This window comes from Streptomyces sp. NPDC037421 (assembly GCF_055602105.1).
Genome location: NZ_JBVJWV010000001.1, coordinates 641,880 through 682,270, shown reverse-complemented (window position 1 = coordinate 682,270; position 40,391 = coordinate 641,880). Strand labels below are relative to the sequence as shown.

Here is a 40,391-nt window from a genome sequence, read left to right as displayed (position 1 = left end):
GGACGGCCCTGGGGGCGCCCACGGGGGCCCCCGGGGCGGCCGCGCGCCCCGGCCCGGGCGGGGGCGGCCCCACCCCCGCCCGACCGCCCTCCACGGACCCGCCCGCGACCTTCCCGCACCGCCTCCGACCTGCGGTTTCACACCCTTGCGGGATATGATCTCCCCCTGGCGAAAGGGGAGTTGATGGACCGCACCATACGCTCGGCCGAGGACGTACTGGACCTCCTGGACGGGCTGTTCGCGCAGGACGCCGACCGCTGGACGGACGGCGGCGCCTCCTGGTGGGACGGCTTCTACGCCGACCGCTCCAAGCCCGTGCCGTTCTTCGTGGCGAAGCCGGACGAGAACCTCGTCTCGTACGCCGAGAGGGGGCTGATCCGCCCCGGGCGCGCCCTCGACCTGGGCTGCGGGCCCGGACGCAACGCCCTCCACCTCGCCTCCCTCGGCTTCGAGGTGGACGCCGTCGACCTGTCGCCGGCCGCCGTCGCCTGGGCCGAGGAGCGCGCCCGCGAGACCGGAGCCACGGGCGTCCGCTTCCACCGGGGCGACGCCTTCCGGCTCACCGCCGCCGAACTGGGCGGCCCCTACGACCTGGTCTACGACTCCGGCTGCTTCCACCACCTGCCGCCTCACCGCCGCGTCAGCTACCTGGCGCTCCTGGACCGAGTCCTCGCCCCCGGCGGCCACTTCGCCCTCACCTGCTTCGCCTCCGGCGCCATGGGCTGCGAACTGCCCGACGCCGAGCTCTACCGGCAGGGCGGCCTCGGCGGCGGCCTCGCCTACACCCCCGAGTCGCTGCGCCTGATCTTCTCCGGCCTGGAGGAGGCCGAACTGCGCCGGATGCGCGACGAGGACGCCGGTTCCCCGCTCTTCGGCGAACCCTTCCTCTGGACGGCCCTGTTCCGGCGTCCGGAGCGGGCTCAGCGGTAACCGGTGGCGTCCGCCGGCCGCCCCGGGTCCTGGACCTCCACCATGTACCGCCAGGCGTCGGGCCGGCTCCCGTCGAGGTCCGTGAACCCGTAGACCCCCGCGAGCTGCCCGCTGGAGAGGGACTGCCCGTTCCAGCGGGACACCTCCGGGTCCGCGGCCAGCGCCGCGACGGCGCGCCCCACGTAGGAGGGGGTCTCGGAGATCGCGAAGTGCGGGACCTCCTCCAGCGCGTCCCGCCAGTTCTCCTCCGTCACCCCGAACGCCTCCAGCATGATCTCCGAACGCATCCAGCCCGGGGTCAGCGCCACCGCCGTCGCCCCGCGCGGACCCAGCTCGTGCCCGAGGGAGAACGCCATCCGCAGCACCGCCGACTTGGCCAGGTCGTAGAAGAACGAGTTCCGGTAGCGGGTCGCGTTGTAGTCGGCCGTTCCGTCGGTCATCTCCACCACCAGGCCGCCCGGCCGGCGCAGCATCAGGGGCAGCGCGAAATGGCTCGTCACCGCGTGCGTGTCGATCGCGAGCCGGAGCAGCCGAAGCCCCTGGTCCAGGTCGTGTTCCCAGACCGGGCTCTCCCACTCGAAGAGGTGCTCCCCGCCCCAGATGTCGTTCACCAGCACGTCGAGCCGGCCCTGTTCGGCGTCGATCCGCCCCACCAGCGCCTCCACCTGCCCGGGCTCCAGATGGTCCGCGACCACCGCGACGCCCCGGCCGCCGGCGGCCGTGACCAGCTCGGCCGTCTCCTCGATGGTCTCCGGCCGGTCGTACTCCGAACGCCGCCCGGCGGTACTGCGCCCCGACACGTAGACCGTCGCGCCCCGCGCCCCCAGCTGCACCGCGATGCCCCGCCCCGCGCCCCGGGTCGCCCCGGCCACCAGGGCCACCCCGCCTTCGAGGTCCCGCTCTTCACTCGGCATGCCCCGACCCTACGCCCGGCGCGGTCCGCCCCCGGGACACGGCCCGGCCGGGCTTGTACAACACCCCGTTCAGGCCGCACTGTTGGCCGGGATTCGTCCAACCGGCCAACCTCAGGAGAGCCCGCTTGTCACCCGACCGCGCGCACGCGCACCCCCAGGCCCACGTCATCGACCCCGCCGGCGGCTGCCCCCACGCCCTCAACGCCCGGCTGCGCGCCCGGGGCGCGGTGGCCGAGGTGGTCCTCCCGGGAGGCATACCCGGTGCGGTCGTACTCGGCCACGAGGAGCTGAAGGAGTTCCTGTCCCACCCCGACGTGGCCAAGGACGCCCGCCACTTCCCCGGCCTGCACGACGGCACCGTCCCCGCCGACTGGCCGCTGCGGGTCTTCGCCAACGCCCAGGGCATGCACACCGCCGACGACGCCGACCACCGGCGCCTGCGCTCCCTCGTGGGCAACGCCTTCACCGCCCGCCAGGTGGAGCGGCTGCGCCCGCGCGTGCAGGAGCTGGCCGACGAACTCCTCGACGGCCTCGCCCGCGCCGCCGAGGACTCCGCCGACGGGGTCGCCGACCTGCGCACCCACTTCGCGCTGCCGCTGCCGATGGGCGTCATCTGCGAACTGCTCGGCGTGGACCCCGAACACAGGGGCCGGCTGCACCACCTCTCCAACACCGTGATCATCTCCACCGACATCCCGCCCGCCGAGGTCATGGCCGCCGTACGGGAACTCGTCGAGCTGATCGCCGCCATCGCCGCCGCCCGCCGCGCGGAACCCGGCGAGGACCTCACCAGCGCCCTGATCGCGGCCCGCGACCACGACGGCGACCGGCTCAGCGAGGCCGAACTCATCGGCACCATGCGGCTGATGCTCGTCGCCGGCCACGAGACCACCCTCAACCTGATCAGCAACGCCGTCCGCGCCCTGTGCACCCACCGCGACCAGCTCGCCCTGGTCCTCGACGGCAAGGCGAGCTGGTCGGACGTGGTCGACGAAACCCTGCGCTGGGACGGGCCGGTCAGCTGGTTCCCCTTCCGCTACCCCACCCGCGACCTGACCCTCGACGGCACCGTGATCCCGCGGGGGACGCCCGTCCTGGCCGGCTACACGGCGGCCGGCCGCGACGAGGCCGTCCACGGCCCCGACGCGGACCGGTTCGACGTCACCCGCCCGGGCGCCGCCCGCAACCTCTCCTTCGGGCACGGCGCGCACTACTGCGTCGGCGCCCCCCTCGCCCGGCTGGAGGCCACCGTCGCCCTGGAGCGGCTCTTCACCCGCTTCCCCGGCCTCGGCCTCGCCGTCCCCGAGGCGGAACTCCCGCACCAGCGCAGCTTCATCGGAAACAGCGTCGAGTCCCTGCCCGTCCGCCTGACCGCAGGCTGAGCACCGCCTACGAAGGGGCGGCCGGCGCGGACAGCTCCGTACTCAGCCAGCCCAGCGCGTCCGGGTACATCGCGCTCCAGGTCTGGAAGTTGTGGCCCCGGACGGCCGTACGAGCGTCTTCACCCGGATCCCGGTGCCCTGCGCCGCCCGGGTGAAGTCCGCCAGCTGCCGCGGCGGGCTGTCCTCGTCCTGTGCGGAGGTGGCCAGGAACAGCCCGACGTCCGCCCCCTTCGCGTGCCCGACCAGCCACATCGGGCTGTTGCGCTCCCGCAGCACCGGATCGGCGAGCACCTCCGGGTCCCCGGTCAGCGGGTCCGGGTCCAGGGCCGCGCCCGCCCGGAACACCCCCGGGTACTGGAGCGGCAGCTTCACCGCGCAGAACGCGCCCGTCGACACGCCCATCAGCCCCCACCCCTTCGGCCCGGGCAGCGTACGGAAGTTCCGCGCGACCAGGTCGGGCACCTCCCGCGCGAGCCAGGTGGCGACCTTGCGCGACGGGGTGTCGCTGCAGTCGGTGTTCACCCCGCCGGGATGGATCTCCGGCACCACCAGCACGAACGGCCGCACCGCGCCGAGCTCCACCAGCTGCTCCAGGGCGTCCGGCATCGAACCGAGGCCGAACCATGAACCCGGCGAGCCCGGATACCCGTGGAGCAGCACCAGCACCGGGAACCGGGTCTTGTCCGCGCCCGGGGCGTCGTACTCCGGCGGGGTCCACACGATCACCTGGCCCGCGAGCTTCGAGTGGCTGCCCCGGAAATAGGTGCTGCGGGTGCCGTCGGCGCCCGGCGTGAACCTGGCCCGGCCCACGGGCGGCCCGGTCATCGCGGAGGCGCCGCGCCCGCCGGTGCCCAGCAGGTCGTCCCAGGACGCGTACAGCCCGTATCCGGCGTTGATCCAGGCGGCCACCACGCAGATCGCCGTCAGCTGGCACAGCCCGAGCATGATCACCCGGGCGGCCCAGCGGCCCGCGACGGGGCCGGGCACCCGGTTCCACAGCAGGAGCGCGAGGAGCATGGCGAGCACGGTGGCCGCGATCAGCGTGACGAGGAACGACGTGCCGGTCAGCTCCACGGCGTCGGCTCCTGGGATGCGGGACGTAGGGCGGCGTACCCCCTCACCATGCCCGGTCCCGCCGCGCTACGCGCGGACGTCCACCGTGACGGAGTGCCAGCCCGTCGCCCCGTCGGGCAGGGTGCCCGTACGCCGCTCCGGCTGTACCTCGCCCCGGCCGTCGGTCGCCCGGACCTCCAGGGTGTGCCGCCCGGGCGGCGCCTCCCACGGCCACACCCACTGCCGCCAGGTGTCCACCCCGTCCGCCGCCCCGAGCCGGGCCTCCCGCCAGGGTCCGCCGTCGGCCCGCACCTCCACCCGGGCGATCCCCCGGTGCTGTGCCCACGCGACCCCGGCCACCGCGAGCGGGCCGGCCGGGCGCCGGGAGAAGGGGCGCGGGGTGTCGATCCGCGACTGGGTCTTCACCGGCGCCTCCCGCGCCCACGAGCGGCGCACCCAGTACGCGTCGTACGCGTCGAAGGTGGTCAGCCGCAGCTCGCGCAGCCACTTGCAGGCGGAGACGTACCCGTAGAGGCCCGGGACGACCATCCGTACGGGGAAACCGTGCGTGAACGGGAGCGGCGCCCCGTTCATCCCGACGGCCAGCAGCGCCTCCCGGCCGTCCATCACGGCTTCGACGGGGGTGCCGATCGTCATCCCGTCCACCGAGCGGGCCACCAGCTGGTCGGCGGGCCCGCCCCGCGACGGCGGCCGTACCCCGGCCTCGCGCAGCAGGTCGGCGAGGCGTACGCCGAGCCAGCGGGCGTTGCCGACGTAGGGGCCGCCGACCTCGTTGGAGACGCAGCACAGGGTGATGTCGTGTTCGACGAGCGGCCGGGCGAGCAGCTCCGGCAGGGTCAGGGTCAGCGGCCTGGCGACGCCCTCCCCGCGGATGTCCAGCCGCCAGGAGTCCGCGTCGACCCGGGGCACCACCAGGGCGGTGTCCACGCGGTAGAAGTCCCGGGCGGGGGTGAGGAACGGCCCCAGGCCCGGCACGCGCAGGTCCGCCCCGGCGGGTACCGGCGGCGCGGGGACGGCGGGGGGCGGCAGGACCAGGTCCGCCCGGGAGGCGGTGGCCCCGGCCGCGCCGTGGGCGCCGAGGCGCCGGCCCGCGTATCCGGCCGCCGCCGAGGCGGCCACGGTGGCCGCCAGCAGCCGGCCGAAGGCGCGCCGGTCCAGCGGCCAGGTCCCGCCGGGGCGGCCGGCCGCCGGGCGGGGCCGGCGCAGGACGGCGGTCAGCGCGTACAGCACGCCGGCCGCCACCGCACCGCCCGCGAGCGAGGGCAGCGCGTCCAGCCGGTCCGCCCCCGGCCGGCCGAGGGCGGCCGCCATCCCGAGGACCCCCACCGAGGCGGCGAGCGCGCAGCCCGCGCGGGGACGGCGCAGCGCGAGGATCCCGGCCGTCGCGGCGAGCACGGCCAGCAGGACCACCGTCCCCAGGGTCAGCACCAGCTTGTCGGAGGTGCCGAAGGCCCGTACGGCCCACTCCTTCACGGCCGCCGGAGTACGGTCCACCACGACCCCGCCGACCGCCGTGAGCGGGGCCGCCTCGGGGCGTACGAACGCCGCCGCCAGGTCCGCGACGGCCAGCCCGGCGAACGCCGCGGCCAGGCCGGAGACGACGCCCGCCCGGCGCCGGCCTCGGTCCCCCCGTACACGGGTCATCCGGAGCACCTCCGTCCTGTCACGGTAGCCCCGGAACCCTCACGGACGCGCCGCTCCCGGCGGCTGCGCCCGCACCGCCTCGCAACCGCAGCCCCCGCCCGCGGCACGCCCCTCGGGGGCGGGACCGGCCGGGCGGCGCTTGCGCAGCTCCACGACGCCGTCGGTGATGCCGGCGGCGGGCGCGGGCGTCTGGGTGCGCTCGTGCGCGGTCTCGGACATGTCGGTGCACTCCTGTCGCCTCGTGGCCCGCATCGGGAAGGGGCGGCCGCCGAATCGTTCCGGCGGCCGCCCCTCCGGTCCGGGCCAGTGAACCCGGCACCCCCGCCGCGCGCGGTCCGCCCGGCGCCGATTCCCCCGGAAGTGTGATGGCGCCGGGCGGCTCCCCGCCGGAGTACTCCTGGACCGGAGTGCTCCTAGACCGGCAGGGACCAGGCCTGGTCCACCTGGTGGTCGCCGCAGGCCGCCAGCCGCAGCCGCTCGGCAGGGGCGTCGGGGGTCGCGGGCGCCGCCGGGGCGGTCAGGCACTGCCCGCTCGACTCCTCGACCAGGGCCCCGTCGCGCCGGTGGCTCCAGCTCTGGCCCGCCTGCCGGCCCGGGGCGCAGTCCGCCAGCTCCACCAGGCCGCCCGCGCGGGCCGTGAGGCACTCGCCGGCCAGCTTCAGCCGCCCGCCGCCGCCCAGGGTCCAGCGCTGGTCGGCCCCGGCGGTGCAGGTGCCGAGGACCACCGAGCCGACCCCGCTGGTGCTGGCCCCGTCGGCGCACTTGGCGCCGAGCCCGTTGATCTGCCCGGTGGGCACCGCCTCGGCGCAGCCCCGCGGGGTGAGCCGCCACACGGCCGTGTCGTGCGCGCCGAGCCGCCCGGTCAGCGCGTTCACCACCTCGGTGCGGCGCCCGGTCCACAGGTCCTCGGCGTCCACCACGCACGCGGCGGGCAGTCCGACGTCGGCCAGCGGCACGGAGACGTCCCGGGCGCTGCCGGAGCGGTTGAGGACGGCCACGGCGCGGTCCCCGTCCGCCAGCGGCCGGGCCAGCACCTCGAAGGTCGCGTTGGAGGAGACCACGGCGCCCTGCCGGCCCATCGGGTCCTGGTCCAGCTCGATCAGCCGGGTGTTGCCGAGCGCCGCGCGCCCGCCCGGGGTGAGCGCGGACACGTCGGAGGACAGGATGAAGGGGGCCGCCATCATCGCCCACAGCCCGACCTGGCTGCGGCTCTCCGCGTCCGTGAGGCCGGGGGCGCCCGCGATCAGGAAGTCGGGGTCGTTCCAGTTGCCGGGGCCCGCGTACCGGCCGAGCCAGCGGTTGTAGCCGTAGTTGCCGAGCACCGAGCTCCACCGGGAGGTGGCGGGGGCGTTCGGGGCGTACACCTTGATGTCCCGGCCCTCGCGCCACAACTGGCCCGTCTCGCCGACCCAGTCGAGGACCTTGTGCCAGTCGGAGCCGCCCCATTCGCCCTGCTGGAAGTAGGCGGGCGCGGAGGCGGACAGCACCATCGGGCGGCCGCTGTCGCGCAGCGCCCGGGCGACGGAGTTGTAGGCGTCCCGGTAGGCCTGCTCCTTCGTCTTCCCGGGCGGCACCCACAGGTTGCAGCCGTCCATCTTGACGTAGTCCACCTTCCACGACGCGAACTGCCGCGCGTCGCGGGCGTAGTGGTCCGGGCCGCCGCCGTCGGGGGAGCCGCTGCCCGGGTAGCGCTCGCAGGTGAGGGAGCCGGCGTCCTCGTAGATGCCGAACTTCAGCCCCTTGGCGTGCAGGTACTCGCCGAGCCAGGCCATGCCGTGCGGGAACCTCCGGGTGTCGGTGACCAGGTTCCCCTGTGCGTCGCGCTCCTTGAGCATCCAGCAGTCGTCCACGGTCACCGTGTCGTAGCCCTTGGCGGCGAGACCGCTGGAGACCAGGGCGTCGGCGTTGGCGACCACCTTGGCCTCGTCGATGTCGCACATGTAGTGCGCCCAGTTGTTCCACCCCATGGGCGGGGTGAGGGCGAGCGGGGTGTCCCAGGTCGCGGTCGGCTCGGCCGCCGCCGGGGCGGGGACGAGCACGAGGGCGAGCAGGGCGGCCGCGGTGAGACAGGGGAGCGAGGCGCGCGGGCGAGGCGGCACGGGGTCTCCTTGGCGTGGGGGAGTACCGGCGGACATTCGTGCCTCAGTGCAGCGGTGCGACTACCCGCTGTCAACATAAGTCGATGGTTATGGCTCAATGACCAGCAATATGGCCGCAGTCGATGTCACACGTCCGTGGCGGGCGAGATTGGGTGCCGTCGTACGTGACGGCGGCTGATACGCTGTATCTCATGCCGAGGAGATCACCCGCCCTGGACCGCGCCACCCCGGAGGCCATCGCCCTCACCGCCCTGCGCGTCCTCGACGAGGAAGGGCCCGGGGCCCTCAGCTTCCGCGCCCTCGCCGAACGGCTCGACGTCTCCCACGCCACCGTCCAGCGCCGCTGCACCGACCTCGCCGGCCTGCTGGACCTGTGCACCGACCACCTCGCCGGACAGCTCCCCGAGGTCCCCGCCGGCACCGGCTGGGCCGAGGCCACCGAACAGCGGTTCGGCGCCCTCTACCGGCTGCTCACCGCCCACCCCGGACTCCTCGCCCTGCGCGGCGGCCGCCCCTGGCTCGGCCGGCAGCTGCTGGCCCGCCTCGTCGAACCCGCCCTCGCCGACGGCGTCGCCGCCGGAATGACCCCGGCCGAGGCCATGACCGCCTACCGGCGGATGTACCTGCTCACCCTGGGCAGCGCCGCCTTCGTCGACCACCGCGACCCGGCCGGGGTCACCGCCGCCTCCCGGGCCGCCATCGCCGCCCTGGACCCCGCCGAATTCCCGGTCCTCACCGGCGCACTGGCCGAGGTACTGCCCCCGCTGACCGACCACGAGGTGTACTACGGCGCCCTGCGCCGGCTCATCGAGGCAGCCCGGCCCGCCCCCGGGCCGGCCACACCCTGAGACCGCGAAAGGCAGAACCGCCATGGAACAGCAGCTCGACTACGCCGCCGTCCGCGCCGCCGCCGCCCGAACCGCCGGCGCCGTCCGGCCCGCCGCGGTGGTACCCGCCCGCGAAGGCGTCTGGTACGCCCTCGAATACCTCCAGCACACCGGCTCCTTCAAGGCGCGCGGCGCGCACAACTTCCTCGCCGCGCACCGCGACGCAGGCCGCCTCCCGGCCGCCGGCGTCACCATCGCCTCCGGCGGCAACGCCGGCCTGGCCTGCGCCTGGGCCGCCCGCGCCCAGGGCGTCCCCGCCACCGTGTTCCTCCCCGGCAACGCCCCGCGCGTCAAGGTCGACCGGCTGCGCGGCTACGGGGCCGACGTACGGCTCGTCGGCGACCGCTACGCCGAAGCCCTCGCCGCCTGCCGGGAGTTCGCCGCCGGCAGCGGCGCCCTGAGTAGCCACGCCTACGACCACCCGCTCGTCGCCGCCGGCGCCGGGACCCTGCTCGACGAGGTACGGGCCGCCCTGCCGGGCCTCGACACCGTCGTCGTCGCGGTCGGCGGCGGCGGGCTGTTCGCCGGCGTCGCCACCGCCGCCCGCGAGCACGGCGTACGGGTGGTCGCCGCCGAGCCCGAGCACTGCCGGGCCCTGAACGCCGCCCTGGAGGCGGGCGAACCCGTCGACGTCCCGGTGTCCTCCGTCGCCGCCGACTCCCTCGGCGCCCCCCGGGTCTCGGCCGACGCCCTCGCCGCGGCCCGGCAGGGGAACGCCGTGTCGGTGCTCGTCCCGGACGAGGCGATCAGCGCCGCCCGCAGGGCGCTCTGGGCCGAGCACCGGATCGTCGTCGAGGCCGGCGCCGCCACCGCGCTGGCGGCCCTGCGCACCGCGCCGGAGCCGCTGGGCGAGCGGGTCGCCGTCGTCCTGTGCGGGGCCAACACCGACCCCGGGGACCTCTGAACGACGATCGTCGCCCCGGACCGAGACTTTCGAGTACGGCACCGGGCCACGCGTGCCTGCGAGGCTCCGACACGACGGTGCGTACCGCACCGGAACGTCGAGGGCACGGAGGAACGGGGCCATGGCTCAGCGCAAGGGTTGTCTCATCGGGTGCGGTATCGCGCTGGTGCTGGGGGTGGGGCTCCTCGTGGCGCTGTTCTTCGGGGCGGCCAAGGTCCTCGACATAGCCGACAAGACCCTGCTCGACCCGAAGGTCTACGAGGCGGTGAAGACCGGCGACGCCGAGAGCGAGGTCCGCGCGAAGCTGCCCTCGGGCGACAACTTCGTCAAGGACGCCCTCAAGGACGGCGGCCCCGCCGAGCCCGCCGGCAGCGTCTGCGCCTACTACCTCTCCGCCGCCGACGGCCAGACCGAGGACGTGCTCCGCTTCTGCTTCAAGGACGGCAAACTCGCGGAGAAGGCCCAGTACCGCATGAAGTAGCAACGGGACCGGGCCCTACCGCTCCGCGGCCCTACCCCCGGCCGTCCAGCCGGGCGGCCGAGCGCGACAGCCCGTCCGCGGCCGTGGCGCACCGCCGGGCCAGCTCGTCGACACGGGCCCGGAAGGCATCGGCCTGCGGGCCCCTCCAGTCCAGACCGTCACAGGCGCCGCGCAGCCGGTCCGCCCGCTCGCGCAGGGCGGCGGCGTGGCTGCGCAGCCCGTCGGCGGGGTGTCCGCTCACGACCGCTCCTTCCAGGGGGCGAAGGCGTTGGTCACTCCGGCCAGCGCCGGGGCCAGCTCGGGGTGGTGCCGCAGCAGCACCGTCACCATCGAGTTCCGGTCGATCCAGCGCAGCCCCTCGGCGGTGTACACCTCCGGCCGGTAGTCCGTGGTGAAGAACCGGTCGCTCTTGATGCGGCGGGTGGCCATCAGCGCGAACACCCGGAAGAGGGTGTCGCTGAACCCGAAGCCCGCCGGCCGCGGTTCGGCCAGGTTCCCGACCAGGGTGTCGACCCGGTCGAGCCGGCCGTCGTAGAGCTCCCGCAGCAGCGGGGTGTCGCCCGGGTGCCCGCCGGTGAGCTCCTCGAAGGAGGTGACCGGCCGCTTGCGCAGCATCCGCCGCTGGGCGTTGTAGCGGGGGATGCCCCGCTCGCGGTCGCGCAGGATGTCCACGGTCCCGAGGTCGATGTGCTCGCCGGACAGCCGCTTCAGGTTGCGCAGCGCGTCCGGGTGGTTGTGCAGGACCAGCGCCCCCGGGTTCGAGACGCCGAAGGTGTAGAACAGGTCGCTCATCCCGTACGCGTCGACCGCGGTGCGCGTGGTCGCGCCCTGCATGTCGTCGAAGCCGACGACCTCGCGCCGCCCCCCGCGCCGGTGGTCGCGGACGGTGATCTCGTCGGGGATCAGCGGGTGCAGCCGGTACGCCGAGACGAACTCCTCCGTCATGGAGAAGGGAGCGGCGTGGTGATCGGTGCCCGATCCCCGGGAACCGCTGAGGACCTCGCCGCCGACCCGGCCGAAGGTCTTGGTGACCCAGCGGGGCAGCAGCCCGTACCAGTTGGCGCGCATCGCCTGGTGCACCACGGGGTGGTCGAGGATGCCCGGGGTCCACTCCACGGTGTGGATCTTCGCCATGAGGGCGGTGTTGACCAGCCGCGCCGTGTGGAAGATCCGCTCGTCGTCCCAGGTGGGGTGCTGCGAACGGACCAGGTCGCAGATGGAGTTGTGCTCCTTGGCGAAGAGCGTGTGCAGCAGCGACAGGCCGGTCCAGTAGTCGCTGTTCATGCCCGTGGCGTCGAGGCAGTCCATCCCGGGCCGCGGATCGGCGGGCAGCCGGCCGCCGTCGACGATCAGCCGGCCGTGCTCCCCGGTGCGCAGCGAGCGGCAGCGGGCCTCGTCCGACCCGTAGATCTGCGAGCCGTCCCACCAGTGGCTGACGGTGTTCTCGTACGTCGGCGGCACGTCCGGCGTGGTGTGCGCGACCGGGTCGGGGCGGGTGCGGTTCACCCGCATCGGGCAGCTGCCGCCGTGCTCGGCCCAGTCGTCGTCGGCGGCGAGCGGGACCGTGAACGGCTCGGCCTCCTCGTTGTCCCCGTGATTGGCCCAGCCGTGGTTCTGGAACTGGATCCACGCGGCGGCCAGCAGGTTCAGGGTGGGCGCCGGGGTGAAGCCGCGCCGGGCCAGCAGCTGCCGGCTGACCTCGCGGGGACTGGGCGTCATCAGCGCCTCGTCCTCGTCCGGATACGCCATGTGCAGCGGGGTGTTGCGGTCCAGGCGGGTGCCCACCCGGCCCATGTCCTCGTCGTACGGGTCGTAGCCCGAGCCGTCGTACGAGCGGTACGGCGCGAGGTGCTTCGTGGGCCGGCGGTCGCGCTCGCCGCCCGCGCCGAAGGTGTCGTGCAGGTTGTGGCGGCGCAGGTCCTCGCGGATCACGGCCAGGTTCAGCAGGCCGAGCGGGGCGGGCAGTTCGTACCACTCGCGGGTGCGGTTGACCCGGGCGAAGGCCGCCGACTCCAGCCGCTCCAGCAGTCCGGGCGGGCCGTACGGCTGCGGCGCCGCCGGCGGCGGCTGGTGCCGGCGGGAGGTCTGGGCCGGCAGCTCCGGCGCCGCCGGCGCCGTATCCGTCGGGGGAGTGTGCGAGTCGGTGTCGGTCATGCGGGGTCCTCAGCGGTCGTGGAGGGTGAAGAGGTGCGTGCCGGTGACCCGGCCGCGGAAGGCGGCGAGCTCGGAGTCGACGTGCGTGCGCGCGTGGGGGACGTCGTGTTCGAGGTTGTGCGCGTACCGCTCGGCGGCATGGCACAGCGGGAAGGCGTGGGTGTCGTCGGTCCAGGTGAACTCGGTGAACTCCTTCGGGAGTTCGTACGGCGACACCGACGAGCGGCCCTCCAGGCTCGGCACGATGTCGTGCTCGTTGACGAGCGAGACCACCCGGGTGCGCGGATCGGCGGCCCGCTTCTGGTCGATCGGGGAACCGATCGCCACCACGTGCGTCACCGTGTACAGCGCGTTGAAGTCCCGGCTCGCCGCCAGGTTCATCGCGGTGATCCCGCCCTGGCTGTGGCCGACCAGCGCGACCTGCGCCCCGGAGGGGACGAGCCGGCGCAGGGCCCTGACCACCGCACGGGTATAGGTGGTGTCGATGGAGCCCACCGCGTCGATGCCGCCCAGCAGGTCCTGCGGGCTCTCCTGGTTGAAGCTCGGCCCCATTCCGGCCAGCTGGACCACGAAGCGCCGCTCGCCGTCCGGACCGTCGACCTCCTGGACGAGCAGCAGGCCGCGCGTGCCGATCCGGCCGATGTTGCGGACGTAGCCGACGATCGTGCCCGAGGTGTCGATGCTGCCCAGCAGCGCGGCCGAGGGCGTGTGCGGCTCGGCCCGGCCGCGGCCCCGGTTCAGGAACGCCCACACCGAGCTGCTGACACCGACGAAGTAGTCGGAGGTCAGCGGCCGGCCGGTGGCGATCTGCCAGCCGGCGGTGTCGTTGAGGGGGTTCTCGTCGGTCAGCGCGTTCCAGGCCATGATGTCCGTGAAGGACGGCGCCAGCAGGGCGAGGGCGTACTCCGCGCCCTTCTCCGTCAGCAGGCCCCGGAACAGCCGTACCGCCTCGGCCTGGCGGTCCTCGTCGATGGCGCGCAGCACCCGCGAGGTGGCCGGGTTGTCGAGCAGCTCCGGGTGGCGCACGGCCGCCGCCCGGATCCGGGCCTTGAGGCCGGTGACGGCGAGGCTGACCGCCAGGCTCTCCCGGCTGGTCAGCACCCCGGCCAGCCAGAGCGCCCCGGCGAGCGGGGCGCCGCCCTGCGGGGCCCAGCCCAGGCCCCGGGGGTCCATCAGGGTGCGCAGCAGCTCGCGCTGCGCGGCGCGGGCCCGGCGCGGGCCGGCCGCCGCCAGCGGCAGCCGGGAGCCGAGGGCGACCCGGGAGGCGTAGCGCGCGGCGTCGCGCACCGCGTCGGCCGCTTCGGCCAGTTCGCGGCACACGTGGTGCAGGGAGGCGATGTCCGGCTGGGTGACGGACGCTTCGGCTTCGGTCATGGCGGGACTCCTCCTACAGCCGGCCGAGGCGCAGCCGGATGCCGGCCGTGTCGAGGATCCCCGGCAGCGGACGCCCCGGGTCGAGCACCGGACGGGCCCCGGTGAGCCGGTGGCCGCGCAGCACCTCGGCGCAGACCAGCGAGGTCAGCAGCAGGGCGACGTACTCGCCCGGGCAGCGGGCGCCGCCGTGGCTGAACGGCGCCACCCGGGTGTCCCGGTGCACGTCCGGGGCCAGCCAGCGGCCCGGCGCGAACAGGTTCCCGCCGTCGACCCGCTCGGGGTCGCGCTGGTGGAACCCCATCGGCACCAGCACGTTGGTGCCGGCCGGGTAGCGCACCCCGCCCCACTCGGTCTCGGTGCGGGTGACCCGTACGAGGTCGGGCACGATCGGGTACAGCCGCACCGACTCCTCCAGGCAGGCCCGCAGCCTCGGCAGCCCGGGGACGCGTTCGGCCGCCTCGGCGTGGGCGGCCTCCTGCTCGGCCGGGTGGTGCGCGAGCAGCAGCAGGGTGCGGGCGACCACGGGCGCGGCCAGGTCGATGCCCAGCAGCCAGTGGTGGGTCTGGCCCAGCGGATCGGTGCCCTCCGGGGAGGGCTCGGCCAGGGCGCGGGCGGCCAGGGTGTGCGCGGGCGCGTCGGCCGCGTACCGGGTGATCCGGGCCTCGATCTTGGAGTAGAGCGCCCTGGCGGCGTCAGGCTTGCTGCGGCCCATCCAGTTGGCCTGACCGCGCAGGGTGGCGAGCCAGTCGGACAGCTCCTGGTCGTCGGAGGCCTGGTCGCCGAGGACCACCCGCCGGGAGATGCGGGTCAGGGTCTTCCACAGCAGAGGGAAGTCGACGACCGTGCGGCTGGTGAGCCGCCGGCACTCCTCCTCGACGACGGCCTGGAACTCCGCGCAGGAGGGGTGCACCGGCTGGTCGGCCGCGAGGGCGTGGTCGTTGACCCGGCGCCGGTCCTCGCGCACCTGGCCGTGGGAGCAGATCACCCCGGTGGGTTCGAAGACGGACAGGCTGGCGACCTTGTCGTCGGCGTCCATGGCGAGGTCCGAGACCGGCTCCTCGAAGAACCGCCGGATGTCGGCCTGGTCGAACAGGACCAGCATCTCGCCGGAGAGCGCGCGCACCATCACGGGGGCGCCGCGGTGCCGGGCCCGCATCGCGCGGAGCGTGGCGTTCGACCAGGCGGGCTGGTTGACGCGGGAGTACAGCGCGATGACCGGGAAGCGGGGGTTGGCGACGCCCCGCACGAAGACGGGCAGGGTGTGGGTGGCGACGAAGCGGACGGTCTCCGCCAGGCCGGCCCGGACGGGGGGCAGCGAGGGGGCCCCGCCCCGCGTGGTGTCCGGGGCTTCGGTGGACTGCGTCATGCCGTGACCACCTTGCCGGGGTTGAGCAGGTTCTTCGGGTCGAACAGCCGCTTGAGGCCGCGCTGGAGCTCCAGGGAGACCGGTCCCAGCTCGCGCTCCAGCCACTCCCTCTTCAGCGTGCCGATGCCGTGCTCGCCGGTGGTGGTGCCGCCCAGTTCGAGTCCGGCGGCCATGATGGCGTCGTACGCCTCCTGGGCGCGGCGGAACTCGTCCGCGTCGGACTCGTCGAAGACCACCGTGGGGTGCAGGTTGCCGTCCCCGGCGTGGCCGAGGGTGAAGATCTTCAGGTCGTACCGCCGGGCGATCTCCTCGATCTGCCCGATCAGCGTGGGGAGCGCGGTCCTCGGCACCGCGACGTCCTCGATGAAGGCGGTGAGCCCGCCGCCCCGGGAGGCCATGTACGCGGCGAGGGCCGGGCTGACCAGCCTGCGCGCCTCGATGATCTCGTACGCCTCCTCGCTGGTGGCGGACGTGGCGATGTGCTCGGCGCCGGCCTCCTTGCAGAGGATCTCCATGGCGGACAGCTCCGAGGAGGGGTCGGCGGAGTCGCTCTCGACGATCAGGGTGGCGGCGCTGCCGGGGCGCAGCAGCGGGTGGGTGCCGAGGTCCACGATGGCCTGGGTCGTGGCCCGGTCGAGGAGTTCGAGCGCGGACGGGGTGTGCCCGGCGGCGGTGATCGCGGCGACGGCGTTCCCGGCGGCGGTGAGGGTCGGGAACTGGGCCAGCAGCGACAGGGCCGGGGGCCGGGCGGGCCGCAGCGCGAGGGTGGCGCCGACGACCACCGCCAGGGTGCCCTCGGAGCCGACGATCAGGCGCGTCAGGTCGTACCCGGCGACGCCCTTGGCGGTGTCCCGGCCGGTGCGCATCCGCCGCCCGTCGGGCAGTACGAGGTCCAGCCCGAGCACGTAGTCGGCGGTGACCCCGTACTTCACGCAGCAGATGCCGCCCGCGCCGGTGGCGATGTTCCCGCCGATGGTGCAGCGGTCCCGGGAGGCCGGGTCCGGCGGGTACGTCAGCCCGTGCCCGGCCACGGCTTCCGCGAGGCGCCGGGTGGTGACCCCGGGCTCGCAGCGCACCAGGCGGTTGGCGGGGTCGACGGACAGGATCCGGTCCATCGCGGCGGTGGACAGCACCACGCAGCCGTCGACGGCGTTGGCGGCGCCGGCCAGGCCGGTGCGGGCGCCCTGCGGGACGACGGGGACGTCCAGTTCGTACGCGGTGCGCATGACGTGCTCGACCTGCTCGGCCGTGCGGGGGACGGCGACCACGGCGGGGGTGCCGCACTCGGAGAACGGGGCGGAGTCCCGGGAGTGGGCGGCGAGTTCCGCCGGGTCGGTGAGCAGGACCTCCGCGGGGAGCGCGGAGCGGAGCCGTTCGAGCAGCAGGGAGGTGGTGTCGCTGGTGAGGGGCATGCCGGCCTTCCGGGGGCGGTGCGGTGCGGTGGAACGACTGGAGTGGGGCTACAGGGTCGGGAGCTCGGTGGTGACCGGTACGTCGATCAGCACCGGGCCGTCCTGCTGGAGGGCCGACTCCCGGACCAGCTTGGTCAGTTCGCCGAAGCCGGTGGCCTGGTGGGCGCGGACCCCGTAGCCGGTGGCGATGGCCGCGATGTCCAGGCCGGGGATGTCGAGTCCGGGGGCGCCCTGGGCGCGCTCCACCTGGGCGAACCACTGGAGGATGGCGTAGCGCTGGTTGCTCAGGACGACGAAGGTGACCGGGATCTTGTACGCGGCCGCGGTCCACAGTGCCTGCACGGCGTAGTGGGTGGAGCCGTCGCCGATGACGCAGACCACGGGCCGGTCGGGGGCGCCGAGCTGGGCGCCCACGGCCGCGGCGAGGCCGAAGCCGAGACCGCCGCCCGCCGTGAAGAGGAACGAGCCGGGGGTGTCGATCCGGGTGGCGTCGTGGAACTGGCCCAGGTTGGACGGGGATTCGTTGACCCAGAGGGTGTTCGCGGGGGCTCCCTGGGCAATGGCCGTCATCGCGGCGAGCGGGGTGAGCACCCCGTCGGCCTCGGCCGTGGACTCGGCCCGCGCGATCCGCGCGGCCGGGGCGGCGGCCTCGCGTACGGGCAGCTCCGCGAGCAGGGCCCGTACCGTCAGGGCGAGGTCGGCGACGAGCGCGTCCCCGACGGGGGCGCGGGCCGCTTCGTCCGCGTCCCGGGTCAGGTGCACCAGCTCGGCGCCCTCGGGCAGGTAGGCCCCGGGGACGTAGGGGTAGTAGCAGAACACCGGCGCGCCGATCACGAGGACCAGGTCGTGCCCCTCCAGGCAGCGGGACAGCGGCGCGATGGCCGGGGGCAGCGTCCCCCGGTACTGCGGATGGGACTTGGGGAAGGCGACCCGGCCCTCGGTGGGCGCCGACCAGACGGGCAGCCCGGTGCGCTCGGCCAGTTCCACGACGGCGTCCCAGGCCCCGGAGGCGTCGACGTCGTTGCCGGAGACGAGGACGGCGTTGCGGGCGCCGGCCAGGCGGGCGGCGAGCTGCCGGACCACCTCGGCGGAGGGCGCGGCGGCGTGCGTCACGGTGCGGTCCGCGGTCCGCTGGGCGGCCCGGTCCTCGTCCTCGTCGAGGACCACGTCGAAGTCGTCCATCGGCAGCGAGACGAACACCGGTCCCTGCGGCGGGGTTTCGGCGACCTGCACGGCCCGGGCCAGGGCGGGGGCGACGTCCGCCGCGCGCGGGGGCTCGTACGCCCACTTCACGGCGGGCTGCGGCAGCAGGGTGGACTGCGGGTTGGCGAGCAGGGCCTCCATGGTGAGCATGGCGCGGACCTGCTGGCCGGCGGTGACCACCATGGGGGTGCGGTTGGCGCGGGCGTTGAGGATGGCGCCCATCGCGTTGCCCGTGCCCGGGCCGGTGTGCAGGTTGACCAGGCCGGTGGTGCCGGAGGCGAGGGCGAAGCCGTCGGCCATGCCGACGACCACGGCCTCCTGGAGCCCCAGTACGTAGCGGAAGTCGTCGGGGAACTGCTTGAGCATGGGCAGTTCGGTGGAGCCGGGATTGCCGAAGACCGTGGTCATCCCGCGGGCTCGCAGGACGTCGAGGGCCGACTCTCGGACCGTGCGCATGAGGGTTCCTTCGCGGAGCGGGCGGAAGCGGTGGGTGATCAATCCATCACATTGCGTTGACCAAGGCAAAATTCATGATCCGTTCGGGTCGGACGCCGAAGAAGCCTTGGCAGCCGCCCGCCCCGCGTGTTATCGGCTCAGGCCCGGCCCGCGTCCGCGAGGATGTCCTGGCTGGCCTTCTCCGCCAGCACCAGGGTGGGCGCCATGATGAACAGGCCCGGGATGCGCGGGAAGGCGGACGCGTCGACCACCCGGACGTTGGCGGTGCCGTGCACCCGCAGCCGGCCGTCCAGGACGGAGCCGCTCCGGCCGGCCGGGCCGATCGCGGCGGTGCAGGACGCGTGGTGCCCCCAGGCCTCCTTCCGGATCCAGGCGGCCAGCTGCGCGTCCGTGCTCACCCGGGGGCCGGGCGTCTCCTCCCGCACCGAGTCGAGGAACCCGGCCTTGGCGTTGATGCTGCGGATCGAGCGGACCGCCTCGATCATGGCGGCCACGTCCGCGTCCCCGCCCCTGCCGTCGTCCATCGAGCGGAAGTTGATCTGCGGCTGCCGGGTCGGGTCGGCCGAGGCCAGCCGCACGGTCCCGGCGCGGTCGGCCGCGTAGCCCTTGAGGACGAGCCAGGAGAAGTGCCTCTTGTCGCGCACCGCCAGCTCGTCGAACTTCGGCACGTATCCGGTGAAGTTGCCCGGCGCGCAGAAGACGAACAGCTCCGGGTGGTCCGAACCCCTGGACGCCCGGCGCTTGATGCCGGTGACCACGCCGTTGGCCCCGTACGGGGTCGCGGCGGGCGCCGGTGAGGCGCGCCACTCCGTCAGACAGGGGTCGTCCCGGTCCTTGAAGGTACAGCCCGCGATGGCGGTGAAGTCCCGGTTGAGCGCGGAGACCACCGACACCTCGTAGCGGTCCTGGAGGTTGGCGCCGACACCCGGCAGGTCGAGCAGGGTTGTGATGCCGTGCTCCGCGAGGTGCTCACGGGGGCCGATGCCCGACAGCATCAGCAGCTGCGGGGTGTTGAAGGCACCGCCCGCGACGATGACCTCGCGCGTCACCCGTACGGTGCGCCGCAGCCCGTCCCGTTCGGCGGCCGTCCGGGGGACGGCGCCGGGGGAGGCCTGGTAGAGGTGGCGGCCGGACAGGTAGGTGACGGCCGTGGCCCGCAGTTGACCCTGCCGCTCCTCGAACACGATCCGCTCCGCCAGCGCGTCCGTGGCGACGGACAGCTTCGCGGGATACCGGGACAGCACGTCGAGGAGCCGTTCGCGCACCGCGTGCCTGCGGCCCGCGCGGACCGTCATCGGGGTCGAGAAGGCGCCCTGGGCGCTGCGGTCCACATTGGACCTGGAGTTGACGTCCGTGTCGAGCGACGACGCGAGCGGCCCCGGCGGCAGCGGCTCGGACCTGGCCGCGAGGGAGAGCTTGTCGAGGAAGGCGTCGCGCAGGGCCAGCAGGAGGCTGGACTCCTCGGTCGGCTGCCAGGAGAGCACCTTCTGCCAGTGGGTGTCCCACATGACCTTCGGATCCCAGCCGGAATCCCCCGTCAGGTCACGGATGTACGCCCAGTCCTTGTGCTCCGGGTACATCAGGATGGTCGCGTTGTGCGCGGAGCAGCCGCCGAGGGTGGCGGCCCGGGGGTAGAGGATCCCCTTGCCGTCCACCCAGTTGGTGCCGTGCGCCGCGTCGTCGGTGTAGTGGCGCACCCACATGTCCCAGCTGATCTCCGGGTCGCAGGCGGCCTTCAGGTGCAGTGCGGGGACTTCGTAGTACGTCTGGTTGCCGTGCGCGGGACCGGCTTCGAGGACGAGTACGGAGTGCCCGGCCTCGGCCAGGTTGGCGGCGACGCTGGCCCCGCCGGGGCCGGAGCCGACCACCACGTACTCGACCTCGTCCGGGGTGTCGCGCCGCTGCCGGGCGGCGGGGACGGTCGCGAGCGCGGGAGCCGCCGCGCCGGTGAGCGCCGCCGCGGCGACGGCGGCCGTGGAGGCGAGGACCGTACGGCGGCCGGGGGAAAGGGAGTTCGAGGGGTTCGGGGAGGGGGAGTCGTGATCCATACGGCTGTCCTAGGGCTCCCCCTTGCGGGCGTACGCGCGCCACGCCGCGCCCTACCCGTACGGGTAGGGCGGTTCACCCCTGGGGGTGGTGCCCCGCGCAAACCCACCGTCCGGCACCCGGCGGCGCGGCACGCCCGGGCCGTCCGGTCCGCCCGGCCGGACCCGCGCTCTCCCCCCGTCCGGCCAGGGCTACGCCCCCTCGTACCGCCCGGCCAGGGCAGGCCGCATCCAGTGGCCGTCCGTGCTCCAGCCCAGCAGCCGGCGCGCCCGGCCGCCCTCGCCCGTACCGTCCGCGTCGAAGGAGCCGCCCCGGGCCACCAGGCGCAGACCGGCCAGCGCGGGTGCCAGCCGGGCCCGCACATGCGCCGGGCGCAGCGCCGACTCCGCCTCGATCCAGGCCAGTACGCCCGCCCGCTCGGCCGGCCCGCACAGCGACAGGTGGAACAGCATCTGCCGCCACGCGTACGCCGCGTCCTTGATCGCGGGCAGCGGGCGCGGGTTCCCCTCCACCCGGGCCACCAGCCGGCACACAGTCTCGAAGCACTCCCGGGCGGGCCGCGCCCAGCCGCCCGGCACGGTGACCCCGGCCCGCCCGACCAGGGTCGCGAGGTTGTGCGTGGTGAGGATCTGGGCCTGCTCGATCACCTTGCCGTTCGCCGCCGTCGACCAGGCGTGCCCGCCGCCCGCCCGCTCGGCGCACAGCGCGGCGAACTCGGGCGCGGTGCGCGCCGGACGGCCGCTCCGCGCCGATTCGGCGGCCTGGGACACCGCCATCCGGCGCAGCCCCGCGTAGTCGATGCCGTAGTAGCGCGCGTACAGGCTCTCCTCCAGGAGCTCCCCGGCGACCCGGGCGGCGACGAGGAACTTCGGGCCGAACGTGCCCATGAAGATGTCGGCGGCGAGCTCCTCCACGAAGGGCGCGCCCAGTTCCGCCTGCCGGGCCAGCTGGCCCAGCTCGCGCACCAGCGGGTTGGGCAGCACCGTGCCGGGGAAGGCGCGCACCGCCAGCCCGCCGAGCCGGCGCAGTGCCTCCGCGGCCGGCCCGGTGTCCGCGCCGTCGGTGCGCCGGTGGCCGGAGACCGCCCGCAGCCAGGGGAGTTCCTCGATCCGTACCTGCGACTCCAGGTTCAGCAGGAGCAGCGAACGGCGGCCCCGGAAGGCGCGGTACGTCGCCGCCATCAGGTTCCGCAGCGGCTCGTCCGCGTACCGCTCGGCGGTGACCGCCGCGACGAGCTGCGGCACCAGCTCGGCCAGCACCTCCGCCGACGGCACCACCCCGCGCTCCACCAGCACCTCCAGCGGGGCGCTCAGCGCCGCCCGGACGGTGGCGCCGACCGCCGCCGGCACCTCCGCACCGGCGGGCAGCCCGGTCTCGCGGGCCTCCTCGGGGCTCACCGGAGCCACCGGGGTGTCCGTGTCCGTGGTCCCGGCGCGCTGGTCGAGCCCGGAGATCCGGCGCAGCACCAGGCCGGCCAGCGCGTGGTGCGAGGGCAGCGCGGCCTGGCGGGCCTGGACCTCCCGGAGCCGGGTGTGCCCGGGCGAGCCGGGCGCGCCGCGCTTGGCCAGCATCGACTCGACGGCGACCCGCAGCAGCCCGGCCAGGCGGGGCGCGGGCGCGCGGCCGGCGACCTCCTCCTCCAGGGCCCGCCGCAGGATCGCGGCGTTCGACTTCGGGTCCAGGTGCTTCGTGCAGAGGGTGTGCTCGGCGGCCAGCGCCCGGTAGCGCGCCAGCAGCGCGGCGCCCTCGGCGTGCCAGTCCGGGCCCGGCACGCGCCCGTGGGCCAGGAGCCGGTGCGCGAGCAGCTCGTCCTCGAAGGGGCGCCAGACGGCGAGCGCCTCGCGCTGGGTCTCCACTGCCGTGTTGGGTCCGCGGCGGGCGAGCGCGGCCGAGGCCTCGCCGACGGTACGGCGGTGCACGGAGTCCACCCCGGGCGCGGGGCGGTCGGCGGGGCGGGGGGAGAAGCGCAGCCGGCCGGCGAAGGGCCGCAGCACCGTGACGAGTTCCGCGGCGGCGTCGAAGTCCCCGGCGCGCACCAGCCACGCCACGGTGGCCAGCGCCGCCTCCTCGGGCACGTGCACCTCGTAGCGGCCGCTGTCGAGCAGGGACCACAGGTACGCCAGGCCGTCCTCGGCGAGGAAGCGCGCGAAGAGCTCCGCACGGTCCGCCGGTACGCCGGCCAGCCGGGCGGCCTCCTCCTCGTACGGCAGCAGCGGTCCGCCGGCCGAGGCGCCGCCGGTGGCGAAGCCGCCGGTGACCACCTCGGGGGTGACCCAGGCGGGCAGCGCGGCGACGGGGGTGCGGGAGCCGATGCTCAGCGAGCCGTCCGCGATGCCGGAAAGGACGCTCTGCCACTTCCGGGCACGGGACAGGGCCCGCTCGCGGGTCGCGGCGTCACCGTGGTCCCGCGAGGTCCGCAGGGCCTGGGCCAGCCGGCCCGCCGCGTACGACGGGGACACGGATACGGCCACGGGCGCCGGTCCGGGGACGGGCGCCGGGGCGGGTCCGGCGGCGGGCGCGGGGCCGGGCCGGGACGGGTTCGGAGGCTGCTTGTCAGCGTGCGCGTTCATGGCCGACGTGGCAGGTTCCGCCCCTGCGCCCTCCGGGATGAAGCCCGGCGCTCTGCTGCTGAGCTACACGTCGTGGTAGGCCGTCAACCTAGGCGCCGGCCCGCCGGCCGCGCAAAGGATTTTGCGGCGGGCGGTGCGCCGGGCGGCCGGCCGCCCGCCCGGCGCGGGAGATAAACCGCTTCAGGCCATCGGGGCGCGGGCCTCGTTGACGGCCCCCCGCCGTCCGGTCAGCGTGGGCACCGCCCTCCGGCAGCGCAGCCGGAACCTCCCCGAAGGCGGCGACGATGACTCGTTCCCCCCTGACCCGCACGGCCGTCGCGACGCTGGTGGCCGCCGGCCTCCTGACCGCGTCCGGATGCGGCCTGAGCGGAGGCGGCGCCGGTGCCGACGAGGCCCGCAGAACCGGCGAGGTGTCCGGCGGGATCACCTTCCGCACCCTCCAGCTCAAACCGAAGTTCACCGCCTACGTCCAGGGCGTCATCGACTCCTTCGAGGCCGAGCACCCGAAGGTGAAGGTGAAGTGGGAGGACGTCCCCGGCGACGGCTACAACGAGAAGCTCGTCGCCGACGCCCAGGCCGGGGCCCTGCCCGACGTGGTCAACCTCTCCACCGACTCCTTCCAGCTCCTCGGGGACCGCGGCATGCTCGCCGACGTGGCCCGGCTCGACCCGGAGGTGGCCCGGGACTACGTTCCGGGCGCCTGGGAGCAGTTCAAGCTGCCCGGCAAGGGCGACGGCGTGTACGCCTACCCCTGGTACGTGACCCCCGAGGTCCTCACCTACAACAAGGACCTCTTCGCCAAGGCCGGCCTGGACGCCGGCAAGCCCCCGGCCACCGTCGAGCAGTTCTTCGACTACGCGGAGCGGATCGCCGCACGCTCCGGCGGCCAGTACGCCGCCTTCATGGCCGATCCCAAGGGCCGGCTGCCCGGCGACTGGCAGAAGATGGGCGTCCCCCTGCTCAACGACGCGCGGGACCGCTTCACCTTCGACACGGACCGTGCCGTCGCCTGGGTCGAACGGATGAAGGACCTCTACGCCAAGGGCGCCATGCCCAAGGAGTCCCTCCTGAAGGCCGACGACATCAACCAGCTCTACGGCGCCGGCAAACTCGTCTTCGGCCCCGGCTCCCCGGGGTTCGTCCGGGACATCAAGCAGAACGCCCCGCAGGTCTACGAACGCACCGGGGTCGCGGGCGCCGTCACCGGCACGCTCGGCCACATAGGGATCTACGCCCAGTCCCTCGGCATCCGCAAGGACACCAAGCACCCGGACGCGGCAGCCGAGTTCGCAAAGTGGGTCACCAACGGCCCCAACCAGGTGGAGTTCTCGAAGAACGCGACCATCTACCCCTCCAACGCCAAGGGCCTGGCCGACCCGCGCTTCACCGACCGGGGCGACGGCAAGGACGCCGAGACACTGGCCCGGGCCATCGGCGCGGAGCAGCTGAAGACGGCGGACCTCGACGCCAACACCCCCGTCCAGTGGACCAACCAGGTCGGCGACGCGGTGGTGCGGGAGGTGCAGAGGGCCATCCAGGGCGAGCAGGACGCCCGGACGGCGGTGCGCAGGGCCCAGGAGGAGGCCAACCGGCTGCTGGCCGCCGGGACGCGCAAGTGACCGCTCCCGCCCCGGCGGCTCCCGCTCCGGTGCGGGACCGGCACGACGTGAAGGGCCGGCGCCGGGCGGCACGGGACATGGGGGCCGACCCGGGCCTCGTCCACCGCAAGTGGTGGACCCCCTACCTCTTCCTCGCACCGGGCCTGGTGATGGTGGCCCTCTTCAGCGTCTGGCCGTTCGTCAACACCGTCGTGCTGTCCTTCACCGACGCCCGGATCCTGCGCGGCGGCTCCTTCGTGGGCTTCGACAACTACACCCGGGCGCTCGCCGATCCCGATTTCTGGACCGCCACCGGCAACAGCGTGCTGTACCTGGCGGTCGTCGTCCCCTGCCTGGTCCTGCTGCCGCTGGCCCTCGCGGTCCTCGTCCAGACGAAGGTCCCGGGCATCGGCCTCTTCCGCTCCGCCTTCTACACCCCGGTGATCGCCTCGGCCGTCGTCGTCGGCCTGATCTGGCAATGGGTGCTGCGCAGCGACGGACTGGTCAACACCGTCTTCGAGGCGCTCGGCGTCATCTCGGAGCCGATCCCCTTCCTCACCGACAGCACCATGCTGCTGTTCTCCGCCATGCTCGTGACCGTGTGGAAGGGCCTCGGCTACTACATGGTCTTCTACCTGGCCGCCCTCGGGAACGTGCCCGCATCCCTCCACGAGGCGGCCGCCCTCGACGGCGCCGGCCCCGTACGCCGCTTCTTCAGCATCACCGTCCCCCAGGTGAAGCCGATGATGCTGCTCGTCGGCACCCTCTCCGCGATTTCCGCGCTGCGCGTCTTCACCGAGATCTACATCCTCGGCGGCGAGAGCGGCGGCCCCGGCGGCGGCGCCCGCACCCTGCCCTTCCTCATCCGGCAGGTCGGCCTCGGCTTCGCCGGGGAGACCGGCTACGCCTGCGCCATCTCCCTGCTGCTGTTCCTGCTGACCCTGGTCTTCAGCCTGCTGGGCCACCGCCTGTCGAAGGGGGACGAGAGTTGAGTGCCGCCGGGACCGGCCGCGGGCGCCGCCGCGGGGGCCTGGCCGTCCGGTACGCCGTGCTCGTGCTCACGCTCGTGCTGATGCTCGGGCCGATCGTCTGGCAGTTCCTGACCTCGGTCCGCGGCCGCACCGAGAACGTGTACGACGGGCTGCTGCCCTCGCGGCCCACCCTGGACAACTACCTGCGCGTCGCCGAGTCCTTCCCGCTCGCCCAGTACGTGGGCAACACCCTGGTGGTGGCGCTGCTCGCGGTCGCCTCCAACACGCTGTTCGCGGCGATGGGCGGCTACGCCCTTTCCCGGGCCGGCTGGAAGGGCCGCAGGGCCGTCTTCACCGTCCTCGTGGCGACCCTGATGTTCCCCTTCGAGTCCGTGATGATCTCGATGTTCCTCACGGTCCGCGAGATGGGCCTGGTCGACACCCTCGTCGGGGTGTGGCTGCCCGGTGCCGTGTCCGTCCTCAACGTCATGATCATGCGGGCGGCGTTCCTCGCCGTGCCCCGGGAGATCGAGGAGGCCGCCGTCCTGGACGGCGCGGGGGAGTGGACCCGCTTCACCCGGGTGTTCCTCCCGGGTGCCCGGGGCGCCCTGGCCGTCGTCTGCGTCACCAGCTTCATGGGTGCCTGGGACGACTTCCTCTGGCCCCTGCTGGTCCTCACCGACAGCGACCACTACACCCTCCAGCTCGGCCTGAAGACCCTGGCCGGGGCCACCACGACCAGCGATCAGCGGATCGTCGCGGCGGGCGCGATGACCGCGCTCGTCCCGATGGTGCTGCTCTTCCTCCTCCTCCAGCGTTTCTTCTTCAAGGGAGTGGGCGAGGGAGCCGTCAAGACCTGACCGCCCCGCCCCCTTCGCGCCCCCGCCGTCCGACCCGCCGTCCGCCGTCCGCCGTCCGACCCGCCGTCCGTCCACGTCCCCGAACGACCTCCTGGAGCCGCCGTCATGCACGACGACCGCAGCATCACCGAACACCGCCTCCGCCGGGTCCTCAAGGAGCGCATCCGGCCCGCCGTCCACTCCCGCCCCGTCCCCCTCACCGTCGAGCGCTGGGAGGCTCCCGGCGAACCGGTCCCGGTCGCCGAAGCACTGGCCGCCCCGTACGGGCCCTGCGCGGCCGGCGACCCCTGGGGGCCCGCCTGGGGCACCACCTGGTTCAAGGTCACCGGCGAAGTGCCCGCCGACTGGGCGGGCCGAACCGTCGAGGCCGTCCTCGACCTCGGCTTCGACCGGATGATGCCCGGCTTCCAGTGCGAGGGACTGGTCCACCGGGCCGACGGCAGCGAGGTCAAGGCCCTCAACCCGTACAACGACTGGGTGCGGGTGGCCGACGCCGCGGCGGGCGGCGAGCGGGTCGAGTGGTACGTCGAGGCCGCCTCCAACCCCGTCCTGGTCGAGCACGCACCCACCTACGAGGGCGACCGGCTCACCAGCGGGGACCGGCCGCTCTACCGGCTGGCCCGGATGGACCTCACCGTCTTCGAGGCCGAGGTCTGGGAACTCGTACAGGACCTCGACGTACTCGCCGAACTGATGGCCCAGCTCGACGTGGACGACGCACGGCGCCACGAGATCCTGCGCGCCGTCGACTCCGCCCTCGACGAGGTCGACCTCGACGACGTCGCCGGGACGGCCGCCGCCGCCCGCGCACGCCTCGCCGGGGTGCTGGCCGCCCCGGCGAACGCCTCCGCGCACCGGATCAGCGCGGTCGGCCACTCCCACATCGACTCGGCCTGGCTCTGGCCGCTGCGCGAGACCGTCCGCAAGGTGTCGCGCACCACCTCCAACATGGTCGCCCTGATGGACGAGCACCCCGAGTTCGTCTTCGCCATGTCACAGGCCCAGCAGCTCGACTGGGTCAAGACCCACCGGCCCGAACTCTTCGAGCGGGTCAAGAAGAAGATCGCCGACGGGCAGTTCGTACCCGTCGGCGGCATGTGGGTGGAGTCCGACACCAACATGGTCGGCGGCGAGGCCATGGCCCGCCAGTTCCTCTACGGCAAGAAGTTCTTCCTGGACGAGTTCGGCATCGAGACCCGCAACGTCTGGCTGCCCGACTCCTTCGGCTACACCGCGGCGATGCCGCAGCTCGTCAGGCTCTCCGGCGCGCAGTGGTTCCTGACCCAGAAGATCTGCTGGTCCCAGGTGAACAAGTTCCCGCACCACACCTTCTGGTGGGAGGGCATCGACGGCACCCGCGTCTTCACGCACTTCCCGCCCGTCGACACCTACAACAGCGACCTCGGCGGCGCCCAGCTGGCCCACGCCGCACGCAACTACCGGGAGAAGGGCCGGGGTTCGCGCTCGCTGGTGCCCTTCGGCTGGGGCGACGGCGGCGGCGGCCCCACCCGCGAGATGCTGGCCCGGGCCAGGCGCCAGCGCGACCTCGAAGGCTCCCCGCGCGTGGAGATCGAGCGGCCCGACGCCTTCTTCGAGAAGGCCCGCGCCGAGTACGAGGACGCGCCCGTCTGGGCCGGCGAGCTCTACCTGGAGCTCCACCGCGGCACCTACACCTCGCAGGCCCGGACCAAGCAGGGCAACCGGCGCAGCGAGTCGCTGCTGCGCGAGGCCGAACTGTGGGCGGCGACGGCCGCCGTCCGCGTACCGGGCTTCGACTATCCGTACGAGGACCTGGAGCGCGTCTGGAAGACCGTCCTGCTGCACCAGTTCCACGACATCCTGCCGGGCTCCTCCATCGCCTGGGTGCACCGCGAGGCCCGCGCCACCTACGAGAAGGTGCGCGAGGAGCTGACCGCGATCACCCTCGCGGCACAGACCGCCCTCGCGGGCGCGGGCGAGGAGGAACTGGTCTTCAACTGCGCCCCGCACGAGCGGCGCGGCGTCCCGGCAGGCGGCGCGGGGCGGGCGCGCGCGGCCGAGCAGCCGGTCACGGTGGAGGAGCGGCACGGCGGCGGGCACGTCCTGGCCAACGGGCGGCTGCTGGTGGAGATCGACGGGCGGGGCCTGATCGTCTCCGCGTACGACCTGGAGGAGGGCCGCGAGGCGCTCGCCCCCGGCGGCGCCGCGAACCTGCTCCAGATCCACCCCGACTTCCCGAACATGTGGGACGCCTGGGACGTCGACGCCTTCTACCGCAACAAGGTCACCGACCTCACCGCCCTCGACTCGCTGGAGGTCACCGGGCGGGAGCCGGACGCCTGCACCGTCACCGTCACCCGTTCCTTCGGCTCCTCCGCCGTCACCCAGGCCGTCACCCTGCGGGCCGGGGCCAAGACCGTGGACATCGCCACGGACGTGGACTGGCACGAGACGGAGAAGTTCCTCAAAGCCGCCTTCCCGCTCGACGTCAAGGCCGAACGGACCGCTTCCGAAACGCAGTTCGGGCACGTGTACCGCGCCACCCACACCAACACCTCGTGGGAGGCGGCCAAGTTCGAGATCTGCGCCCACCGCTGGATCCACGCGGAGGAACCCGGCTGGGGGGTGGCGCTGCTCAACGACTCCACGTACGGGCACGACGTCACCCGCCGGATCCGGGAGGACGGCGGTCAGACCACCACCGTCCGGCTCTCCCTGCTGCGCGCCCCCCGCTACCCGGACCCGGAGACCGACCAGGGGCGCCACACCCTGCGCTTCTCGCTGGCGCCCGGCGCCGGCATCGGGGACGCGGTGCGCGAGGGGCACGCGTTCAACCTGCCCGAGCGCGTGCTGCGGGGCGCGGGGCCGGTGGCCCCGCTGCTGGCCGTCGACCACGACGCGGTGGTGGTGGAGGCGGTCAAGCTCGCGGAGGACCGCTCCGGGGACGTGGTCGTCCGGCTGTACGAGTCCCGGGGCGGCCGGGCGAAGGCCGTCCTGAGGCCCGGGTTCGCGGTCACGGAGGCGGTCGGGAGCGACCTCCTGGAGCGGCCGCTGCCGGGCTCGGAGGTCGGCGCCCCCGCCCCGGACGGCGGGGTCGCCCTCACCCTGCGGCCGTTCCAGATCCTCACGGTCCGCCTCCGGCGCGCGTGAGGCCCCCGGAGCCGGGCCGGCCGCCGGCCCGGCTCCGCCGCGTTCATCCGGTCGGCCGAGCAGCGCAGGCCGCCGGGGCTCCGCCGGGCAAGGCTGTGGGAAGGACCGCCACCACCGCACAGACGAGGACCGCCCCATGTCCCACAGCCGACGGATCAGCACCATCGTGGGGGTCGCGGCACTGCTGCTGACCGCCTCCGCCTGCTCCGGCCTGGGCCGGAGCACCGTGGGCATGCTCACGTTCCGCGGCCACGACTCACCGGTCGAGCTGAGCTACTCCAACACCCCGGTCAAGGGCTGCCACAAGATCCGCATCCCGAAGGGGGCCACCCACGTCGAGAACAACACCCTCGTGGACATCGTCCTGTACCGGACGGAGAACTGCGGCAAGGCCGAGGCCGAAGGGGCCGAGGCTGCCGAGGGCGTCTACGTGGCCACGAAGCTCTCGAACGTGACCGCCCCGCACAGCATGCCCTGGCGCAGCTTCAGGGTCATCCACTGACGAGCCCCGGCCCGGCGGAGGGCGTGAACTCCGCCACAGCGTCCCTGCGGGACGGGCCCCGGCTCCCGGAATCCCGGGCACCGGGCCCGACCCTGGTTATGCACTTAGTTGCAAAACCCGGCCCTCCTCGCTAGAACAGGTTCATCACCCCCGCGCGAGGAGGCGCCCCCTCATGAGTTCCCAGAGCCGGTACCCGCATCTGCTGAGCCCCCTGGACCTCGGCTTCACCACCTTGCCGAACCGCGTGATCATGGGGTCGATGCACACCGGCCTCGAAGAGCACGCACACGGCTTCGAGCGCCTGGCCGCCTTCTACGCCGAGCGCGCCCGCGGCGGCGCCGGCCTGATCGTCACCGGCGGCATATCGCCCAACGACGCCGGACGCCCCTTCGAGGGCGGCTCCCGCCTCACCACCGAGGAGGAGGCCGCCGAGCACCGGGTGATCACCGACGCGGTGCACGCCGAAGGCGGGAAGATCGCGATGCAGATCCTCCACTTCGGCCGCTACGCCTACCACAAGGACCTCGTCGCCCCCAGCGCGATCCAGGCCCCCATCAGCCCCTTCGTCCCGAACGAGCTCACCGGCACCGAGGTCGAGCGCACCATCGAGGACTTCGTCCGCGCCGCCCGCCTCGCCAAGCTCGCCGGCTACGACGGCGTCGAGATCATGGGCTCCGAGGGCTACCTGGTCAACGAGTTCATCGCCGCCGCCACCAACAAGCGCACCGACCGCTGGGGCGGCGCGTACGAGAACCGCGTGCGCTTCCCGCTGGAGATCGTCCGGCGCACCCGCGCGGCCGTCGGCGAGGACTTCATCCTGATCTACCGGCTCTCGATGCTGGACCTGATCCCCGGCGGCTCCACCCTCGACGAGGTCGTGCACCTCGCCAAGGAGATCGAGGCGGCCGGCGCCACCATCATCAACACCGGCATCGGCTGGCACGAGGCCCGCATCCCCACCATCGCCACCTCGGTCCCGCGCGGCGCCTACACCTGGGTCACCAAGCGGCTGATGGGCGCGGTGAGCGTGCCGCTGGTCACCAGCAACCGCATCAACACCCCCGAGAAGGCCGAGGAGATCCTCGCCGACGGCCGCGCCGACCTGGTCTCCCTCGCCCGTCCCTTCCTCGCCGACGCCGACTTCGTCGCCAAGGCCGCCGCCGGGCGCTCCGAGACCATCAACACCTGCATCGGCTGCAACCAGGCCTGCCTCGACCACACCTTCAGCGGCAAGATCACCAGCTGCCTGGTCAACCCGCGCGCCTGCCACGAGACCGAGCTCGTGCTCTCGCCCACCCGGACGAAGAAGCGCGTCGCCGTCGTCGGCGCCGGCCCGGCCGGCCTCGCCTGCGCGGTCACCGCCGCCGAACGCGGCCACGCCGTCACCCTCTTCGAGGCCTCCGGCCACATCGGCGGCCAGCTCGACGTGGCCCGCCGGATCCCGGGCAAGGAGGAGTTCGAGGAGACCATCCGCTACTTCGGCACCCAGCTCGCCGCCCGCGACATCGACGTCCGCCTCGGCACCCGCGCCGACGTGGACACCCTGCGCGGCTACGACGAGGTCGTCGTCGCCACCGGCGTCACCCCCCGCACCCCCGCCATCGAGGGCGTGGACCGGGACAACGTCGTCAGCTACCTCGACGTCCTGCGCGACGGCGCCCCCGTCGGGCAGCGCGTGGCCGTCGTCGGCGCCGGCGGCATCGGCTTCGACGTCGCCGAGTACCTCACCGACAGCGGCGAGGGCGCCTCCCAGGACCCCGAGGTCTACTTCCGGCACTGGGGCGTCGACACCGCGTACGCCGGCCCGGGCGGCCTCACCGCCCCCGAGCGGCCCGCCGCCCCGCGACAGGTCACCCTGCTCCAGCGCAAGACGACCAAGGTCGGCGCCGGCCTCGGCACCACCACCGGCTGGATCCACCGCGCGGAGCTCAAGCACCGCGGGGTCGTCTCGGTCGCCGGGGCCACGTACGAGCGGATCGACGACGAGGGCCTGCACATCACCGTGGGCGGCGAACCGCACCTCGTGCCCGCCGACACGGTCGTCCTGTGCACCGGCCAGGAGCCGCGCCGCGACCTGTACGAGGCGCTGCGCGCCGAGGGCGTCGAGGCGCACCTGATCGGCGGCGCCGACGTCGCCGCCGAGCTCGACGCCAAGCGCGCCATCCGCCAGGGCACGGAAGTGGCCGCCTCCCTCTAGGGAGTTGTGGCGGCCCGCTCCGGGCCGCCACAATCGCCGGGTGACGTTGACACCGGCAGACGCGGACAAGATCCTCACCGACAACTTCGCCCCCTGGGTGCTGGCCCTCGGCCTCACCGTCGAGGAGACCGGCGAGCGGCACGCCGTCCTGCGGCTGCCCTGGTCGGGCTCCCTGGCCCGCGACGGCGGCGGCCTGTCCGGCCAGGCCCTGATGGCCGCCGCCGACACCGCCACCGTCATCGCGATCTCCGCGGCGCGCGGGGCGTACGGCCCGATGACCACCGTCCAGCAGTCGACGAGCTTCCAGCGTCCGGTGACCGGCACCGACGTGCTGGTCGACGTACGCGTCACCAAGCTGGGCAGGCGCATGGCCTTCGCCGACGTCACCATGACCCCCGAAGGGGCCGGGGAACCGGCGGCGAAGGCCTCCACGGTCTACGCCCTGCTCGGCTGACCCGGCGGCGTCAGAACCGCAGCGGACCGGCCGGGAACGGCAGCGGCTTCGGCGCCGGCGGGGCGTCCTGCCGCTGGGCCGGCGCCGGAGCCGTCCGGCAGGTCACGTCCCGGGCTGGCAGCCGGCCCGTGGCCAGGTAGGAGTTGACCGGGGCGTTGGCACAGGAGTTGGGGTCGGCCAGGTACACGCCGTGGCCCTCCCCGCCCATCGCGAGCACCATCCGCGAGCCCTTCAGGGACCGGTGCAGCCCCTGCCCGCTCACGAGCGGGGTCTGCGAGTCCCACTCGTTCTGCACGGTCAGCACGTTCGCCCGGGTCTTCATCGGGGTGGCCGCCTCGGCGGGCCGCTGCCAGAAGGCGCAGGGCTTGATGTTGGAGGCGAAGTCCCCGTACAGCGGGTACCGGGCCTTGTCCCGCGCCGCGTCCCGCGCGTACTGGCCGGGATCGCGCGGCCAGGATCCGGTGTCCCCGCACAGGACGGACCAGAAGACGGCGGTGCCGTTGTCGGACGCCGGCTCCGAGGCGCGCAGCGCCTTCTTCAGGTCCGGCACGGCCAGGCCGGCGGGCTGCGGTGCACCCTCGGCGGCCGCCTTCAGTGCGGCGACGAGCGGCGCGGCCTGCTGCGGGTAGAAGAACAGGGCGCGCGCGGTGCGGATGTCATCGCCCGTCAGCTTCACGCCCTGGAACTCGATCGGCTCGCGGTCCGCCCGGGCCACCAGCCCCCAGAACGTCTCCGACACGGCCTGCGGCGTCGCACCGAGCCGGTACTCGCCGTCGCGCTCCGCCGTCCACCGCGTCCACCGGGCGAAGGCCGGCTCGGCCTCCGTGGCCCACGCCTGGAGCATCCCGCGCCAGAGCAGCTGCGGGTCGACCCCGCTGTCCAGCACGAAGCGGTCGGTGCGGGACGGGAACATCTGCGTGTAGACCGCGCCGAGGTACGTCCCGTACGAGTAGCCCACGTAGGAGATCTTCCGCTCGCCCAGGGCCGCGCGGATCGCGTCCATGTCGCGGGCCGTGTTGCGGGTGGTGATGTGCGGGAGCACCGAACCGGCCTTCTCCCGGCACTTGTCCGCGACGGTGCGCGCCCAGGCGACGTCGGAGGGGAAGGTCTCGGGGCGGTACGGGCGGTCGAAGTTCTGCTCCGCCTCGCTGAGCCCGCAGCTGACCGGGCTGCTGGCCCCGACGCCGCGCGGGTCGAAGCCGATCAGGTCGTACCGCTCCTTGACCTCCTTCGGCATGGCCTCGTCCATCATCAGCGGCAGGTCGAGCCCCGAGCCGCCGGGTCCGCCGGGGTTCAGGAGCATGATCCCGTGCCGCTTGGCCGGGTCCTGGCTCTTGATGCGGGATATGGCGAGGTCGATGGCCGCGCCGCGGGGCCGCTGGTAGTCGAGCGGCACCTTGAGGGTCGCGCACTCGTACGAGGCCGGCCGGTCCGGGCTGCAGCGGTGCCAGGAGGGCTGCTGCGGCTGGTAGTCGGAGGGGGCTGGGGCGGCCGCCGCCTGGGTGGCGGAGAGCAGGGGCACGGAGGTCGCGAGGAGGCCGGCGGCGGCGAGCAGGGGCGCGAGGCGTTTCATGCGCACGAAGAGCCGTTCCTTTCGGAGAGGGGCGATTCCGTGCCCACCTTGGAGTACGCGGGAGGTGGGGCGAATCATCCCTCAGGGCGGCTCTCGTGCTCCTTCGTGCAACTCGCGAATGAGGGAAATTCCGGACAACTGGCCGACGCGCCGCGCTTGTTGGCGCACCGGGAGCCCCGGCCCCGGACCCCCGCACCGGGAGTCAGTGCCCGGTGTGCCCGGTGCCGGTCTCCAGCGTGCCGCCGAGACGTTCGCGGAGCGCGGTCAGGGCTTCGGGCGACGGGGCGGTGACCACCCAGCGGTCGCCCACCAGGTAGACCCCGCCGTACACCCGGGTCTCCGCCAGCCAGGCGCGCAGGCCCTCTTGGGCGGCGAAGGTGGTCAGGCGGTAGGCGCCCTGCCCGGTCGCGCAGGCCCCCTGGCGCAGTTCGTCGGCCTCGGTGACCGACTCGGCGGTGCAGCCCAGGGCGGAGGCGAGCTCCTCCACCGTGGCGGTCCTCCCGGCCGGACTCCCGCCCGCGTGGGCCGCGTGGGCCGCAGCCCCGCCGTGCGCGGGCGGGTCCGCGGCGCAGCCGCCGGCCAGCAGCGCGCCGCACAGCGCGGCACCGGCCGCGAGGAGGAGGCGGCTTCGGCGGTCGGACGGGGACATGGCGACCTCACGGGAAGCGATCGGAGGGAGGAGGGGTGTGGTGCCCGGCGGGGAGGGGAGGGGGGCCGGGCACCACGGTTCATGGGTGTCCCGGCCGGCTCAGCCGGCCGCCTTCGCCTTCTTCCCCTTGTCGGTGACGGCCCACCAGAGGTTCTGCTTGCCCTGCCCGTTGACGTCGCCGGGCGCCTTGTCACCGGTGAACGTGTAGACCGGCCAGCAGTCGATGGTCAACTGCTCTGTTCCGTCGGGCCTTTTCACCGAACCGACGAGTTTGGCGTCGATTCCCGACACCTGTGACTTGTCGACGGGCGCGGCGGGCTTCCAGCTGTCCGTGCAGGAATCCACGCAGCCGATTTTCATCGGCCAGGCGCTGTCCTTGTCGAACCGGTAGAGGGTCCAGCCCTCCGAATTCTGGACGATATTGCCGAGCTGGGCGTTCTGCCGTACCGAAAGCGCGACCTTCGCCGCTTCCTGGGTCCCTTCCTCGGCTCCTCCTTCCTGCCCCATTCCGTGTTCCTGCATTCCCGTTCCCGTTCCCTTTCCGGCGCCGGCCGGTTTCCCGTCGGGGCCCAGGACGTGCCAGGTGCCGCCGACGCCCTCGCCGAGGGCGTCGCCCGCCTTGGTGTCCTTGGCGTACCGGTACACCGGCCAGCCCCCGACCGTCAGCTGCTTGCTGCCGTCGGCCCGGGTGACCGAACCGAGCAGGGCCGCGTCGATGCCCGCCCCCGCCGAGGCCTCGTCCGCCGGTACCACCGGCCAGGCCTTGGCGCAGTCGCCCTCGCAGTTGGACTTGGGCGGCTTCGCGGTGTCCTTGTCGAACCGGTAGAGCGTGAACCCGTCGCCGTCGGCGACCCCGGAGCCCACGTTCGCCATCTCCCGCACCTGGAGCTTCCCGGCCGGCCCGCTCTGCCCGGCGCCGCCCGCCGGGGCGGCTCCGGAGCCCTCGCCGTAACCCGATCCGGATCCCGCCCCGTATCCCGAACCCCCGTCGGAGCCGTATGCGCCGAGCTGCTTTCCGGAGCCCGCCGGCTGGACCGCGTTCGCCTTCGAAGCGGGTTTGTCCGCGGCACCGCAACCGGCTGTCAGCAGCAGTACCGCGACCGCCGACCCGGCGATTATCTCCCGGCGCATTGTCTTCACGATCTCTCCTTGGGATTCGGTGCAGTCGTGCTCTTTGCCTGCGGTCATTGATACGGGGAGAACGACGGCCGAAGCGGATATCCGCGGGAATTTGTCAGATCGCGCCAAGAATGAACTCGGGGGCGTCCCGCACACGTGCGCCCGCTCATTCCTGGATGCGCAGCGCGAGGGCGGGGCAGCGGCGTACCGCCCGCAGCGCCTTGGGCCGCAGGTGCCCCGGCACCGGCATGGACGCCTCCGCCGGGTAGCCGTCCGCGTCGAGCCGTACGACGTCGGGCAGGACGTCCACGCACAGCCCGTGCCCCTTGCACAGGGTCCAGTCCACCACCAGCCGCTCCGGCGGGCTCTCGTCCCGCGGCAGCGGCAGCGCCCCCACGATCCGCCGCCCGCAGCCGCTGCCGAGGGCGTGGTCGCGGAACTCGTCGGGGAACGCGGCGAGCGCCGAGGCCACGAAGTGCGAGGTGCCGTCGGGATGGCTGCACGCACCCCGGCCCCGGACCGCCCTCAGCCGCGCCTCCACCGCGTCGAGGGCGCCGCGGCCCCCGCCCCGCACGGCGTCCTCCAGTACGTCGGCCAGCGCGGGCAGGCCCCGTACGCAGGGCCCGCACTGCCCGGCCGACTCCTTCGCCATCCAGCGCGTCACCCGCGCGACCTCGCCGGCCGGGCAGGTGTCCTCGGGCAGCGGCAGCACCGCCCCCGCCCCCAGCACCGCGCCGAAGGCGGACAGCGACCCCCGGGACACGTCCGCCGAGCGGGCCGCCCCGGGATCCAGCCAGCGGCCGTGGTACCCGCCGACCAGCACGCCCTGCCCGGTACGGGTGCCGCACAGGTCGAGGATGTAGGCCAGTGAGGTCCCCGTCGGGGTCTCGACCACCGTGTGGCCGGCGACGGTCAGCAGCACGGTGCCCGGCTCGGAGGGCAGGCCGGCCGCCCGGTAGTCGGGGGCGCCCATCCGGGCGGCGACGGCGAGCTGCGCGTAGGTCTCGGTGTTCGACAGCAGCGTCGGCACCCCGCCCAGCCCCCGCTCGCTGGTCCGCACCCGCCGCCCGGACGGCAGTGCCGCGCCCCCGTTCAGCCCGCCCACCATGGCGGTCCCCTCGCCGGTCACGAAGCGCTCGGGCAGCCGTGACACGCGCACCCGGCGGCCGCCCGGCCCCCGTTCCGCGACGGCGTCCCGCACCGAACGCTCCACGTCCGACCGGGTGACGGCCACCACCACCTCCTCCGCGCCGACCGCGGCGGCGGCGAGCAGGGCGCCGTCGAGCACCAGGTGCGGGGCGTGCAGCAGCAGCGCCTTGTCCTTGAGGCAACTCGGCTCCCCCTCACTGCCGTTGACCACGACGGCCGTCGTCCCCTCCCGCTCCCGGGCGGACCCGATGACGGCACGCAGCTTCCGGGCGAAGGGGAAGCCGGCCCCGCCGCGGCCCCGCAGGTCGATGTCGGCGGCCAGGCCGACGAGTTCGTCCGGGGCGTAGCGCGGCAGCGGGCCGTGCGCCGCCAGATGGGCCTCGCGGCCGAGCCGCGGGTCCCGGTCGAGCCCGGCCAGCAGCCGGGGGGTGCCCACGCAGCCGAGGCCGGGGCGCGCGGATCCGCTCACGACCACCGCTCCCCGTCACCGCGCGGACCGGACCGCCGCTCGGCGCCCGGGCCCGCCGCGGCTGCCGCGTAGGGCGCGCGCCCGGGCCGCGGCGGCCCCGCCGCGGGTCCGGAAGCCGCGCCCCTGCGGGGCCGCACCAGCAGGTCCGCGAGCGGTACGTCCTGGATGAAGAACGGCCGTACGCGCGGGGGCTGGGCCGGCGCCTCCCCGGCCCCGGTGTTCTGCGGGACGGACGGCTGCCAGGCGGCGCCGAGCCCGCGGGCCCTGAGCCGGAAGGCGAGCAGGCCGATGACCCCGGCCAGGCACAGCCCGTAGGCCGCCGTCACCCAGGTGTCGGCGGCCCGGCCTGCCTTCAGCCCGTGCAGCAGCGACGCGCCCCACGCCGGGTACGCGCCGATGTGCAGGGCCCGCCACCACAGGGAGCGGCTCTGGGTGGCGAACACACTACGCAGGGCGCCGGAGGCCGCCACGGCGACGAAGAGATATCCGGCCAGGGTGCCCAGGCCGATGACGACCGGCCGGTCCGTGTCCGCGAACGGCACCGCGGCGGCAGCGGCGTCCGCCTGCTTCTCGGCGACCTTGACCCAGATGTGCAGGCCGAGGAAGCCCAGCCCCGCCACGGCCAGGCCCCGGTGCACGCCCTGGGCCAGCAGCCGGTGGCCCGACCCCAGCAGCACCCGGTCGGTGGCCACCAGCCCCCACAGGACGGTGGAGGTCAGGCAGACGAGCGAGAGCACGCCCGCGCCGAAGTCGAGGAACTCCCACAGGCGGGTCAGGGCGCCCGCGCGGGCCGCCACGAGGAACGAGACGAGGGCCGCGCCGGCGGCGCACAGCGCGCTGGGGCGCAGTCTTCCGGCGGCGGGCAGCAGTGAGGGCCGCCGGACGGCCCGCCGCCCGGCGGCCGGAGCCGCGGCGGCCTCCGCCGCGTGGCGACTCCTGCGTCGTGCCCTGTGGGAGCGGGGTATGTGCGGCTGGGGCAGGGGCATGCGGTTCTCCTGAGCACCCGGGCTCCGAGCGGTCCACCTCGCGCTCGGCACCCGGGGGTTGGGGGACGGTGACGGCCGGCAGCGCTGCGAATTCCCGCGCCGGCCGAGGGGCTCGGGGGCCGGAGTGCAGCAGCATCGTGGAGCTACGCAGCATCTCCACAGGATTTATCGAAACGTGATAATTTCTCGCACCGCGTCCACAGCGCATCGAACAACCCCGGAAGATTCCCCTCCAGTGGAGGTTGCGACAGGCCACCGCCTCGTCGGCCATCCATGCGTCCCCGGCGGCAAAAACAAGGCAAATCCGTGGGACCGAAAGTGGCCGGAACCCTCCAGAAGGGGACGCGGTGGCTGCAACTCTCTTGGCAGACAGGGCTGTTGGCGATACGGACAACCCTGGCGGGCCTGTCACCCCTGTACCGGACAGGCCTCACCCGGCAAGAACGAGGAAACGATGTGCGAACTTCTGAACCGCATCTGGTCCCGCCCGCGCGGAGAGTGGACCCGTGTCCTGCGCAGGGAACTCCCCGCGCTGGCCGCGGAGATAGTGGAGGAGCTTCTGCATGGAATTCCGGAATTTTCCGCCCTTGTCGATGACAACGATGCCATCGATGACGATCTGCTCAGGCTGAGGGTGGAAGAGGCCCTTCTCTCCGCTCTCGGCTACCACGACGACGGCGACCGCGACCAACAGTGCGCGGACCCCGCGCAGGACCCCGTGCCGGACCCCGCCGAGGGCGTGACCGGCACCATCCCCGGAGCCCCGGCCCGCCGCACCGGGCCGGCCCAGGAAGAGGACCGCCACGACGGCCGCGTCGAGGAACCGCGGGGCACCGTAAGGGAATACGTACGCGAACCCGCGCGCGAGCACGAGCGGACCGACGGCGGCCACGGCGCGGGCCACCCGCTCCGGCAGGTGCCCGCCGCCCCGCCGGACCGGGCCCGCCAGGAGCTCTTCAGGGCCCTCACCGACGACCGGACCGCGTGCGAGGGCTCCCTCGCCGAACTCGCCGAAGCGGCCCACTGGCCCCTCCCGCCCGCGGTGCGGGCCGTCGCCCTGGCCACCCCCGGCGAAACGCAGCAGCTGGCGGCCGTCCTCGACGATGCCCTCGCCGGCATGTTCGCCGGCCGGCCCTGCCTGCTGCTCCCCAGCCCCGACCCCGACGCCCGCGCCGCCCTCGAGCTCCCCCTCCGCGGCAGGTTCGCGGCCGTCGGCCACGCCGTCGCCCCGCGCGACACGGCCTCCTCGCTGCGCTGGGCGCTGCGCCTGCTGACCCTGACGCCCAACCGCGGCGGCCTGGACACCCGGGCCGTCTTCGTCGACGACCACCTCTCGACCCTCATGCTGCTCCAGGACGAACCCCTCGCCCACGCCCTGGCCGCCCGCTGGCTCAAGCCGCTCGCCGACCTCACCCCCCGTCAGAGCGAGCGGCTGGAAGTCACGTTGCTCGCCTGGCTGGAGGGCGGCGGCGCCCCGGAGGCGGCCAAGGCCCTGAGCGTGCACCCGCAGACGGTGCGCTACCGGATGCGGCAGCTGGAGAAGCTCTTCGGGCCGGGACTGCGCGACCCCCGGACCCGCTTCGAACTGGAGATGGCCCTGCGCAGCCGCCGGCTGATGGCCCAGGTGCGGCGCCAGAACTCGCGCACCGGCCGCAGGAACGGACGGGTGGTCACCGCCGACTTCACCCCCCTGGTCGTCGGACGGATGGCCCGCGTCAACGGACTGTGAGCCGCGCGCTCCCGCCCCGGCGGGAGCGCGCAGGGGGGGGGGGGGGGGGGGGGGGGGGGGGGGGGGGGGGGCCGGGGGGGGGGGGAGGGGGACCGCTCGCCACGCACCCA

31 protein-coding genes and 1 tRNA gene are annotated in these 40,391 nt (G+C 74.2%); 13 read left to right on the top strand and 19 right to left on the bottom strand.

Annotated features, from left to right (window positions below; genetic code table 11):
• Positions 1-183: 183 nt before the first annotated feature.
• Positions 184-930, top strand: coding sequence for a class I SAM-dependent methyltransferase (locus tag ACZ7IF_RS02975; RefSeq protein ID WP_470961981.1), 747 nt, complete (start codon positions 184-186; stop codon positions 928-930).
• Here ACZ7IF_RS02975 and ACZ7IF_RS02970 read toward each other — a convergent pair.
• Entirely contained in the window at positions 921-1,844 is a 924-nt protein-coding gene (locus ACZ7IF_RS02970) for an SDR family oxidoreductase (protein WP_470961978.1), read from the bottom strand. The genes ACZ7IF_RS02975 and ACZ7IF_RS02970 overlap by 10 nt on opposite strands.
• A gap of 125 nt (positions 1,845-1,969) precedes the next feature.
• Here ACZ7IF_RS02970 and ACZ7IF_RS02965 point away from each other — a divergent pair, with 125 nt between their 5' ends.
• Positions 1,970-3,226, top strand: coding sequence for a cytochrome P450 family protein (locus ACZ7IF_RS02965; protein WP_470961975.1), 1,257 nt, complete (start codon positions 1,970-1,972; stop codon positions 3,224-3,226).
• A gap of 42 nt (positions 3,227-3,268) precedes the next feature.
• On the opposite strand, the gene ACZ7IF_RS02960 is transcribed toward ACZ7IF_RS02965, so the two are convergent.
• From ACZ7IF_RS02960 to ACZ7IF_RS02945, 4 genes are all read right to left on the bottom strand, one after another.
• Complete coding sequence (locus ACZ7IF_RS02960; RefSeq protein WP_470961972.1) at positions 3,269-4,300, bottom strand: alpha/beta hydrolase; 1,032 nt, start codon at positions 4,298-4,300, stop codon at positions 3,269-3,271.
• 66 nt (positions 4,301-4,366) lie between these two features.
• Positions 4,367-5,944, bottom strand: coding sequence for a molybdopterin-dependent oxidoreductase (locus ACZ7IF_RS02955; protein ID WP_470961969.1), 1,578 nt, complete (start codon positions 5,942-5,944; stop codon positions 4,367-4,369).
• Positions 5,945-5,983: 39 nt separating this feature from the next.
• On the bottom strand, positions 5,984-6,163 hold the full coding sequence (locus ACZ7IF_RS02950; protein WP_470961966.1) for a hypothetical protein: 180 nt from the start codon (positions 6,161-6,163) through the stop codon (positions 5,984-5,986).
• Between the two features lie 194 nt (positions 6,164-6,357).
• Entirely contained in the window at positions 6,358-8,043 is a 1,686-nt protein-coding gene (locus ACZ7IF_RS02945) for a ricin-type beta-trefoil lectin domain protein (protein WP_470961963.1), read from the bottom strand.
• A gap of 191 nt (positions 8,044-8,234) precedes the next feature.
• Here ACZ7IF_RS02945 and ACZ7IF_RS02940 point away from each other — a divergent pair, with 191 nt between their 5' ends.
• The 3 genes from ACZ7IF_RS02940 (at position 8,235) to ACZ7IF_RS02930 (ending at position 10,315) form a co-directional block, all read left to right on the top strand.
• Entirely contained in the window at positions 8,235-8,891 is a 657-nt protein-coding gene (locus tag ACZ7IF_RS02940; protein WP_470961960.1) for a TetR/AcrR family transcriptional regulator, read from the top strand.
• Between the two features lie 22 nt (positions 8,892-8,913).
• Entirely contained in the window at positions 8,914-9,834 is a 921-nt protein-coding gene (locus ACZ7IF_RS02935; protein WP_470961957.1) for a serine/threonine dehydratase, read from the top strand.
• 121 nt (positions 9,835-9,955) lie between these two features.
• On the top strand, positions 9,956-10,315 hold the full coding sequence (locus tag ACZ7IF_RS02930; RefSeq protein WP_470961954.1) for a hypothetical protein: 360 nt from the start codon (positions 9,956-9,958) through the stop codon (positions 10,313-10,315).
• Between the two features lie 31 nt (positions 10,316-10,346).
• Here ACZ7IF_RS02930 and ACZ7IF_RS02925 read toward each other — a convergent pair whose 3' ends face one another.
• The 9 genes from ACZ7IF_RS02925 to ACZ7IF_RS02885 form a co-directional block, all read right to left on the bottom strand.
• Complete coding sequence (locus tag ACZ7IF_RS02925) at positions 10,347-10,556, bottom strand: hypothetical protein (RefSeq protein WP_470961951.1); 210 nt, start codon at positions 10,554-10,556, stop codon at positions 10,347-10,349.
• Positions 10,553-12,469: a peroxidase family protein gene (locus tag ACZ7IF_RS02920; RefSeq protein ID WP_470961948.1), complete on the bottom strand. Its 1,917-nt coding sequence runs from the start codon at positions 12,467-12,469 to the stop codon at positions 10,553-10,555. The genes ACZ7IF_RS02925 and ACZ7IF_RS02920 overlap by 4 nt, the downstream gene beginning before the upstream one ends.
• 9 nt (positions 12,470-12,478) lie before the next feature.
• Positions 12,479-13,843 carry an alpha/beta fold hydrolase gene (locus ACZ7IF_RS02915; RefSeq protein ID WP_470961945.1) on the bottom strand — a complete coding sequence of 455 codons (1,365 nt, stop codon included), beginning with the start codon at positions 13,841-13,843 and terminating at the stop codon, positions 12,479-12,481.
• A 13-nt stretch (positions 13,844-13,856) separates the two neighbouring features.
• Positions 13,857-15,209, bottom strand: a complete 1,353-nt coding sequence (locus ACZ7IF_RS02910) for a cytochrome P450 (RefSeq protein ID WP_470961942.1) — start codon at positions 15,207-15,209, stop codon at positions 13,857-13,859.
• Complete coding sequence (locus tag ACZ7IF_RS02905; RefSeq protein WP_470961939.1) at positions 15,206-16,621, bottom strand: FAD-binding oxidoreductase; 1,416 nt, start codon at positions 16,619-16,621, stop codon at positions 15,206-15,208. The genes ACZ7IF_RS02910 and ACZ7IF_RS02905 overlap by 4 nt, the downstream gene beginning before the upstream one ends.
• Positions 16,622-16,669: 48 nt before the next feature.
• Positions 16,670-18,280: a benzoylformate decarboxylase gene (mdlC, locus tag ACZ7IF_RS02900; RefSeq protein ID WP_470961936.1), complete on the bottom strand. Its 1,611-nt coding sequence runs from the start codon at positions 18,278-18,280 to the stop codon at positions 16,670-16,672.
• A gap of 137 nt (positions 18,281-18,417) precedes the next feature.
• Positions 18,418-20,328 (bottom strand): GMC family oxidoreductase, encoded by a 1,911-nt coding sequence (locus tag ACZ7IF_RS02895; RefSeq protein ID WP_470961933.1) that lies wholly within the window; start codon positions 20,326-20,328, stop codon positions 18,418-18,420.
• Between the two features lie 189 nt (positions 20,329-20,517).
• Positions 20,518-22,896 carry an ATP-binding protein gene (locus tag ACZ7IF_RS02890; protein ID WP_470961930.1) on the bottom strand — a complete coding sequence of 793 codons (2,379 nt, stop codon included), beginning with the start codon at positions 22,894-22,896 and terminating at the stop codon, positions 20,518-20,520.
• Positions 22,896-22,969, bottom strand: a tRNA-OTHER gene (locus tag ACZ7IF_RS02885). The genes ACZ7IF_RS02890 and ACZ7IF_RS02885 overlap by 1 nt, the downstream gene beginning before the upstream one ends.
• 211 nt (positions 22,970-23,180) lie before the next feature.
• Between ACZ7IF_RS02885 and ACZ7IF_RS02880 the strand changes: the two genes are divergently transcribed.
• From ACZ7IF_RS02880 to ACZ7IF_RS02850, 7 genes are all read left to right on the top strand, one after another.
• Complete coding sequence (locus tag ACZ7IF_RS02880; RefSeq protein WP_470961927.1) at positions 23,181-24,515, top strand: ABC transporter substrate-binding protein; 1,335 nt, start codon at positions 23,181-23,183, stop codon at positions 24,513-24,515.
• 77 nt (positions 24,516-24,592) lie between these two features.
• Complete coding sequence (locus ACZ7IF_RS02875) at positions 24,593-25,486, top strand: carbohydrate ABC transporter permease (protein WP_470962312.1); 894 nt, start codon at positions 24,593-24,595, stop codon at positions 25,484-25,486.
• On the top strand, positions 25,483-26,325 hold the full coding sequence (locus tag ACZ7IF_RS02870) for a carbohydrate ABC transporter permease (protein WP_470961924.1): 843 nt from the start codon (positions 25,483-25,485) through the stop codon (positions 26,323-26,325). Before ACZ7IF_RS02875 ends, ACZ7IF_RS02870 begins: the two co-directional genes overlap by 4 nt.
• A gap of 105 nt (positions 26,326-26,430) precedes the next feature.
• Positions 26,431-29,454 (top strand): alpha-mannosidase, encoded by a 3,024-nt coding sequence (locus tag ACZ7IF_RS02865; protein WP_470961921.1) that lies wholly within the window; start codon positions 26,431-26,433, stop codon positions 29,452-29,454.
• A gap of 136 nt (positions 29,455-29,590) precedes the next feature.
• On the top strand, positions 29,591-29,956 hold the full coding sequence (locus ACZ7IF_RS02860; protein WP_470961918.1) for a hypothetical protein: 366 nt from the start codon (positions 29,591-29,593) through the stop codon (positions 29,954-29,956).
• A 172-nt stretch (positions 29,957-30,128) separates the two neighbouring features.
• A complete protein-coding gene (locus ACZ7IF_RS02855; RefSeq protein WP_470961915.1) occupies positions 30,129-32,153 on the top strand; it encodes an NADPH-dependent 2,4-dienoyl-CoA reductase in 2,025 nt (674 codons plus the stop codon).
• Between the two features lie 40 nt (positions 32,154-32,193).
• Complete coding sequence (locus tag ACZ7IF_RS02850) at positions 32,194-32,607, top strand: PaaI family thioesterase (RefSeq protein WP_470961912.1); 414 nt, start codon at positions 32,194-32,196, stop codon at positions 32,605-32,607.
• 10 nt (positions 32,608-32,617) lie between these two features.
• Here the strand turns inward: ACZ7IF_RS02850 and ACZ7IF_RS02845 are convergent, their stop codons facing one another.
• The 5 genes from ACZ7IF_RS02845 to ACZ7IF_RS02825 all read right to left on the bottom strand — a co-directional run bounded on the left by ACZ7IF_RS02845 (position 32,618) and on the right by ACZ7IF_RS02825 (position 38,552).
• Complete coding sequence (locus ACZ7IF_RS02845; RefSeq protein ID WP_470961909.1) at positions 32,618-34,186, bottom strand: alpha/beta hydrolase; 1,569 nt, start codon at positions 34,184-34,186, stop codon at positions 32,618-32,620.
• Between the two features lie 196 nt (positions 34,187-34,382).
• Entirely contained in the window at positions 34,383-34,829 is a 447-nt protein-coding gene (locus ACZ7IF_RS02840; protein ID WP_470961906.1) for a hypothetical protein, read from the bottom strand.
• Positions 34,830-34,928: 99 nt separating this feature from the next.
• The gene (locus ACZ7IF_RS02835; protein WP_470962309.1) at positions 34,929-35,960 is read right to left on the bottom strand and encodes an SCO0930 family lipoprotein; all 1,032 of its coding nucleotides are present in this window, start codon (positions 35,958-35,960) and stop codon (positions 34,929-34,931) included.
• Positions 35,961-36,114: 154 nt separating this feature from the next.
• Complete coding sequence (locus ACZ7IF_RS02830; RefSeq protein ID WP_470961903.1) at positions 36,115-37,566, bottom strand: NADH-ubiquinone oxidoreductase-F iron-sulfur binding region domain-containing protein; 1,452 nt, start codon at positions 37,564-37,566, stop codon at positions 36,115-36,117.
• A complete protein-coding gene (locus ACZ7IF_RS02825; protein ID WP_470961900.1) occupies positions 37,563-38,552 on the bottom strand; it encodes a hypothetical protein in 990 nt (329 codons plus the stop codon). Before ACZ7IF_RS02825 ends, ACZ7IF_RS02830 begins: the two co-directional genes overlap by 4 nt.
• A 454-nt stretch (positions 38,553-39,006) precedes the next feature.
• On the opposite strand from ACZ7IF_RS02825, the gene ACZ7IF_RS02820 reads away from it, so the two are divergent.
• A complete protein-coding gene (locus ACZ7IF_RS02820; protein ID WP_470961897.1) occupies positions 39,007-40,281 on the top strand; it encodes a PucR family transcriptional regulator in 1,275 nt (424 codons plus the stop codon).
• Positions 40,282-40,391: the final 110 nt, after the last annotated feature.

Excerpts from the sequence above, each read along its gene's own strand:
- ACZ7IF_RS02975 (WP_470961981.1), top strand. The coding sequence starts at position 184 with ATGGACCGCACCATACGCTCGGCCGAGGACGTACTGGACCTCCTGGAC.
- ACZ7IF_RS02970 (WP_470961978.1), bottom strand. The coding sequence starts at position 1,844 with ATGCCGAGTGAAGAGCGGGACCTCGAAGGCGGGGTGGCCCTGGTGGCC.
- ACZ7IF_RS02955 (WP_470961969.1), bottom strand. The coding sequence starts at position 5,944 with ATGACCCGTGTACGGGGGGACCGAGGCCGGCGCCGGGCGGGCGTCGTC.
- ACZ7IF_RS02950 (WP_470961966.1), bottom strand. The coding sequence starts at position 6,163 with ATGTCCGAGACCGCGCACGAGCGCACCCAGACGCCCGCGCCCGCCGCC.
- ACZ7IF_RS02940 (WP_470961960.1), top strand. The coding sequence starts at position 8,235 with ATGCCGAGGAGATCACCCGCCCTGGACCGCGCCACCCCGGAGGCCATC.
- ACZ7IF_RS02935 (WP_470961957.1), top strand. The coding sequence starts at position 8,914 with ATGGAACAGCAGCTCGACTACGCCGCCGTCCGCGCCGCCGCCGCCCGA.
- ACZ7IF_RS02930 (WP_470961954.1), top strand. The coding sequence starts at position 9,956 with ATGGCTCAGCGCAAGGGTTGTCTCATCGGGTGCGGTATCGCGCTGGTG.
- ACZ7IF_RS02920 (WP_470961948.1), bottom strand. The coding sequence starts at position 12,469 with ATGACCGACACCGACTCGCACACTCCCCCGACGGATACGGCGCCGGCG.
- ACZ7IF_RS02915 (WP_470961945.1), bottom strand. The coding sequence starts at position 13,843 with ATGACCGAAGCCGAAGCGTCCGTCACCCAGCCGGACATCGCCTCCCTG.
- ACZ7IF_RS02910 (WP_470961942.1), bottom strand. The coding sequence starts at position 15,209 with ATGACGCAGTCCACCGAAGCCCCGGACACCACGCGGGGCGGGGCCCCC.
- ACZ7IF_RS02905 (WP_470961939.1), bottom strand. The coding sequence starts at position 16,621 with ATGCCCCTCACCAGCGACACCACCTCCCTGCTGCTCGAACGGCTCCGC.
- mdlC (WP_470961936.1), bottom strand. The coding sequence starts at position 18,280 with ATGCGCACGGTCCGAGAGTCGGCCCTCGACGTCCTGCGAGCCCGCGGG.
- ACZ7IF_RS02895 (WP_470961933.1), bottom strand. The coding sequence starts at position 20,328 with ATGGATCACGACTCCCCCTCCCCGAACCCCTCGAACTCCCTTTCCCCC.
- ACZ7IF_RS02890 (WP_470961930.1), bottom strand. The coding sequence starts at position 22,896 with ATGAACGCGCACGCTGACAAGCAGCCTCCGAACCCGTCCCGGCCCGGC.
- ACZ7IF_RS02880 (WP_470961927.1), top strand. The coding sequence starts at position 23,181 with ATGACTCGTTCCCCCCTGACCCGCACGGCCGTCGCGACGCTGGTGGCC.
- ACZ7IF_RS02875 (WP_470962312.1), top strand. The coding sequence starts at position 24,593 with ATGGGGGCCGACCCGGGCCTCGTCCACCGCAAGTGGTGGACCCCCTAC.
- ACZ7IF_RS02865 (WP_470961921.1), top strand. The coding sequence starts at position 26,431 with ATGCACGACGACCGCAGCATCACCGAACACCGCCTCCGCCGGGTCCTC.
- ACZ7IF_RS02860 (WP_470961918.1), top strand. The coding sequence starts at position 29,591 with ATGTCCCACAGCCGACGGATCAGCACCATCGTGGGGGTCGCGGCACTG.
- ACZ7IF_RS02855 (WP_470961915.1), top strand. The coding sequence starts at position 30,129 with ATGAGTTCCCAGAGCCGGTACCCGCATCTGCTGAGCCCCCTGGACCTC.
- ACZ7IF_RS02840 (WP_470961906.1), bottom strand. The coding sequence starts at position 34,829 with ATGTCCCCGTCCGACCGCCGAAGCCGCCTCCTCCTCGCGGCCGGTGCC.
- ACZ7IF_RS02835 (WP_470962309.1), bottom strand. The coding sequence starts at position 35,960 with ATGCGCCGGGAGATAATCGCCGGGTCGGCGGTCGCGGTACTGCTGCTG.
- ACZ7IF_RS02825 (WP_470961900.1), bottom strand. The coding sequence starts at position 38,552 with ATGCCCCTGCCCCAGCCGCACATACCCCGCTCCCACAGGGCACGACGC.
- ACZ7IF_RS02820 (WP_470961897.1), top strand. The coding sequence starts at position 39,007 with ATGTGCGAACTTCTGAACCGCATCTGGTCCCGCCCGCGCGGAGAGTGG.